This is a genomic window from Delftia sp. ASV31 (assembly GCF_016428765.1).
GTDB classification, from domain to species: domain Bacteria; phylum Pseudomonadota; class Gammaproteobacteria; order Burkholderiales; family Burkholderiaceae_C; genus Comamonas; species Comamonas acidovorans.
The window spans coordinates 1-44,956 of sequence record NZ_JAELTK010000049.1 but is presented as its reverse complement, the minus strand read 5'-3'; the positions used below and the strand labels follow the sequence as shown (position 1 = coordinate 44,956).

Annotated in this window: 43 protein-coding genes and 1 pseudogene; 20 read left to right on the top strand and 24 right to left on the bottom strand. The window is 67.6% G+C overall.

The window, feature by feature from the left end:
* A partial coding sequence (gene ybeY / locus JHD82_RS17845; RefSeq protein WP_199137876.1) for an rRNA maturation RNase YbeY occupies window positions 1-376 on the bottom strand: 376 nt, incomplete at its 3' end.
* A 76-nt stretch (window positions 377-452) separates the two neighbouring features.
* Window positions 453-1,424, bottom strand: coding sequence for a PhoH family protein (locus tag JHD82_RS17840; RefSeq protein WP_012203155.1), 972 nt, complete (start codon window positions 1,422-1,424; stop codon window positions 453-455).
* A 125-nt stretch (window positions 1,425-1,549) separates the two neighbouring features.
* Here JHD82_RS17840 and ruvA point away from each other — a divergent pair, with 125 nt between their 5' ends.
* Both ruvA and ruvB read left to right on the top strand, forming a co-directional pair.
* Window positions 1,550-2,122: a Holliday junction branch migration protein RuvA gene (gene ruvA / locus JHD82_RS17835; RefSeq protein WP_012203156.1), complete on the top strand. Its 573-nt coding sequence runs from the start codon at window positions 1,550-1,552 to the stop codon at window positions 2,120-2,122.
* A gap of 7 nt (window positions 2,123-2,129) precedes the next feature.
* Complete coding sequence (ruvB, locus tag JHD82_RS17830) at window positions 2,130-3,215, top strand: Holliday junction branch migration DNA helicase RuvB (protein WP_063327342.1); 1,086 nt, start codon at window positions 2,130-2,132, stop codon at window positions 3,213-3,215.
* Between the two features lie 6 nt (window positions 3,216-3,221).
* Here the strand turns inward: ruvB and JHD82_RS17825 are convergent, their stop codons facing one another.
* The 5 genes from JHD82_RS17825 to JHD82_RS17805 form a co-directional block, all read right to left on the bottom strand.
* The gene (locus JHD82_RS17825) at window positions 3,222-3,938 is read right to left on the bottom strand and encodes an MgtC/SapB family protein (RefSeq protein ID WP_012203158.1); all 717 of its coding nucleotides are present in this window, start codon (window positions 3,936-3,938) and stop codon (window positions 3,222-3,224) included.
* 40 nt (window positions 3,939-3,978) lie between these two features.
* A complete protein-coding gene (gene mgtA / locus JHD82_RS17820) occupies window positions 3,979-6,738 on the bottom strand; it encodes a magnesium-translocating P-type ATPase (protein WP_199137869.1) in 2,760 nt (919 codons plus the stop codon).
* A gap of 18 nt (window positions 6,739-6,756) precedes the next feature.
* Window positions 6,757-7,167, bottom strand: a complete 411-nt coding sequence (locus JHD82_RS17815) for a hypothetical protein (RefSeq protein ID WP_043780774.1) — start codon at window positions 7,165-7,167, stop codon at window positions 6,757-6,759.
* 212 nt (window positions 7,168-7,379) lie between these two features.
* A complete protein-coding gene (locus JHD82_RS17810) occupies window positions 7,380-7,616 on the bottom strand; it encodes a hypothetical protein (RefSeq protein ID WP_012203161.1) in 237 nt (78 codons plus the stop codon).
* 251 nt (window positions 7,617-7,867) lie between these two features.
* Window positions 7,868-9,742: a lysoplasmalogenase family protein gene (locus JHD82_RS17805; RefSeq protein ID WP_199137867.1), complete on the bottom strand. Its 1,875-nt coding sequence runs from the start codon at window positions 9,740-9,742 to the stop codon at window positions 7,868-7,870.
* Window positions 9,743-9,981: 239 nt separating this feature from the next.
* Here JHD82_RS17805 and JHD82_RS17800 point away from each other — a divergent pair, with 239 nt between their 5' ends.
* Window positions 9,982-10,986, top strand: coding sequence for a tripartite tricarboxylate transporter substrate binding protein (locus JHD82_RS17800; protein ID WP_043780777.1), 1,005 nt, complete (start codon window positions 9,982-9,984; stop codon window positions 10,984-10,986).
* Between the two features lie 24 nt (window positions 10,987-11,010).
* On the opposite strand, the gene JHD82_RS17795 is transcribed toward JHD82_RS17800, so the two are convergent.
* Together JHD82_RS17795 and JHD82_RS17790 are read right to left on the bottom strand one after the other, a co-directional pair.
* Window positions 11,011-11,652, bottom strand: a complete 642-nt coding sequence (locus JHD82_RS17795) for a histidine phosphatase family protein (protein ID WP_065345339.1) — start codon at window positions 11,650-11,652, stop codon at window positions 11,011-11,013.
* A 216-nt stretch (window positions 11,653-11,868) separates the two neighbouring features.
* Window positions 11,869-12,354: a DUF2501 domain-containing protein gene (locus JHD82_RS17790; RefSeq protein ID WP_199137859.1), complete on the bottom strand. Its 486-nt coding sequence runs from the start codon at window positions 12,352-12,354 to the stop codon at window positions 11,869-11,871.
* Between the two features lie 355 nt (window positions 12,355-12,709).
* Here JHD82_RS17790 and JHD82_RS17785 point away from each other — a divergent pair, with 355 nt between their 5' ends.
* Genes JHD82_RS17785 through JHD82_RS17770 form a run of 4 tightly spaced genes read left to right on the top strand, consistent with a single transcriptional unit; the run spans window position 12,710 to window position 17,933 of the window.
* Window positions 12,710-14,302: an ABC transporter substrate-binding protein gene (locus tag JHD82_RS17785; RefSeq protein WP_199137857.1), complete on the top strand. Its 1,593-nt coding sequence runs from the start codon at window positions 12,710-12,712 to the stop codon at window positions 14,300-14,302.
* 6 nt (window positions 14,303-14,308) lie between these two features.
* Complete coding sequence (locus JHD82_RS17780) at window positions 14,309-15,274, top strand: ABC transporter permease (RefSeq protein WP_012203171.1); 966 nt, start codon at window positions 14,309-14,311, stop codon at window positions 15,272-15,274.
* A complete protein-coding gene (locus JHD82_RS17775; protein WP_012203172.1) occupies window positions 15,271-16,209 on the top strand; it encodes an ABC transporter permease in 939 nt (312 codons plus the stop codon). The genes JHD82_RS17780 and JHD82_RS17775 overlap by 4 nt, the downstream gene beginning before the upstream one ends.
* Window positions 16,206-17,933, top strand: a complete 1,728-nt coding sequence (locus JHD82_RS17770) for an ABC transporter ATP-binding protein (protein WP_199137855.1) — start codon at window positions 16,206-16,208, stop codon at window positions 17,931-17,933. Before JHD82_RS17775 ends, JHD82_RS17770 begins: the two co-directional genes overlap by 4 nt.
* Window positions 17,934-17,960: 27 nt before the next feature.
* Here JHD82_RS17770 and JHD82_RS17765 read toward each other — a convergent pair whose 3' ends face one another.
* The 6 genes from JHD82_RS17765 to JHD82_RS17740 form a co-directional block, all read right to left on the bottom strand.
* Window positions 17,961-18,284, bottom strand: coding sequence for a DNA-binding protein (locus tag JHD82_RS17765; RefSeq protein ID WP_012203174.1), 324 nt, complete (start codon window positions 18,282-18,284; stop codon window positions 17,961-17,963).
* Window positions 18,281-18,640 carry a type II toxin-antitoxin system RelE/ParE family toxin gene (locus JHD82_RS17760; RefSeq protein ID WP_034367349.1) on the bottom strand — a complete coding sequence of 120 codons (360 nt, stop codon included), beginning with the start codon at window positions 18,638-18,640 and terminating at the stop codon, window positions 18,281-18,283. The genes JHD82_RS17765 and JHD82_RS17760 overlap by 4 nt, the downstream gene beginning before the upstream one ends.
* Before the next feature lie 146 nt (window positions 18,641-18,786).
* Window positions 18,787-19,482, bottom strand: coding sequence for a DUF4136 domain-containing protein (locus JHD82_RS17755; protein ID WP_065345344.1), 696 nt, complete (start codon window positions 19,480-19,482; stop codon window positions 18,787-18,789).
* A 77-nt stretch (window positions 19,483-19,559) separates the two neighbouring features.
* The gene (gene ttcA / locus JHD82_RS17750) at window positions 19,560-20,558 is read right to left on the bottom strand and encodes a tRNA 2-thiocytidine(32) synthetase TtcA (protein WP_199137852.1); all 999 of its coding nucleotides are present in this window, start codon (window positions 20,556-20,558) and stop codon (window positions 19,560-19,562) included.
* On the bottom strand, window positions 20,552-20,923 hold the full coding sequence (locus tag JHD82_RS17745; RefSeq protein ID WP_013804281.1) for a dihydroneopterin aldolase: 372 nt from the start codon (window positions 20,921-20,923) through the stop codon (window positions 20,552-20,554). The genes ttcA and JHD82_RS17745 overlap by 7 nt, the downstream gene beginning before the upstream one ends.
* 40 nt (window positions 20,924-20,963) lie before the next feature.
* The gene (locus JHD82_RS17740; protein WP_012203180.1) at window positions 20,964-21,749 is read right to left on the bottom strand and encodes an SDR family oxidoreductase; all 786 of its coding nucleotides are present in this window, start codon (window positions 21,747-21,749) and stop codon (window positions 20,964-20,966) included.
* A 116-nt stretch (window positions 21,750-21,865) separates the two neighbouring features.
* Between JHD82_RS17740 and JHD82_RS17735 the strand changes: the two genes are divergently transcribed.
* A complete protein-coding gene (locus JHD82_RS17735) occupies window positions 21,866-22,879 on the top strand; it encodes a class I SAM-dependent methyltransferase (RefSeq protein ID WP_012203181.1) in 1,014 nt (337 codons plus the stop codon).
* Between the two features lie 27 nt (window positions 22,880-22,906).
* Here the strand turns inward: JHD82_RS17735 and JHD82_RS17730 are convergent, their stop codons facing one another.
* Complete coding sequence (locus JHD82_RS17730; protein WP_199137850.1) at window positions 22,907-23,803, bottom strand: hypothetical protein; 897 nt, start codon at window positions 23,801-23,803, stop codon at window positions 22,907-22,909.
* A gap of 145 nt (window positions 23,804-23,948) precedes the next feature.
* Here JHD82_RS17730 and JHD82_RS17725 point away from each other — a divergent pair, with 145 nt between their 5' ends.
* Together JHD82_RS17725 and trxC are read left to right on the top strand one after the other, a co-directional pair.
* Window positions 23,949-24,143: a DUF2905 domain-containing protein gene (locus tag JHD82_RS17725; protein ID WP_012203183.1), complete on the top strand. Its 195-nt coding sequence runs from the start codon at window positions 23,949-23,951 to the stop codon at window positions 24,141-24,143.
* Between the two features lie 74 nt (window positions 24,144-24,217).
* Window positions 24,218-24,652 carry a thioredoxin TrxC gene (gene trxC, locus JHD82_RS17720; protein WP_012203184.1) on the top strand — a complete coding sequence of 145 codons (435 nt, stop codon included), beginning with the start codon at window positions 24,218-24,220 and terminating at the stop codon, window positions 24,650-24,652.
* A gap of 43 nt (window positions 24,653-24,695) precedes the next feature.
* Here trxC and JHD82_RS17715 read toward each other — a convergent pair whose 3' ends face one another.
* The gene (locus tag JHD82_RS17715) at window positions 24,696-25,379 is read right to left on the bottom strand and encodes a response regulator transcription factor (RefSeq protein WP_199137848.1); all 684 of its coding nucleotides are present in this window, start codon (window positions 25,377-25,379) and stop codon (window positions 24,696-24,698) included.
* Window positions 25,380-25,447: 68 nt separating this feature from the next.
* On the opposite strand from JHD82_RS17715, the gene JHD82_RS17710 reads away from it, so the two are divergent.
* The gene (locus JHD82_RS17710; RefSeq protein WP_199137846.1) at window positions 25,448-27,400 is read left to right on the top strand and encodes a sensor histidine kinase; all 1,953 of its coding nucleotides are present in this window, start codon (window positions 25,448-25,450) and stop codon (window positions 27,398-27,400) included.
* 25 nt (window positions 27,401-27,425) lie between these two features.
* Here JHD82_RS17710 and JHD82_RS17705 read toward each other — a convergent pair whose 3' ends face one another.
* Window positions 27,426-28,679, bottom strand: a complete 1,254-nt coding sequence (locus JHD82_RS17705; RefSeq protein ID WP_012203187.1) for a multifunctional CCA addition/repair protein — start codon at window positions 28,677-28,679, stop codon at window positions 27,426-27,428.
* Between the two features lie 93 nt (window positions 28,680-28,772).
* Between JHD82_RS17705 and JHD82_RS17700 the strand changes: the two genes are divergently transcribed.
* Window positions 28,773-30,314 (top strand): M20/M25/M40 family metallo-hydrolase, encoded by a 1,542-nt coding sequence (locus JHD82_RS17700; protein WP_199137844.1) that lies wholly within the window; start codon window positions 28,773-28,775, stop codon window positions 30,312-30,314.
* A gap of 10 nt (window positions 30,315-30,324) precedes the next feature.
* Here JHD82_RS17700 and JHD82_RS17695 read toward each other — a convergent pair whose 3' ends face one another.
* Window positions 30,325-31,014, bottom strand: coding sequence for a glutathione S-transferase family protein (locus JHD82_RS17695; RefSeq protein ID WP_199137842.1), 690 nt, complete (start codon window positions 31,012-31,014; stop codon window positions 30,325-30,327).
* A 97-nt stretch (window positions 31,015-31,111) separates the two neighbouring features.
* On the opposite strand from JHD82_RS17695, the gene queC reads away from it, so the two are divergent.
* A complete protein-coding gene (gene queC / locus JHD82_RS17690; protein ID WP_170962089.1) occupies window positions 31,112-31,861 on the top strand; it encodes a 7-cyano-7-deazaguanine synthase QueC in 750 nt (249 codons plus the stop codon).
* Between the two features lie 127 nt (window positions 31,862-31,988).
* Here the strand turns inward: queC and JHD82_RS17685 are convergent, their stop codons facing one another.
* The gene (locus JHD82_RS17685) at window positions 31,989-32,561 is read right to left on the bottom strand and encodes a 5-formyltetrahydrofolate cyclo-ligase (RefSeq protein WP_012203191.1); all 573 of its coding nucleotides are present in this window, start codon (window positions 32,559-32,561) and stop codon (window positions 31,989-31,991) included.
* 15 nt (window positions 32,562-32,576) lie between these two features.
* On the opposite strand from JHD82_RS17685, the gene JHD82_RS17680 reads away from it, so the two are divergent.
* Window positions 32,577-34,556: a lytic transglycosylase domain-containing protein gene (locus JHD82_RS17680; RefSeq protein ID WP_199137840.1), complete on the top strand. Its 1,980-nt coding sequence runs from the start codon at window positions 32,577-32,579 to the stop codon at window positions 34,554-34,556.
* A 107-nt stretch (window positions 34,557-34,663) separates the two neighbouring features.
* Window positions 34,664-35,227, top strand: a complete 564-nt coding sequence (locus tag JHD82_RS17675) for a DUF4124 domain-containing protein (protein ID WP_012203193.1) — start codon at window positions 34,664-34,666, stop codon at window positions 35,225-35,227.
* A 149-nt stretch (window positions 35,228-35,376) separates the two neighbouring features.
* On the opposite strand, the gene JHD82_RS17670 is transcribed toward JHD82_RS17675, so the two are convergent.
* Window positions 35,377-36,354: an MBL fold metallo-hydrolase gene (locus JHD82_RS17670; RefSeq protein WP_199137838.1), complete on the bottom strand. Its 978-nt coding sequence runs from the start codon at window positions 36,352-36,354 to the stop codon at window positions 35,377-35,379.
* Between the two features lie 85 nt (window positions 36,355-36,439).
* A complete protein-coding gene (locus tag JHD82_RS17665) occupies window positions 36,440-38,140 on the bottom strand; it encodes an AMP-binding protein (RefSeq protein WP_199137836.1) in 1,701 nt (566 codons plus the stop codon).
* 170 nt (window positions 38,141-38,310) lie between these two features.
* Between JHD82_RS17665 and JHD82_RS17660 the strand changes: the two genes are divergently transcribed.
* A complete protein-coding gene (locus JHD82_RS17660) occupies window positions 38,311-39,309 on the top strand; it encodes a triacylglycerol lipase (RefSeq protein ID WP_199137834.1) in 999 nt (332 codons plus the stop codon).
* Here the strand turns inward: JHD82_RS17660 and phhA are convergent.
* Both phhA and JHD82_RS17650 read right to left on the bottom strand, forming a co-directional pair.
* Window positions 39,258-40,154, bottom strand: coding sequence for a phenylalanine 4-monooxygenase (gene phhA, locus JHD82_RS17655; protein ID WP_063327318.1), 897 nt, complete (start codon window positions 40,152-40,154; stop codon window positions 39,258-39,260). The genes JHD82_RS17660 and phhA overlap by 52 nt on opposite strands.
* A gap of 64 nt (window positions 40,155-40,218) precedes the next feature.
* On the bottom strand, window positions 40,219-41,301 hold the full coding sequence (locus tag JHD82_RS17650; protein ID WP_199137832.1) for a tripartite tricarboxylate transporter substrate binding protein: 1,083 nt from the start codon (window positions 41,299-41,301) through the stop codon (window positions 40,219-40,221).
* A gap of 375 nt (window positions 41,302-41,676) precedes the next feature.
* Between JHD82_RS17650 and JHD82_RS17645 the strand changes: the two genes are divergently transcribed.
* The 4 genes and pseudogenes from JHD82_RS17645 to JHD82_RS17630 form a co-directional block, all read left to right on the top strand.
* Window positions 41,677-42,159, top strand: coding sequence for an Lrp/AsnC family transcriptional regulator (locus JHD82_RS17645; protein WP_012203199.1), 483 nt, complete (start codon window positions 41,677-41,679; stop codon window positions 42,157-42,159).
* A 138-nt stretch (window positions 42,160-42,297) separates the two neighbouring features.
* Window positions 42,298-43,023, top strand: a complete 726-nt coding sequence (locus JHD82_RS17640) for a GNAT family N-acetyltransferase (RefSeq protein WP_013804260.1) — start codon at window positions 42,298-42,300, stop codon at window positions 43,021-43,023.
* A gap of 106 nt (window positions 43,024-43,129) precedes the next feature.
* On the top strand, window positions 43,130-44,011 hold the full coding sequence (locus tag JHD82_RS17635; protein WP_013804259.1) for an HlyC/CorC family transporter: 882 nt from the start codon (window positions 43,130-43,132) through the stop codon (window positions 44,009-44,011).
* A gap of 73 nt (window positions 44,012-44,084) precedes the next feature.
* A pseudogene (locus tag JHD82_RS17630) lies at window positions 44,085-44,956 on the top strand (apolipoprotein N-acyltransferase); the annotation flags it as partial.

Genomic DNA, 44,956 nt, shown 5'->3' with positions numbered 1-44,956 from the left:
TGGTTTCATGGTCCCAGCCCTGGGCATGCAGCGTGCCATGCACCAGCAGGTGGGCGTAGTGCTCCTCCAGCGTCTTGTTCTGCTCGCGCGCCTCGCGCTCGACCACGGGGGCGCACAGCACCAGGTCGGCCATGGCCGTGGGCTCCTGCTGGTAGTCGAAGGTCAGGACGTTGGTGGCGTAGTCCTTTTGCCGGTATTCGCGATTGAGCTGCTGGCCTTCGTCGGCGTCGACGATGCGCACGGTGATTTCGGCATCGACGGCCAGGGCGTGGCGTATCCAGCGCGTGACCTTGCTGCGGGACAGCACGGCGCGGTGGACAGGTGCCTCGGCAAAGCGCGCGAATTGCAGGGACAGTTGCAGTTGGTTCAGGGACATGGGGGAGTGCGTGGGCGTGAGCTTGGGCTTGTGCTTTGGGGCGCCCGTGGGCGGGCGTCTGCTTTGGCTGTCTGGATCAATGCGCGGCAAGGCGCGGTGCGGCACGGCGCGCAGGGGCTTGGCCGCGTGCGTCGTAGGCGTCCACGATGCGGGCCACCAGCGGGTGGCGCACCACGTCGGCGCTGGTGAAGTGGTTGATGGCGATGCCCTTGACGCGCTTCAAGACGCGCTCGGCATCGATCAGGCCGCTCAGGGCGCCCTTGGGCAGGTCGATCTGGCTGACGTCGCCCGTGACCACGGCGCGGGCGCCGAAGCCTATGCGCGTGAGGAACATCTTCATCTGCTCGGGCGTGGTGTTCTGCGCCTCGTCCAGGATGACGAAGGCGTTGTTCAGCGTGCGCCCGCGCATGAAGGCCAGCGGCGCGATCTCCAGCACATTGCGCTCGAAGGCCTTTTGCACCTTCTCGTAGCCCATGAGGTCGTAGAGCGCGTCGTACAGCGGGCGCAGGTAGGGGTCGACCTTCTGCGTGAGGTCGCCGGGCAGAAAGCCCAGGCGCTCGCCCGCTTCCACGGCCGGGCGCGTGAGCACGATGCGCTGCACGGCGCTGCGCTCCAGCGCATCCACGGCGCAGGCCACGGCCAGGTAGGTCTTGCCGGTGCCGGCCGGGCCGATGCCGAAGGTGATGTCGTGGCGGGCGATGTTCTCCAGGTAGGCCGACTGGTTGGCCGTGCGCGCGCGCAGGTCGGGGCGGCGCGTGGACAGCTGGATGGCGTCCTGGGGCTGCTCGATGAGTTCGGTATCACCGGCCAGCATCAGTTGCAGGGAGTCGTCCAGGATGGGGTCGTCGGCCATCTCGTAGAGGGCCTGCAGCAGCTCCAGTGCGTCGTTGGCCTTGGCCTTGGGGCCGTCGATCTTGAATTGCTCGTGGCGGTGGGCGATCTTGACGCCCATTGCGATCTCGATGGTGCGCAGGTGCGCGTCGGCCGGGCCGCAGACGTGGCTCAACCGGTTGTTGTCGTGGGGTGTGAAGGTGTGGCGCAGGATCACGCGGATAATTCCAGAGATTCCGGGCGGCGGCCAGCGCGAGGGCGTGGTGCCATACCCTGTGAATGGGCCGGCGTTCGGTTGCGGACGGGCATGAAAAGCCGCCCCCAGGGCGGCAAAGGACACCAATGATAGGCAAATTGACAGGAACGCTGCTGGAAAAAAACCCGCCCGAGGTGCTGGTGGACTGCGGCGGCGTGGGCTACGAGGTGCAGGTGCCCATGAGCACCTTCTACAACCTGCCCGCCAGTGGGGCCAAGGTCAGCCTGCTGACGCACTTCGTGGTGCGCGAGGATGCGCAGCTTCTGTACGGCTTTGGCACGCACAGCGAGCGCCAGGCGTTCCGTGAGCTGATCAAGATCACCGGCATCGGCCCGCGCATGGCGCTGTCGGTGCTCAGCGGCATGAGCGTGGAGGACCTGGCCCAGGCCGTGACGCTGCAGGAGGTGGGCCGCCTGGTAAAGGTGCCGGGCATCGGCAAGAAGACGGCCGAGCGCCTGCTGCTGGAGCTCAAGGGCAAGATCGGCGCCGATACGGGCGCGCAGTCGCTGTTCGTGAACAACGACCAGAACGACATCGTGCAGGCGCTGATGGCGCTGGGCTATTCCGACAAGGATGCGGCCGCCGCGCTCAAGAAGCTGCCGCCCGACGTGGGCGTGACCGAAGGCATCAAGCTGGCGCTGAAGGCGCTGGCCAAGTGAGCGGCGCATGAGCATCCATACCGACGATTTCGGGCAGGGCGGCTTTGCGCAGGGCGGCTTCCCGCCAGACAAGGCACCGGACAAGCCGCGCATGATTTCGGCAGCGCCGGTCTCGCGCGGGGAAGAGGCCATGGAGCGCGCGCTGCGCCCCAAGCTGCTGCAGGAGTACGTGGGCCAGGCCAAGGCGCGCGAGCAGCTGGAGATCTTCATCGGCGCGGCCCGAAAGCGCAATGAGGCGCTGGACCATGTGCTGCTGTTCGGCCCGCCGGGCCTGGGCAAGACCACGCTGTCGCACATCATTGCGGCCGAGCTGGGCGTGAATCTGCGCCAGACCAGCGGCCCCGTGCTGGAAAAGCCCAAGGACCTGGCGGCGCTGCTGACCAACCTCGAAGCCAACGATGTGCTGTTCATCGACGAGATCCACCGCCTGTCGCCCGTGGTCGAGGAAATCCTCTACCCGGCGCTGGAGGACTACCAGATCGACATCATGATCGGCGAGGGCCCGGCCGCACGCTCCATCAAGCTGGACCTGCAGCCGTTCACGCTGGTGGGCGCGACCACGCGCGCGGGCATGCTGACCAATCCGCTGCGCGACCGCTTCGGCATCGTGGCGCGGCTGGAGTTCTATACGGCCGAGGAGCTGGCGCGCATCGTGCGGCGCAGTGCAGGCCTGTTGAACGCGCCCATCGATGACGAGGGCGCCTTCGAGATCGCGCGCCGCTCGCGCGGCACGCCACGCATTGCCAACCGCCTGCTGCGCCGCGTGCGCGACTATGCCGATGTGCGTGGCGACGGCAGCATCACGCGCGAGCTGGCCGACCGTGCGCTGGCCATGCTCGATGTCGATCCCCAGGGTTTCGACATCATGGACCGCAAGTTGCTGGAGGCCGTGGTGCACCGCTTCGACGGCGGCCCCGTGGGCCTGGACAACATCGCGGCCAGCATCGGCGAGGAAGCGGGCACCATCGAGGATGTGATCGAGCCCTACCTGATCCAGCAGGGCTTTTTGCAGCGCACGCCGCGCGGGCGCATGGCGACCCAGGCAGCGTACCGCCACCTGGGCCTTCCCGTGCCGGGCGACGACGCCAGCTGACGACGCTCATTCCTCCGTGCCGGCGTTCCAGAAGGCCTGCAGCACGCCGGGCAGGGCCTCGATGGCGGCGATCACGCGGTCCAGCTCGTCGGAGTCCACCGAGGTGGCGTAGAGCATGGCCTCGATCTCCGTGTCCTGCGGGCCGAAGGCATGGGTTTCCACGCCGCGCACGGGGTAGCTGGCGTTCTCCAGCAGCTCCAGCATCTGCTCGCGCACATCGCCCTGAGCGCCGCGGTGGCAGATGGCGTAGACGTAGTAGGTCGACTCCGTGGATTCGTCATCCACCGGGCGGCGGTTGATGCGGTTGACCACGGGGCGCAGCAAGGTATTGCTGGCCAGCACGAACAGCGTGGCCAGGCCCGCCTCGGCCACCAGGCTGGCGCCCGCGCAGGCGCCCACGGCGGCCGAGCCCCACAGCGTGGCCGCCGTGTTCAGCCCGGTGATGTTGGCCCCTTCCTTCATGATGGCGCCCGCACCCAGGAAACCCACGCCCGAGACCACGTAGGCCACCACGCGCGTGGCGCCCTCGGCCCCGCCCAGGCGCACGGCCAGGTCCACGAAAACGGCCGCGCCCACGGCGACCAGGGTGTTGGTGCGCAGCCCCGCCGTGCGCTGGCGCACCTGGCGCTCCAGGCCGATGAGGGCGCCGAACACGAAGGCCGTGGTCAGGCTGACGAAGGTGTCCAGCATGGCGCCGGGGTTGAGGTTCTGCAGGGCCTGCATGGGGTTCCGGACTTTCCTGGTGAATGGGTTGAAGGGTGCATCACTGCCAGCCGTAGCGGCGGATGTAGACGCGCTTGAGCAGCGTGGCCAGGCAAGCGTAGCCCAGCAATATGGCAATCATCCACGGGAAGTAGGCCGCCGGCAGCGCCTGCAGCTTGAAGTAGCCGGCCAGCGGCCCCATCGGCAGGAAGATGCCGGCCGCCATCACGGCCGCCGTGGCCAGCAGCAGCGGCCAGGACGGGCGGCTTTGCAGGAAGGGGATCTTGGGCGTGCGGATCATGTGCACGATCAGCGTCTGCGTGAGCAGCCCGATGACGAACCAGCCCGACTGGAACAGCGTCTGCTGCTCGGGCGTGTTGGCGGCGAAGACGAACCACATCAGCGCGAAGGTCAGGATGTCGAACAGCGAGCTGATGGGCCCGAAGAACACCATGAAGCGGCCCAGGTCGGCCGGGTTCCAGCGCAGCGGCTGGCGCACCAGTTCGTCGTCCACGTTGTCGAAGGGGATGGCGATCTGCGAGAGGTCGTACAGCAGGTTCTGCACCAGCAGGTGCAGCGGCAGCATGGGCAGGAAGGGGATGAAGGCCGAGGCCACCATCACCGAGAACACGTTGCCGAAGTTGGAGCTGGCCGTCATGCGGATGTACTTCAGCATGTTGCTGAAGGTGCGCCGGCCCTCGATCACGCCCTGCTCCAGCACCATCAGGCTTTTTTCCAGCAGGATGATGTCGGCCGCCTCCTTGGCGATGTCCACGGCGCTGTCCACGCTGATGCCGATGTCGGCCGCGCGCAGGGCCGGGGCGTCGTTGATGCCGTCGCCCATGAAGCCGGTGATGTGGCCGTTGGCGCGCAGCGCATGCACGATGCGCTCCTTGTGCAGCGGCGTGAGCCGGGCGAACAGCTGGTGCCGTTCCACGGTCTGGCGCAGCATCTCGTCGTTCATGTGCTCGATCTGCGTGCCCAGGATGATGTGGTCTGCGGGCAGCCCCACATCGCGGCAGACCTTGGCGGCCACCAGTTCGTTGTCGCCGGTCAGCAGCTTGACGGCCACGCCGTGCGCGGCCAGGGCGGCCAGCGCATCGGCCGTGGTTTCCTTTGGTGGGTCCAGGAAGGCGATGTAGCCGATCAGGGTCAGCTCCGACTCGTCGGCCACGCCGTAGTCGCTCTTGTGCGGCGGCACTTCCTTCATGGCCACGGCGACCACGCGCAGGCCCTCGCGGTTGAGTTCGCGCGTCACGCGGCGCACGCGGGCCAACTGCTCCTCGTCCAGCGGGCGCGTGCCGTCGCCCTCGCGCAGCCTGGTGCAGGCGCCCAGGATTTCCTCGACCGCGCCCTTGCAGATCAGCTCGTGGTGGTGGTTGCGCTCGGCCACCACCACGGACATGCGGCGGCGCTCGAAGTCGAAGGGGATCTCATCGACCTTGCGGTAGTCCTCGGCCACGCGCATCTGGGTGTGCAGCTCCACGTGTTCCAGCACGGCATGGTCGAGCAGGTTCTTCAGGCCCGTCTGGTAGTGGCTGTTGAGGTAGGCGAAGCGCAGCGTCTCGTCGCAGGGCTGGCCGAAGGCATCGGTGTGCCGTTCCAGCACGATGCGATCCTGGGTCAGCGTGCCGGTCTTGTCGGTGCACAGCACGTCCATGGCGCCGAAGTTCTGGATGGCGTCCAGCCGCTTGACCACGACCTTGCGGCGCGACAGCACCACGGCACCCTTGGCCAGGGTGGAGGTCACGATCATGGGCAGCATCTCGGGCGTCAGGCCCACGGCCACGGACAGCGCGAACAGGAAGGCTTCGGCCCAGTCGCCCTTGGTGTAGCCGTTGATGAACAGCACCACGGGCACCATCACGGCCGCAAAGCGGATCAGCAGCCAGCTGACGCTGTTGACCCCGGTCTCGAAGGCCGTGGGCGCGCGGTCGTTGGAGGTCACCCGCGTGGCAATGGTGCCGAAGTAGCTGCGGTTGCCCGTGGCCAGCACCACGGCCAGCGCCGTGCCCGAGACCACGTTGGTGCCCATGAACAGCAGGTTGCTGGCATCCAGCACGCCGGTGCCATTCGATGCACTGGCGTCGGCGCGCTTTTCCACGGGCAGGGATTCGCCGGTCATGGCGGACTGGCTCACGAACAGGTCCTTGGCGCTGAGCACGCGGCAGTCGGCAGGAATCATGTCCCCGGCCGACAGCACCACGAAATCGCCGGGCACGACCTCGCGCAGCGGCACCTCGTAGCGGCGCGCCTGCTGGCCGAAGCCGCTGTGCGGGGCATCTGCGGAGTCGGCATCTGCAGGAGCCGCGGGGCCGCCATTGCGGCGCAGCACCGTGGCCGTGCTGCTGACCATGGCCTTGAGCCGTGCGGCGGCGCGGTTGGAGCGGCCTTCCTGCACAAAGCGCAGCAGCGTGGACAGCAGCACCATGGAGGCGATGACGACCGTGGCCTTCATGTCCTCCGTGGCGTAGGAGACCACGGCCAGCAGCGTCAGCAGCAGGTTGAAGGGATTGCGGTAGCAGTACCACAGGTGCAGCCAGCCGGGCAGCGGCTTTTCGTGCTCGACCTCGTTGGGGCCGAGACGCGTGAGCGCGGCGCGGGCCTGCTCGCGGGTCAGGCCGTCCTCACTGGAGCCGGTGCGCGCCAGCACGGCGGCAATGTCATCGCGCGAGGCGCGCAGCAGCTCGCGCGTGAGGGTCGGCGATACCGAGCGCGAGTGGTGCACGGCCGTGCCCGAGGGCAGGGCATTGCGCCGGAACAGCCCCAGGGCATGGCGGCTGCGCAGAAACGCCTGGAACAGGTGCTTGAGGCTTTTCATGGTGACCTCCCTGGCGGCTCAGGCCTGGCTCGAACGAAGGGTGGCGCGCAGCCAGTGCCAGTTGCGCTGGCAGGCGCACAGCAGGCGGCGGCGCAGCGGCGGGCGGGTCACGGTGGCCGACTGCAGCCATTGGCGCCGCGCATGGGCAGGCAGGTGGCGGTAGACCTCGGCGCGCTCCTGCGCCGCCAGCAGGGACAGAACGTCGGCCTGCTGGCGCTGCGTGAGCGCCACGAGGGCATGGGCGAAGAGATCGGGGCCGTGTTGCTGCAGCAGGGCGTGCAGTTGTCCGGTGTGGCGTGCCGCAATGGCGGCTTGCAGGGCCAGCTGCAGGGTGCTGGCGCGGGAGGTGTGGCTGGCGCGTGCGGAGACGGGTGCTGTGGCGGGCGTGGTTGCCGGCGTGGTGCGCAGCGCGGTGATGACGTGTTGCATGGCGGGCTTCTTTCGTTGCGGCGGAAGAAGCCCGGCATCTGTCCATCAATGGACGTGCGCGGGTCTCCCGGCCGGGGCCTTGGGATGAGGCGGAAGGGCCGCAGGCATGTGCGGCCGGACCGTATCGGAGGGGTCAGGGCAAGATCGACTCGGATCGGGGTCCATGGGGGAGCTCCTTTCTGACGAGGGGACGGACAAGGCGCGGCGCGCGCTCAGCGCGGCTGCAGGCTCAGAAAGCTGCGGATGCGGTGCGTGGGCCAGTGGGTCTGCAGGTCCAGGTGCATGGCGTGCTCCATGGCCGAAGGGGCCTGGGCTTGCATCTGTGCCTGTGCCTTGGCCTGCATTGCTGCCTGGGAGGCAGCCACGCGCGTGCCGGTGGCGCCGGGGCAGGGCGCGGCAGTGGCAGGCTGCAGGCGTTGCATTGCGGGGCGGACGAACGGTGTGGACATGGCTTTCTCCTTGGCGAACCAGGAAGACCGCCGTAGGCAGGGCCGTCAAGCAGCGTGGGCCGGGCGCTGCTCGATGGCAGACACACGGGCACGCGGTCAGTGATCAACAGCCATTGGAATCTTCGGTGCAGGAGCGGCGTGCCTGATGCATGCCAGGCGCCACTGCAGCGCCGGGCGGCGCGAAGATCCAAGGGGAAACGCAGCAATGGATGGAAGCCGACCGACATGGCCGCTCCCATCACAGGAGTCGGTCAGTCAGCCAGCAGCGAAGCCATTGCGGCGCGCTGTTTGTCACTGGTTGAACTGGCACTGTCCACGGAGGACTCCTGAAAATGCGATCCCTCGATTGTGCCTTGCGAGCTGCTTCGGGTCAACCCTGATGTCGATGCGCCACGGGCCAGCCAGCCCTGCACGATCAGCAGTTGCGCCGCGTAGTAGGTGGACAGCACGCCGGCTTGCGCACCGTCGAAGGGCTGCACAAATCGGTTGATGGCCAGCAGCGAGTCGCTGGCCATGAAGAAGCAGGCACCCATGGCCACCTGCCAGGCCGCCTTGCCGCCCAGATGCCGCGCGCGGCCCAGGGCCTGCGCCGCCATCAGCGCAATGACCAGCACATAGGCGGCCACGGGCAGGCGCAGCGCGGCGGGCAGGCCGCCCTGCCAGAGCACGGCATACATGCCCGCACCCAGGGCCAGCGTGGCGGCCAGCGAGGGCCGGTGCGTAAACCAGGGTGCGTCCTGGCGCAGCAGCACGATATAGGCCAGGTGGGCGAGCAGGAAGCTGGCAAGGCCCGGGATGAACAGATCGGGCAGCATCAGGAACACGTCGCCCGCCAGGGATGCTGCCAGTGCCGCGGCCAGCCAGCAGGCGCCGCGCGCGGGTTTCGCCAGTGCCGAGAAGGCCGCGCTGCCGCGCCACAGCTGCATGACGGCGATCAGCGCAAAGACCATGGTCAGCGGCTTGAACAGCCAGTGCCAGTGCAGCATGTCCAGCACGCTGGTGGCGGTGGCCAGCGCGCCGGCCTCGATGGCCAGGGCCAGCCACAGGCTGATGCGCCCCTGCATGGCCGCGCCCAGTGCCCACTGGCAGGCCAGCAGCACGCCAAACCACAGCGCATTGTGCGCCGTCGAGGACTGGTCGGCATGCCACAGAAACAGCGACACCCCGGCGATCAGCGCCACGAACTGCAGGCCCGCAAACCAGCGCAGGCTGCGCTGCATGTCGGGTGCGTAGAGCACGCGGTGCGCGTCCAGATCGAAGGCCGGCCTGGGAAAGCGCTGCGCCACATCGGCGGGGCGCCATCCGGGCGGCTTGAGCCAGACGCGCAGCTTGTCGCTCCAGCGCCGCGCATGCCAGCTGTCATGGATGAGTTGCCGGTACACCACGGCGTTGGCCCACAGCGGATCCCAGCTTTGCAGCAGGCCGCGCGTGCCGTAGACACAGGGCTCGCTGTCGTCCTCGGGCTTGAAGGTGCCGAACATGCGGTCCCAGACGATGAGGATGCCGCCGTAGTTCCTGTCCAGGTAGCAGTCATTGACGGCGTGGTGCACGCGGTGGTTGCTGGGCGCGCAGAACCAGCGGTCGAACCAGCCCAGGCGCCGCACCTGCTCGGTATGGACCCAGAACTGGTAGAGCAGATCGATCAGGCCCACGATGGCAAACACCAGCGGCGGCACGCCGGCCAGCGCCATGGGCAGGTAGAACAGCCAGCCCAGCAGCGCGCCCGAGCTGGTCTGGCGCAGCGCCGTCGACAGGTTGTAGTCCTGGCTCTGGTGGTGCACGGCGTGGGCTGCCCACAGCACGGCCACCTCATGGCCCATGCGGTGCAGCCAGTAGTAGCAAAAGTCGTAGAGCAGCAGGGCCAGCAGCCAGCCGGGAATGCTGGTCCAGAAGGCATCGTTGCGCCACAGCGCCACATGATCGAAGGCCAGTGTGTACAGACCTATGCGCAGCAGCTGGGTGAAGACGGCGCTGGTCTGGCTGAGCATGCCCAGGCTGATGGAGCTGACGGCATCGGCCAGCCGGTAGGCATTGCGCCCGCGCCACAGGCTCACGCCCCATTCCAGCGCGATCAGCAGCAAAAAGGCCGGCGTGGCGAAGACGATGATTTGGCTGGGTGAGGGCATCATGGCCCGTCAATTCTGGACAGGGCCGTTGTGCGGCGCCTTAGGCGTGAACCCTAGGACACGGAATCACAAGGGTTGAAACGGATTGCAATAAATGGGGCTTCATGGCAAGCGCATGGCAGGAAAATTGCGCCCTATGGCAGAATCGCCCGCTTTCCACGCGCTGGACGTGCTTGCCCTGCAGGCCATCGCCAGCCCGCACCGCCTTTGCCGGCATGCGCCTTGCATGCCCAAGCCCCATGCCCTTGTCCCGCCGCTCCCTGCTATCGGCTGCCGCCTCACTGGCTGCGGCCCTTGCCGCTGCACCCGCCGCCCATGCCGCGCCGGGCGCGGGCAAGCCCTGGCCGGCAGCCGGGCCCATCACCCTGATCGTGCCCTTTGGCGCGGGCAGCGATGTGGACGCCACGGCGCGGCTGATCGCCGAAAAGCTGGGTGCGCGGCTGCACCAGTCGGTGGTGGTGGACAACGTGCCGGCCTCCGGCGGCGTGCTGGGCGTGAGCAAGGTGGCGCGCTCGCATGCCGATGGCTATACGCTGCTGCTGGGCTTTGACGGGCCGGTGAGCATTGCGCAACTGGTGAACTCTTCGGTGCGCTATGACGCCGAGCGTGATCTGGCTCCCGTGGGCCTGACTACGGTGGCGCCCATGGTGATCGTGGCCCGCCCGGGCCTGCCGGTGCACAACCTCAACGAGCTGATCAGCATGGCCCGCGCCCGGCCCGGTGCGCTGACCTATGCCACGCCGGGCGTGGGCACGGTGCTGCACCTGGCCATGGAGCGATTGCAGGAGCGCGCCCGCATCCGCCTGGTCCATGTGCCCTATCGCGGCGTGGCCCAGGTGACCAGCGAAGTCATGGGCGGCCAGGTCGATCTGGGCATTCTGATGACCACCGGCGCCACGCCGCTGGTGCAGCAGAAAAAGCTGGAAGGCGTGGGCGTGACCTCGGCACAGCGCATCGACGTGATTCCCGAGGTGATGAGCTTTGCGGAGGCGCCTGATCTCAAGGGCTTCGAGCTGGAAGCCTGGACCGGCCTGTTCGCCCCCGCCCGCACGCCCGAGCCCGTGGTCAGCCGCCTGGCCGCCGAACTGGCCGAGGTGCTGAAGCTGCCCGAGGTCCGCAAGCGCCTGCAGGACAGTGGCGCCACGCCCGGCTCGGGCACGCCGGCCACGTTCGCCCAATTCCTGAAGAAGGAAAAGGCGAGCTACACGCAGATCGTCAAGTCCGCCAATATCCAGGTGGAATGAGGGGCTGCGCTGCAGTGCGGGCGTTCAGCTGAAAACCTCGTCGCGCGCACCGCCTTCCAGGTGCTGCACATCGCCCCAGCCGACCAGGCCCAGGCCCTGGGGCGTCCACAGCAGGCGGTTGATGGCCGCGTTGCCCAGCGCCCAGGTGCGGGGTGCCTGCACTTCCTGGTGCGTGGCCAGGCGGTAGAGCACATCCATCACGCCGCCATGCGCCACGATCACGATCTGCTCGCCGGGATGGCCACTGGCCAGCCGGTTCACCGTGGCCGAGATGCGGTCGCGCAGCATCAGCAGCGACTCGCCGCCGCCTGCGGGCACGAACTCGGGATCGCGTTTGCGCCAGCGCAGCGCATCCTCCGGGTGGGACGCCTCGATATCGTTGAAGGTCTGGCCCTCGAAGCTGCCGAAGCAGCGCTCGCGCAGGCCCTTGTCGGCCGTCAGCGTCGCCCCCGTGCTTGCGGCCACGGCCTCGGCCGTGACATAGGCACGCAGAAGGTCGCTGCTGTAGATGGCGGCCACCGGCTCACCCGCCAGGGCCTTGCCGGCCTGGGCGGCCTGCCAAAGTCCCATGTCGTTCAGAGGAATGTCCAGATGGCCCTGGATGCGGGCGTCCACATTCCAGGCGGTTTCTCCGTGGCGGATGGCAATGATGCGCGTGGCTTGCATGAGGGGCTGGCGTGGGGAAGCTGCAAAAAGAGCAGGCATTGTCCTGCAAGCTGCGGGAGCCTGCATGGCCCAGGTGCGCAGGCCAAGTGGATCCTTGGCATAGTCAACTAAAAGGCGAAACTGGCGCGCCCTAAACCCAGGGACACCGAGGAAGGGCCGCCCCGCACCGAGGGTGTCGTCCCCCTCAGGGGGAAGGCGCGCAGCGCCTCAGGGGGATCAAATAAGACTTTTTGCGTTGTCCAGCACGAAGTCGCAGGCCTTTTCCTTGAGGTCGCCCTTGAGCTTGTCGATGCTGAAGCTCTTGCCGTTGGAGCCGGTGACCAGGCCGCCCAGGCCGTTCTGGAATCCCGTGTCCTTGGGCTCTTCCTGCTTTTGCATGCCCAGCTTGCCCAGCAACTGGTCCTTGACCTGGGCCGCCTTGTCGGCATTGAGGTAGTTGTTCTTCATGCAGTAGGAGATGACGCCTGCCGCATTGCCGGCCGTGGCCGAGGGGCTCAGGCCCAGGGCGGACAGCGCGCCCGCACCGCCTGCCCCCGCACCCAGCATGCCGCCGAGGCCGGAGCCTTCGCTGCTGGCGGCGGCCTTGTCACCGCCAAGGCCCGAGGCCTGGCGCAGCGAGTCGCCCAGGCCCGACGCCTGGGCAGGCAGGGCGCCCAGGCCCAGCATGGCGCACAGCAGTGCGCTGGCAATGGATGTCTTCATGGATGCTTCCTTTCCGCGGCAACCCGCAGGCTCGATACAGGGCCTGAAATTAGCACGCCGTGCGGCGCAGACCTGTGCCCGATTGCAAACCTTTGCCAGAGCGGGCCGTGGCGGTCTTTCGCGTTTTCACTAGCTGTCAAAGCCGTTGGCCTGTCCATGATGGCCGCACGCCAATGGCGGGCCGCAGGCGGCGGCCTTGTTATTTGGAAATGGCTTTTAAGTATAAAAATCAATTCAACAAGCTGTAAAAGTTATTTACAGTGGGGCGCACCTATATGGCCCGCTTCTTGCGGCGCCCGGGCTGCTGCGTCGCATGACCGCCGCCCTTCCAATCAATCCACAGGGGAGCAGACAAATGATCATGAAGATTCTGGGCAGTTCTTTGCTGGCCGCAGGCCTGTTGACCTCGGCCGCGCTGGCCCAGGCCGAGACCGTGCGCTGGGCGCGCGGCTCCGATCCGACTTCGCTGGACCCGCATGCCTTCAACGTGGGCACCAATTTCGTGCTGCTGCACCAGATCTACGAAACCCTGGTCATCCGCTCGGCCGACGGCAAGCTGGTGCCCACGCTGGCCACCTCGTGGAAGATGACCTCCGACCCGTCGGTCTGGGAGTTCAAGCTGCGTCCCAACGTCAAGTTCCATGACGGCACGCCGTTCACGGCGCGCGACGTGGTCTTCTCGCTGAACCGCGCCAAGGGCGAGAACGCCCAGGTCAAGTCCCTGCTGTCCTCGATGGAGGAGGCCAAGGCCGTGGACGATCTCACGGTGCAGGTGAAGACCAAGGGCCCGAACCTGATCTTCCCCGACAACCTGACCAACCTCTTCATCATGAGCGAGAAGTGGTCCAAGGCCAACGGCGCCGAGACCACGCAGGACACGGCCAGCAAGACCGAGAACGGCGCCACGCGCGCGGCCAACGGCACGGGCGCCTATGTGCTGGCCAGCCGCGAGGTCGATTCGAGGACGGTGATGAAGCTCAATCCCGACTACTGGGGCAAGGGCCAGTTCCCGCTGCAGGTGACCGAGCTGGTCTACCTGCCCATCAAGTCCCCGGCCACGCGCGTGGCGGCCCTGCTGTCGGGCGAGGTGGACTTCGCCCAGGACATTCCCGCGCAGGACGTGGCGCGCCTGAAGCAGGACAAGCGCCTGCGCATCAATGAAGGCCCCGAGAACCGCTCCATCTTCCTGGGACTGAACGTGGGTGCGGCAGAGCTCAAGAGCAGCAACGTCAAGGGCAAGAATCCGCTGGCCGATCCCAAGGTGCGCCAGGCCATCGAGCTGGCCATCGACCGCGATGCGATCAAGCGCTCGGTGATGCGCGGCCTGTCGATTCCCACGGGCGTGATCGCGCCGTCGTTCGTCAACGGCTATGACAAGGCCTTCGCGGCCTATCCCAAGGCGGATGCCGCCAAGGCCAAGCAGCTGCTGGCCGAGGCGGGCTACCCCAACGGCTTCACCATCACGCTGAACACGCCCAATGACCGCTATGTGAACGACGAGGCCATTGCCACGGCGGTGGCGGGCTTCCTGGGCCGCATCGGCATCAAGACCGAAGTCTCGGCCCGGCCGATCGCCATGCACAGCGTGTCGCTGACCAAGGCGGACAGCGACTTCTACCTGTACGGCTGGGGCGTGCCCACCTATGACTCGGCCTACATCTTCGACTTCCTGGTGCACACGCGCGGCAAGGACAGCCGTGGCGCGCAGAACGCGACGCACTACAGCAATGCCGATGTGGATGCCAAGATCCTGTCCCTGTCCTCGGAGAGCGACAAGGCAAAGCGCGATGCCACCATCAAGAGCATCTGGGAGACGGTGCAAAAGGAGCGCTTTTACATCGCGCTGCATGACCAGGTGATCCACTTCGCGTCCGTGCCCCGGATCAATGTGCCCGTGCACCCGGACAACGCGCTGCACTTCAAGTTCGTCAAGTTCGAGAAGAAGTAAGCGCCGATGCTGGTCCATCTGCTGCGCCGGCTGGGCCAGTCCGCCCTGGTCCTGCTGGCCGTTTCCTTTGTCTCGTTCATGGTGTTCCGCCATATCGGCGATCCCACGATCAGCCTGCTGGGCGAGGACGCGACGGTTGCCGAGCGCGAGGCGCTGACGGAAAGCCTGGGCTTCAACAAGCCCGTGCCCCTGCAGTACCTGGGCTACGTGGGCAAGGTGCTGCAGGGCGACCTGGGCATCTCCTACCGGCTCAAGCGCCCCGTGACCGAGATCATTGCCGAGCGCCTGCCCGCCACGCTGGAGCTGGCGATGACGGCGGCGCTGTTCGCCCTGGTCATCGGCGTGGCGCTGGGCGTGTACACGGCCATACGGCGCGAGGGCTGGCTGAGCCGCTCGATCATGACGGTGTCGCTGGTGGGCGTATCCCTGCCCACCTTCCTGATCGGCATCGCCCTGATCTACCTGTTTGCCGTGGAGCTGCGCTGGCTGCCGTCCTTCGGGCGCGGCGAGACGGTGAAGCTGGGCGGCTGGGAGACCGGGCTGCTGACGGCTTCGGGCTGGTCGGCGCTGATCCTGCCGGCCATCACGCTGGGCTTCTACAACATGACGCTGATCATGCGCCTGGTGCGCGCCGAGATGCTGGAGGTGCTGCGCGCCGACTACATGCGCTTCGGCCGCGCGCGCGGGCTGCGCGAGCGCGACCTGTACTTCGGCCATGCGCTGCGCAATACCCTGATTCCCGTGATCACCATCGCGGGCCTGCAGATCGGCTCGCTGATCGCCTTTGCCATCGTCACCGAGACCGTGTTCCAGTGGCCCGGCGTGGGCCTGCTGTTCATCTCCTCCATCCAGGGCGTGGACGTGCCGCTGATCGCCGCCTACCTGATGTTCATCGCGCTGCTGTACGTGGGCATCAACCTGCTCGTCGATTTCCTGTACGTGATCGTGGACCCCCGCTTGAGAAACCGATGACCGATTCCGCCAAACAAGCAATCCCTCCCACGGGCTGGCGCGCCAGCGACTCGCCGGTCAAGCGCGCCTTTGCACGCTCGCGCCTGGTGCAGGCGGCGGCGCTGGTGCTGGCGCTGATCGTGGCGGCCACGCTGCTGTCGCCCTGGCTGGCCTGGCAGAACCCCTTCGATCCGGCCAATCTGGACCTGATGGATGCCTTCACGCCCCCGGGCCAGGCGGGCACCAGCGGCACGCTGTACGCGCTGGGCTCGGACGACCAGGGCCGCGATGTCTGGAGCGCCATCCTCTACGGGCTGCGCATGTCGGTGCTGGTGGGCGTGTCGGCCGTGGGGCTGTCCCTGCTGATCGGCGTGCCGCTGGGCCTGGTCTGCGGCTATGCGGGCGGCTGGTTCGACACGCTGATGATGCGCATCGCCGATGTGCAGCTGACCTTTCCCGTGATCCTGGTGGCGCTGCTGGTCTTCGGCATCGCACGCGGCCTGCTGCCCGAGGGCTACCGCGACGACATGGCGGTCTTCGTGATCATCGTGGCCATCGGCCTGTCCGACTGGGTGCAGTACGCACGCACCGTGCGCGGCGCGGTGATGGTGGAAAAGCACAAGGACTACGTGCTGGCGGCCCAGCTCATTGGCCGCAGCCGCGTGGCCATCCTGGTGCGCCACATCCTGCCCAACCTGCTGGCGCCCATCCTGGTCATCGCCACCATCAGCTTCGCGCATGCCATCGTGGCCGAGTCCACGCTGTCCTACCTGGGCGTGGGCCTGCCGCCAACCCAGCCTTCGCTGGGCACGCTGATCCGCATTGGCCAGGGCTTCCTGTTCTCGGGCGAGTGGTGGATATTGCTGTTTCCCTCGCTGGTGCTGCTGGCGCTGGCGCTGTCCGTCAACCTCGTCGGCGACTGGCTGCGCGACGCACTGAACCCCAAGCTGCAATGAGCACGACACAAGAATCCGGGCAGCCCCCCGCACAGCCTGCGGTGCTGAGCGTTCGCGGCCTGTCCGTCACCTTCGACACCTACAAGGGCCCCGTGCAGGTGCTGGACGATGTGTCCTTCGACATCGCGCCCGGCGAGATTCTGGGCGTGGTCGGCGAGTCGGGCGCGGGCAAGTCCATGACGGGCGCCGCCGTGATCGGCCTGATCGAGCCGCCGGGCCGCATCTCGGCCGGCACGGTGCAGCTGCGCGGCGAGCGCATCGACACGCTGCGCGGCGAGGACCTGCGGCGCATACGCGGCCGGCGCATAGGCTCCATCTTCCAGGACCCGCTGACCAGCCTGAACCCGGTCTATACCGTGGGCCGGCACCTGGTGGAGACCATCCGCACGCACCTGCCCGTCTCCGAGAAGGAGGCCGAGGCGCGCGCGCTGGCCCTGCTCGAAGAGGTGGAGATCCCGCAGGCGCGCGAGCGCATGGCCCAGTATCCGCACCAGTTCTCTGGCGGCATGCGCCAGCGCGTGGCCATCGCCCTGGCGCTGTGCGCCGAGCCCGAACTCATCATTGCCGACGAGCCCACCACGGCGCTGGACGTGTCCGTGCAGGCGCAGATCATTGCCCTGCTGCGCCGCGTGTGCAAGGAGCGCGGCGCGGCCGCCATGCTGATCACGCACGACATGGGAGTGATCGCCGAGACGGCCGACCGCGTCATGGTCATGTACCAGGGCCGCGTGCTGGAAACCGGACCCGTGCGCCAGGTGCTGGACGCGCCGCAGCAGCCCTACACCCAGGTGCTGATGGGCGCCATTCCCAGCGTGCACCACCGCGTGCAGCGCCTGCCCGTGCCCGAGGTGGGAGGCGGCCCGGCCGCGCCCGCCGTGCCCTGGCAGTCCGGGGCCGGTGCGCAGGAGCCCGCGGCTGCCCTGCTGGAGGTCAGGGATCTGTGCAAGGAGTTCGACCTGTCCAGCGGCTGGCTGGCCCGGCTGCTGGCGCGCGAGGACAAAAAGATCCTCAAGGCCGTGGACGGCGTCGGCTTCTCCATCCGCAGGGGCTCCACATTCGGCCTGGTCGGTGAGTCCGGCTCGGGAAAATCCACGGTGGCGCGCATGGTGGCGGGGCTGACGCCGCCCACCAGTGGCACCGTGCTGTTCGACGGCGTGGACAAGTGGAGCCCGGCCGCCCAGACCGTGGCCATGCGCCGGCGCTTCCAGATGATCTTCCAGGACCCGTATGCCAGCCTGAACCCGCGCTGGACCGTGCAGGAACTGATTGCCGAGCCCCTGCAGGTGCTGGCCCTGACGGCCGGCAAGGACGAGACGGCCGAGCGCGTGCAGGAGGCGCTGCGCCGCGTGCGCATGAAGCCCGACGATGCGCGCAAGTACCCGCACCAGTTCTCGGGCGGGCAGCGCCAGCGCATCGCCATCGCGCGCGCCCTGGCCAGCCGGCCCGAATTCATCATCTGCGATGAGCCCACCTCGGCGCTGGACGTCTCGGTCCAGGCCCAGGTGCTCAACCTCATGCGCGACCTGCAGGAGGAGTTCGGCCTGACCTATCTGCTGATCAGCCACAACCTGGCCGTGATCCGCCACATGTGCGACGACATCGGCGTCATGCAGCGCGGCCGCCTGGTCGAGACCGGCGAGGCCGGCGCCGTGCTCGATGCGCCGCAGCATGCGTACACGCGTGCGCTGATGGCTGCCGTGCCTGATATGGAGCATGTGCACTGAGGCGGGTGCACTGCCATGGCCTGGCGTTCAGGTCGCGGCAACGACCCGCACGTCGAACCGGACCTGAAGCCAGTTCTTGATGGCGGCAAAGATGGCGGCAAGATTGTCCATGCTGGGGTTGCCTTTCGGCGAAAGCATGCGGTGCAGGCTCTTGCTCGGCTTGTGCGTGAGGTCGGCCAGCGTCTCGAATCCCACCGTTGCGTTGACGAGATCGCGCAGGACGAGGCGTGCCGTTTCTGGCTCACCGCTCAGAAAAAGAGTGGCCGCCTCATCAAGCAGCGCCTGTGCGAAAGCAGGGTCGCGCTCAATGCGCTGAATGACCGTTTGTTTGAAATCGCGGGTGAGCGTCATGCTTTCGTTCCTTTTTTGGCATTGTCCGAGGGGCGTTGCCTCTTGCGAGCCTTGTATTCGCTGTGCAGGGCCACGGCTTCGTCGATGGCCTTCTGCTGGCCCTTTTTCGTGCTGCCCCCGAACAGGATGATCAATCTTTCCCCGTCCTTGGCGAGATAGATGCGGTAGCCCGGGCCCCAGTCGATCTTGTATTCGCCAATACCCCGGAACCATTCGATATTGGAGGTGTTGCCCAACTCCATGCGGGCCATGGCGACGGCCACCTTGGCGGCCGCCTGGCCATCCAGCCCGTTGAACCATGTCTGGTACGCGCTGCTGCCGTCTTCGCGGATGTACTCCTGGAGCTGGATTCGCATGGATTGGATGGTAACTTATGAGTTACCAACGCTGCAAGGCACTGTCCACATGACCTACAGCGTTCTCATGTCCCCAGGAACGAATGACAGCGATGGACCAAAAAAAGGCCTGCGGATGCAGGCCTTTGCTTCTGAGACACGATGGCTTACCGGGCGGGTGCTGGCGTGGCCGGTGCTGCCTGCGCTGCAGGCGCCCCCTGGGCCGGCGGCTGCGCCGGCGCGCCACCCTGCTGCACCGGACCGATGGTGGTGCGCACCACGCGCGAGCCCTTTGGCGGGTTGGGGAAGCCGGTCAGGGCGGCGTCGAACAGGATGCCGAAGATGGCCGGGTCGTCGGTCCACACATCCTGGCGCTGGGCCGAGGTCTCGTAGACGATCTGCTGCGTGGTGGCGTTGCGCATCACGATGCTGACGGCGCGGTAGTACTCCAGCGGCGGGCCGTCGAACATGAAGCTGCCGCCAAAGCCCATGCCCCAGCCGCGCCCGTAGCCCACGCCCCAGCCCCAGCGCGGGCCGCCCCAGCGGTCGTAGTAGGGCCAGGCGGCGTAGTCGCGCGCATAGCGTGCGTCGGCACCGATCTGCACGATCAGGCTGGCCCGGGAGTCGTCGCGCTGCAGGCCCACGCGGCCCAGGGCCTGCTGGGCCTGGGACTCGATGGCCGCGAAATGCGTCTGCGCCTCGCGTTGCGAGGGCAGCACTTCCAGGCGGTAGGTGGGCGGCGCGGGCAGGGCGCCCAGCGTGGAATAGCTCTGGACGGTGCTCTGGACTTCGCGCACGCTGGCGCAGCCCGTGAGCAAGGCCGTGGCCACGATGGCCAGGACATGGATGCAGCGCAGCTTCATGGTGTACTCCTTGGTCGAAAAAAGGCCCGTTTGCACGGGCCTTGGTTGGAGTGGGGCGATTGTTATAGGTTCAGCCGTCAGGACGACAGTTGTACCACCTGCAGGCCGGGCAGTGATGCGGAGACGGGCATCTCTTCATGGTCGAAGGCCATGTCGCCGTTGGGGTCGGCAATGCCGGTGGCCTTGGCGTTCTTGAAGTCGTGCAGCTCGGGATCCATCATGTGCGTGGTCACGATGTGGCCCATGGCGCGGAACATGCTTTCCACGCGGCCCGGGAATTTCTTGTCCCATTCGCGCAGCAGCTCGCCCACGGCCACGCGCTGCAGGCCGTCCTGGCTGCCGCAGAGGTTGCAGGGGATGATGGGGAAGTTCTGGTACTGGGCCCAGCGGACGGTGTCCTTCTCGGGCACGTAGCACAGCGGGCGGATCACCACATGCTTGCCGTCGTCCGAGACCAGCTTCGGGGGCATGCCCTTCATGCGGCCGCCGTAGAACATGTTGAGCATCAGCGTCTGCACGATGTCGTCGCGGTGGTGGCCCAGGGCCACCTTGGTGCAGCCCAGCTCGTCGGCCACCTTGTACAGGATGGCGCGGCGCAGGCGCGAGCACAGGCCGCAGGTGGTCTTGCCCTCGGGCACCACGCGCTTGACCACGCTGTAGGTGTCCTGCGTTTCGATGTGGTAGTCCACGCCGATGCTCTTGAAGTACTCGGGCAGCACATGGTCGGGAAAACCGGGCTGCTTCTGGTCGAGGTTCACCGCCACCAGCTCGAATTTGACGGGCGCGCGCTTTTGCAGCTTGCGCAGCACGTCCAGCATCGTGTAGCTGTCCTTGCCGCCCGACATGCAGACCATGATCTTGTCGCCTTCCTCGATCATGTTGAAGTCGGTGATGGCGCGGCCCACCTCGCGGCACAGGCGCTTTTCCAGCTTGACCTGCTCGCGCTCGATCTTGATGCGGTTGCCGTTCGCGGTATTGGCTTGGGCATCCGCATCCGCATCGGCGGCGGCGGTTTCGGGGGCGGCTTCTTCGGCCAGCCAGGGGTTGTCGGTCACTGCATTCATGGGGTTCACCATTGTCCGGTTTCGATGCGAATGGCCACTTCGCAGTCTTCAAAGATTTCCAGCTTGGCGATTTTCACGCGCACGCCCAGCACGCCGGGCAGCTGCATCAGGCGCTGGGCCAGCTTGCCGATCAGGCTCTCCAGCAGGTTCACATGCTCGGCCGTGCATTCATCGATGATGATCTGGCGCACCTTGCGGTAGTCCAGCACATGCAGGATGTCGTCGTCGCGCGGCGCCAGCGGTTGGGTGCCCAGGCTCAGCTCGGCATCGACCTGGATGGGCTGGGGCATCTGTTTTTCGTGGGCGAGGATGCCCAGGTTGGCGTCGAAGCGCAAACCCGTGAGCGTCAGGATCTGTTGTCCGGTGGCGGAGTGCATGGGAAAAGCCGTGGAGTGTTTGGGTGGCGCGCGCAGGCGCCTACATCATGGAAAAGTCGCGCTCGAAGCGCTGCAGGTGCTGGCCGCCATCGACCAGCAAGGTGGTGCCGGTGATGGACTGGTTGTCCAGCGCAAAGCACACGGTGGCGGCCACGTCGGCCGCGCTGGACGAGCGGCCCAGCGGGCTGAGGCGGTGCAGCGACTCGAAGCGCTCCTGGCTCAGCATGTGGCTGGTCAGCGTCAGGCCCGGGGCCACGCCGACGACGCGCACGCGCGGTGCCAGCGCCAGCGCCAGCATGGTGCCGGCGGCCTCGAGAGCCGCCTTGGACAGCGTGTAGCTGAGGAAATCGGGGTTCTGGTTCCAGAGCTTCTGGTCCAGCATGTTGATCACGGCACCGCTGGCATGCTCCTCGCCGGCCGCCACGCGGTCCTCGATATGGGCATGCAGCGCCTGGGCCAGCAGGATGGGCGCGCCGGTGTTGCTGCGCAGGTGGGCTTCCAGGGCCACGTAGCTGAAGCTGCCTGCATCGTCATGCTCGAACAGCGAGGCGTTGTTGACCACGGCATCCAGGTGGCCGAAGTGCGCCACGGCGCGCGGCACCAGGGAGCGCACCGAATCCTCGTTGAAGAAATCGGCATCCAGGGCGGCGCTGTCGCCGGCCAGTTCAGCGCAGGCGGCGGCCGTCTCCAGCGCCTCGTCGTGCGAGTCGCGGTAGTGCACGGCCACTTGCCAGCCGGCGCTGGCAAGCGCGAGCGCGATGTCGCGCCCCAGGCGGCGGGCCGCGCCGGTCACCAAAACGGTGCGTGTTCGGGCAGGTGTGGACATTCGAGGACAATGTACGGATCGTGACGACAGAACCCTCAATTTTAACGGCCGCCCTGCAATCCCGTGTTGCGCAAGAGATTGCGTCCTCTGGAGGCTGGCTGGCTTTCGACCGTTTCATGGCCCTGGCGCTGTACGAGCCTGGCTTGGGCTACTACGCCAATGACACCGCCAAGTTCGGGCTGATGCCATCGTCGGGCAGCGATTTCGTGACCGCGCCCGAGATGTCCCCGGTCTTCGGCCAGCTGCTGGCCGCCCAGGTGGCCGAGGCGCTGCAGCGCACGCATACCCGCGAAGTCTGGGAGTTTGGTGCCGGCACGGGCGCGCTGGCGCTGCAGGTGCTGGACGAGCTGGCCGCCCTGGGCGTGCGGCCGGACCGCTACACCATCGTCGATCTGTCGGGCACGCTGCGTGCGCGCCAGCAGCTCAGGCTGGTGAAGTACGAAGGACTGGTGCACTGGGCCGATGCCCTGCCCGAGCGGCTCGAAGGCGTGGTCATCGGCAACGAGGTGCTGGATGCCATGCCCGTGCAACTGCTGGTGCGCAAGGCAGGTGTCTGGCACGAGCGCGGCGTGGTGCTGCAGCCGGACGGCAGCCTGGGCTGGGAAGACCGGCCCACGCAGCTGCGCCCGCCCATGGAGATCGAGGGCGAACACGACTACCTGACCGAGATCCATCTGCAGGGCGAGGCCTTCATCCGCACGCTGGGCGAGCGCATGGCGCGGGGCGCTGCCTTCTTCATCGACTACGGCTTCGGCGAGTCCGAGTACTTCCACCCGCAGCGCCACATGGGCACCCTGGTCTGCCACCGCCTGCACAAGGTGGACGACGACCCGCTGGCCGAGGTCGGCCTCAAGGACATCACGGCCCACGTGAACTTCACGGGCACGGCCGTGGCCGCGCAGGAGGCGGGCTTCGAGGTGCTGGGCTATACCTCTCAGGCCCACTTCCTCATCAACTGCGGCCTGGGACCCAAGCTGGACGCCCTGGCCCAGGGCCCGCGCGCCATGGCCACCAAGCTGATGATGGAGCACGAGATGGGCGAGCTGTTCAAGGTCATCGGCCTGGCCAAGGGCGTGGAGCCCTGGGACGCCATGGGCTTTGTGCGCGGCGACCGCACGCACCGCCTGTAGCCACCGGCCAGAGCTCCGCCCCGGGCCTCAGCGCTGGACGCTGCGGCCGTTGCTCACCTCGTAGGCCGTCTGGTCCTTGAGGTTGATGCGGTAGATCTCGCGCGTGACGTTGCCCGAGAAACCCAGCTCCACGATGGACAGGTTCTCGAACGTGGTCGTGAAGCCGCCGGGCAGGATGCGGTTCAGGCGCGCGGCGGTCTCGCCCATGGCGCGCTCGATCTCGGGCGTGAAGGTGGCTTCGCTGTAGACCAGGGTGTTGTGCGGGTTGTGGCTGCGCACCTCCTTGCCGGCCTGCACCTGGTTGATGCCGCTGACGCCCACGCTTTGCACCATGGCCTTGGCCGAATCGTTCATGCGGGCATAGACGGGCCCCGTCACGCGCGGCAGCGGGCCGTCGCGCAGCGGTGCCATGGCGGCGGTGGCGCGGGTGTTGAAGTCCATCATGGCCTCGTAGGCCGGGCCGGACTTGACGATGCCCAGGTCCAGCCACCACGGCTTGCCGGCGCCCTTGGCGGCCTCGGTGGTGTAGAAATTCTTCAGGTGCACGTCCTGCAGCACGGGCGGCAATGCCGGCAGGGCGGCCAGCATCTTGCGCGGTGTGGTCGGGTCGGCGCTGTGGATATGCACCACGGTGACATGGGGCAGGTTGAAGGTGTTGGCCTCGGCCACCAGCTTCAGGCGCAGCAACTGCTCGTGCACCACGGGCGTGACCTGGCTGTCCATGATGGCCGTGGCATCGGCCGGCAGGCGGTAGACCAGGCCATAGGTGGTCTGGTGGGCGCGGAAATCGCTGCGCTGCAGGGCGCTGTTGTCGATGGCGCCCGACGCCGCGGCTGCCGTGGTGGGGGCCGGAGCGCTGGCGCAGGCCGCCAGCAGGGCGGCAGGCAGGATGGCGAGAAGAAGGCGCCTGGATGTGTGTTGCATGGTGGGGTTGTCTTGTTGCGGCATGGAGCCATGGAAGAAGGGGGCTTGTCGCGAATGGTCCCGAAGCCTCCCGCCACGGGACTTTCCCAATGTAGGACGCCCATGTGTCCCGCCCATGACGCGCCGCCGCCGTACACTCGGCGCCATGATCCGCTGGCTCCTTGTCATCTTCCTGGCCCTGCTGCTGTTCAATGGCCTGCACGCCTGGCTGGAGCGCATAGGCCTGGGCCGCCTGCCGGGCGACTTCCGCTTTCGTCTGTTCGGCCGCGTGATTTTTCTGCCCATTGCCAGCACCGTGTTGCTCAGCGTGATTGCCGCCCTGATCGCCAAGCTGGTCTGAGCATGGCTTGAAGCACGGGCGCGCCGCCCGTATATGCAGGCATTGCCCCATGACTTCCGAACAAGAGGCCGCCCATGTCCGACAAGCTGCATTTCGTCTGCCCCCATTGCCACACCACCAACCGCATTGCGGCCGACCAGCTCGGCAGCGCGCCTGACTGCGGCAGCTGCCACCAGCCGCTGGTCACCGGCCAGCCCGTGGCGCTGGATGCGCAAAGCTTTGCCAGGCATGTGGGGCGCAGCCAGGCGCCGGTGGTGGTGGACTTCTGGGCACCCTGGTGCGGCCCCTGCCGCATGATGGCGCCGGCCTTCGAGCAGGCGGCGCAGGCGCTGGCGCCCGGCGTGCAACTGGCCAAGCTCGATACCGAAGCCCATCCCCAGGCTGCCGCGCCCTGGAACATCCGCAGCATCCCGACCATGGTGGTGTTCAAGGAAGGGCGCGAGATCGCCCGTGTCTCCGGCGCTTTGCCGGCCGGCGAGATCGTGCGCTGGGTGCGTTCGGTCGTCTGATTTCTCTGCGGGTCCCCAAGGCCGGGCGCCTTCAGGCCCGCCCTCAGGCCTGCACTTCGCCCGGCTGGTAGAAGCAATAGCCGCTGTTGCGCAGCGTCTTGACGGGTAGTTGCTGGCCGCTGGCCTCCTCCACCTTGCGGCGCAGCCTGCGCATCTGGGTGTCCAGGCGGCGCTGGTCGTAGACCAGATAGTCGCCGCCCAGGGCCTGCACGATCTTTCGGCGGCTCACCTCGGTGCCTGCCTGGCCCATGAGGCACTGCAGCACCAGCAGGTCCTGCTGGGAGAGCGCGACCGGCGGGGCCGATGGGGGCAGCAGGCGGCTCGGACCCAGCTGCAACAGCCAGCGCGCCTGGCGCTGCTGCAGGCCCAGGCGGCGCACCAGCGCGGCCAGCGTGGCCTCCAGCTCGTCCAGATCACAGCCTTTGCCCAGATAGTGGTCGGCTCCGTTTTCCAGGCCGTCGATGCGGTTGGTGCTGGTGTTGTGCGCGCTGAACACGATGATGCCCAGTTGCTGACCCTGCTGGCGCAGGCGCTGGATCAGGGCCAGGCCGCTGCCATCGGGCAGGCCGATGTCGATGATGGCCAGGCGGTGGCGCCGCGCGTCGAAGTGGCGGTCGAACTCCTGCAGGCTGGCAACGCATTGCGGCGCGTAGCCCAGGCCCTCCAGGAATTCACCCAGTTCATGGCGCAGCACGGGCTCGTCTTCGAGCAGGATCACATCAAGCATGGGGGAAGGGGGCTGAGCGGCGAGGCCGGGAGGCTGGTGTACGCTGGCGGCCCTGTGGTGGACCTCCGATGCGATATTACCGTGCAACCCTCCTGCTGCTGGCCTGGCTGCTGTGTCCGCTGCTGACCCAGGCCCAGGCGCTCCTGCTGAACCCCTATGTGCCCATGCTGGAGACCGCCGGTCAGTGGCAGCGGCTCGATGACGCCGCTGGCTTGCTCGACGCCGGGCAGGCCGACGCCGCCCCCGGATGGCAGCCGCTGCCCGGTCACCTGAACGCCAGCTTCACGCAGGCGGCGGTCTGGCTGCGCATGCCGCTGCAGGTGGAGCAGCCCGGCAGCTGGATGCTGCTGCTGGGTAATGCCCTGCTGGACGAGGTGGAGGTCCACGTGCGCAGATCCGGTGGCCCCTGGCAGCTGCTGGGGCGCAGCGGCGAAGAAGTGCCGCGCCACGCCTGGCCGGTGGACTACCGCAGTCCGGCATTCCAGTTCGAGCCCCCTGTCGCCGGGTCTTACGAGTTGCTGGTGCGCCTGCGCGCGCGCAACGCGCTCGTCACCCGCATCGATCTGTGGCAGCGACTGGCGTTCGACAACCACACGCGGCGTGAGGCCCTGTCGTTCGGCCTGTATTTCGGGTTGTACCTGCTGTTGATCGGCGTGCAGTTGGTGTTCTGGCTGGGCACGCGGGCCCCCTTGAGCGGCCTGTTCCTGGCCTATCTCAGCGTCTGCGTGCTCAATGAGGTGGTATCGCTGGGGCTGGTGCAGCAACTGACGGGCCTGCCCGGGTTCTGGAGCGACCGCCTGCTGGGATGCGGCATTGCCGCCGCCCTGGCGATCTCCATGCAACTGGCCTGCAGGCAGCTGGACCTGGCGTCGCTGTATCCGCGGCTGGTGCGCCAGATCGTGCCGCTGCTGTGGCTGTTCAGCCTGTGCTGCATGCTGCTGGTGGTGTCGGGGCACTACTCGGCGGGCATGATCCCGGTGCAGGCCATGACCCTGCCGCTGACCCTGGGCTTTCTCGCGTTCGCCCTTTGGCTGTGGCGGCGCGGCCATGCCCCGGCGCGGTTCTTCATGCTGGCGTTCGGCATCTTCTATGCCGGCGTGCTGATCTCTTTTCTGCGCAACCTGGGCTGGCTGCCCATGAACGCGCTGACCGCGCTGGTGTCCACGCATGCGTCCGCGCTGGGCACCATGGCGCACATGCTGCTGCTCAGCGGCTGGATCATCGGCGGATACGAGCACAGGCGCCGCGTTCGAGAGCGGGAGCAGGTGCTGCTGGAGGCCGAGCTTGTGCAGCGCCAGTTGCGCGAGAGTGAACTCAGCGAGGCGCTGGTGCTGGAGCGCAGGGTTCGCCAGGAGCAGCGCGACTTTGTCGCCATGGTCTCGCACGAACTGCGCACACCGCTGGCCATCATCCTGACCAGTGCGCAGCAACTGGCGCGCAATCTGGCGGCACCGCCCGACAAGACGCTGGCACGCAGCCGCAACATCCGCGAAGCCGCCCAGCGCCTGCTGGCCCTGGTGGACGACTGCCTGGCCGACGACCGCATGGCCGACCCCCAGCCCCATGCCGAGCCCCGCCTGCAGCCCTGCGACCTGCATGCGCTGGTGGATGGCTTGTGCCTGGACTTTGCGCCCGGCCGCATCGTCTGCCACCTGGGCGGGGGCACGCAGCAATTGATCACCGATGCCGGCCTGCTGCGCATCGCGCTGCGCAATCTGCTGGCCAATGCAGACCGCCACACGCCCGAGGGCGAATCGGTCCGCCTGGACGTGACCAGGCAGGGCGAGGGTCTGGAGATCCAGGTCTCGAACGCCTCCGAGCCCATTGCCCAGGCGGACCAGGACCAGTTGTTCGAAAGGTATTACCGTGGCCGCAACGCCCAGCACCGGCCCGGCGCCGGGCTGGGGCTGTACCTGGTGCGGCGCATCGCCGAGCGGCTGGGCGGCAGCGTGGCCTTGTTGACGGCAGGGGGCGAGCAGCCCGTGTGCCTGCGACTGGTCCTGCCCGTGGCGGGAGCCTGATTCCCGTGTGTGGCGGCCCTTGCGCTCAGGCCGCCTGCGCCAGCCAATCGGCCACGGCCTGCGCGCGTGCTGCCTGCACGGCTTCGCCTATGGCCTTGCCCTGTTTGCCGCGCGCGGCGGCCTGGGCCGCGATGTCCGAGGTGGAGATGGACAGCGCGGCAGCCAGCGCATCGCGCAGGCGCGCGCGCTGGGGGTAGGGTCGGTCCTCGAAACCCAGGCGCCCCCGCGCATCGCATTCACAGGCCGCAAGGGCCTGCTCGAAGCGCGCGGGCTTGCGGATGGCGTCGCAGCGCTCCAGCAGGCGCACGATGGCGGCGCCGTTGAGCTCGCCGCTGCGGTGGATGTTGCCGTGCTCGCGCGCCACCACGTCGCCCAGTTCGCGGCAGTCGGTGGGCACGCGCAGCCGCTCGCCAACCTTTTCGGCCAGGCGGGCGCTGCGGTGCTCGTGGCCTATGTGGCGCGGCAGCACATCGGCCGGGGTCGTGCCCTTGCCCAGGTCGTGCACCAGGCAGGCATAGCGCACGGGCAGCGGGGTGTCCAGCTGCGCGGCCATGTCCAGCACCATCATGGCGTGCACGCCGGTATCGACCTCGGGGTGGTATTCGGCGCGCTGGGGCACGCCCCACAGGCGCTCCAGCTCGGGCAGCAGCACGGCCAGCGCACCGCATTCGCGCAACAGCTCGAACATGCGTGAGGGCTGGCGCTCCATCAGGCCCCGGCTGATCTCCTGCCAGACGCGTTCGGGCACCAGGGCATCCACCTCGCCGGCGGCCACCATCTCTTGCATCAGGGCCATGGTTTCCGGTGCCACCGTGAATTCGTGGAACCGCGCCGCAAAGCGCGCCACGCGCAGGATGCGCACCGGGTCTTCGCGAAAGGCGTCGGTCACATGGCGCAGCACCCGGGCCTGCAGGTCGGCCTGGCCGCCGTAGGGGTCGTCGATGGCGCCTTTGCCATCCCAGTCCGGCGGGGCGGCCATGGCGTTGATGGTCAGGTCGCGCCGGGCCAGGTCCTGCTCCAGCGTGACGTCGGGCGCCGCCTGGACGACGAAACCGCGGTAGCCCGGCCCGCTTTTGCGCTCGGTGCGCGCCAGGGCGTACTCCTCGTGGGTTTCGGGGTGCAGGAAGACGGGAAAGTCCCGCCCCACGGGCATGAAGCCGCGCTCGGCCATCTGCTCGGGCGTGGCGCCGACCACGACCCAGTCGCGGTCATGCACGGCCCGCCCCAGAAGGCGGTCGCGCACCGCGCCGCCCACCATGTACACCTGAAATTCGCTCATCCCGCAATGGTACGGCCTGGGCGGTGACATGATGGCGGGCTGCGCCGGGCGCCGAGGGGCGCCGCATGCCCATTTTCCATTTGGAGACAAACCATGGCTTGGTCCTTTCGACCGCGTGTTCCCGTCCTGATCCTGGGCCTGGCGGCTGCCGGCCTGCTGTCCGCAGCCAGCGCCGCACCGCTGGCCGACACCACCCGGCAGGCGGCCCGTGCCAGCCTGCATGAATGGGTCGAGGTGCTGGCCCTGCCCAACGACGCCAATGTGCCGGCCGATATCCAGAAGAACGTGGCCTGGTTTGCCAAGGCCTTCGAGCGGCGGGGCTTCGAGGTGCGGCAACTGGCCAATGGCGACAAGCCCATGCTCATGGCCACGCTGCCGTCGGCTGGGCCCGGGCGCAAGACCGTGCTGTTCTACGCCCACCTTGACGGCCAGGCCGTCAAGCCCGAGGAGTGGCAGCAGGCCAGCCCCTGGCAGGCCACGCTCAAGCAGCGCCAGCCGGATGGCTGCTGGGCCGCGCTGCCGCTGGAGCAGCTGTATGGCGAGCAGCCCGATCCGCAGTGGCGCGTGTTTGCGCGCTCGTCCTCGGACGACAAGGCGCCCATCGTCATGCTGCTGGCGGCGCTGGATGCGCTCAAGGCCCAGGGCAAGCAGCCGGGCGTGGACATCAAGGTGCTGCTGGATTCCGAAGAGGAAAAGGGCTCTCCCACGCTGGGCCGCGTGATCGGCGAGAACCTGGGTGCGCTGAAGTCCGATGCCATGGTGGTGCTCGACGGTCCCATGCACGCCAGCAACCGGCCCACCCTGGTGTTCGGCAACCGGGGCATTGCCCAGGCCACGCTCACTGTCTATGGCGCCAGCCAGGAACTGCACAGCGGCCACTACGGCAACTACGCGGCCAATCCGGCCCAGACCCTGGCGCGCCTGCTGGCCAGCATGAAGGGCGATGACGGCAAGGTGCTGATCCAGGGCTACTACGACGGCATCGAGTTCGATGCGCAGGCACGCGAGGTGATGCAGGCCGTGCCCGACGACGAGGGGGCGCTGCGCAAGCGCCTGGGGATTGCGAAGGCCGAGACCGTGGGACGCAACTACCAGGAGTCCATGCAGTACCCCTCGCTGAACGTGCGCGGCCTGCAAAGCGCCGAGGTGGGCAGCAAGGCGCGTACCGTCGTGCCCTCCGTGGCCGTGGCCGAGATCGACATGCGCACCGTGCCCGAGACGCCTCCCCAGCGGCTGGAGAAACTGTTGCGCACCCATATCGAGGCCCAGGGCTTCCATCTGGTCGATGGCCCGCCCACGGCCGAGCAGCGTGCCAGCCACCCCAAGCTCGCCACCCTCAAGCTGGGCGGTGTATCAGCCTCCGGCTCTGCCGTTCGCACACCGCTGGACGCCCCTGTCGGCCAGTGGCTGCGCAAGGGAATGAACAAGGCCTGGGACAGCGACCCGGTGCAGATCCGCATGATGGGCGGCACCGTGCCCACGGGCGCGGCCGTGCAGGCGCTGAAGATTCCCTTCGTCATCGTGCCCCTGGTCAATGCCGACAACAACCAGCACAGCTTTGACGAGAACATGCGCCTGGGCAACTACTTCGATGGCGTGCACAGCCTGGTGCATCTGCTGGCCGAGCCGTTCTGACAGGCGGCACTCAGCCCGCCGCAGCCGTGCGGTACGGCTCCTCGAACGGCCGGAAATCATGCTCGGCCAGTGCGCCCTGCACCCAGTCCTGCACGCCCGGCAGGGCGCGCACGCGGCGCACATAGGCGTCGATGGCCGGTGCCACGGGCAGCTCATAGGTCGCCAGGCGCATGCACACGGGGGCGAAGAAGGCATCGACGATGCTGAACTGGTCGTACAGCATGGGGCCGCTGGCCGTGGACAGCAGCGGTTGCCACAGCTCGGACAGGTGCTGCACATCGTCGCGCAGTGCGGCGTTCTCTGCCCATAGCCGCGCGCCGACCTCGGGCAGTTGGGCCTCGATGTTCATCGGGCACAGCGAGCGCAGGGCGCCGAAGCCGCTGTGCATCTCGGCGCAGAGGCTGCGCGCGCGGGCGCGGTTCAGCGCCAGCGTGGGCCACAGGTGCTTTTCAGGGAATTTCTCGGCCAGGTACTCGCAGATGGCCAGGCTGTCCCAGATGGCCATGCCTTCATCCATGAGCACGGGCACCCGGCCCGATGGCGAGAGCGCGCGGGCGCGCTGCTTGAAGGCGGACTGCTCCTCGAAGCTGTCAAAGCGCAGCATGACCTCTTCAAAAGCGATGCCGGCCTGGCGCATCAGCACCCAGGGGCGCATGGACCAGGACGAATAATTCTTGTTGCCGATATAGAGCGTGAGCATGGCCGCAACCTCCGCGATAGGCCCTACAGCTTAGCAAGCATGGCAGGAAAACCCATGTAGGAGCCGGGCGCTGCCTGGGCGCGCTCTAATGCGTGCCATGCAAAACGATAGCTCTTCTCCCCAGGCGCCAGCGGCGCGCCACACGGCTGCGCTGGTCCTGTTTTCCGGCGGCCAGGATTCGACCACCTGCCTGGCGCAGGCACTGTCACTGTACGAGCGCGTCGAGACCCTGGGTTTTGACTACGGCCAGCGCCACAGCGTGGAAATGCAGGTGCGCCAGCAGGTGCGCGAGCGGCTGGCCAGGGACTTTCCCCAATGGGCTCCGCGCCTGGGCGATGACCATGTCCTCTCGCTGGACGTGCTGCAACAGATCGGCGGCTCCTCCCTGACCGAGGACGTGGCCTTCGCCATGCAGGCCGACGGCCTGCCCAACACCTTCGTTCCCGGGCGCAACCTGCTGTTCCTGACCCTGGCCGGCGCGCTGGCCTACCGGCGCGGCCTGTCCGTGATCGTCACCGGCGTCTGCGAGACCGACTACTCCGGCTACCCCGACTGCCGAGACGACACCATGAAGGCCATGCAGCTCGCCCTGAACCTGGGCCTGGAGCGGCGCCTGCGCATCGAAACGCCCCTGATGTGGATAGACAAGGCCCAAACCTGGCAAATGGCCCACGACCTGGGCGGCGACACCCTGGTGGACCTCATCCAGCGCGACACCCACACCTGCTACCAGGGCACGCGCGAGACGCTGCACGACTGGGGCTACGGCTGCGGCACCTGCCCCGCCTGCGACCTGCGAGCCCGCGGCTGGCATCAGTGGCAGGCGCAGCGCGAGACAGCAAACTAAAGAAGCACAGCGCTAAAAACCGGCGCGGCCAAAAGCAAGGGCCGCCCCGCAGTGAGGGTGTCGTCCCCCTCCCCCGCGAAGCGGGCAGAGAGGGGGAAGGCGCGCAGCGCCTCAGGGGGTGCCTGTTCTACACCGGCCAGACGACTCCATGGTCATTCAGGATGGCGTCCAGCGGCAGGTCATGCGGCTCGGGCTCGAACTCGTCCACATAGCCGCAGCCGTAGCCCAGGCCCACGGTGAAGGGCTTGGGCTGCAGTTCGGCCAGGGTGCGGTCGTAGAAACCCCCGCCATAGCCCAGGCGGTAGCCGCCGGCCGCGTAGCCCACGCAGGGCACGAACAGCAGGGTGGGGGTCAGGGTTTCGGTGTCCTTGGGCTTGGGAATGCCGTAGGCATCCTCTTCCATGGGACAGCCCGGGTACCAGGCGTGAAAGCTGAGTGTCTTACGCTGCTTGTCAATCACCGGCAGTCCGATTCGGCGCCTTTGTGGGGTACCCTGTAGCTCGCCATCTTCCTTCCAGCGGTGAAGCGCGGGCAGCGGATCGAACTCTCCCTTGATCGGCCAATAGGCGCCGATCACGGTGTCGGGCCGCTGTATCAGCCAAAAGCGCATGACCTGTTGCAGCGCGTCGGCGCGCTGCAGTCGGTCGGGAAGATTGAGGCGCTGGTCTATCAAGCTGCGGCGCAGGGCTGCTTTGTCCATCAGATAATTTCCTCCATGCACTGGCTGAAGATTTTGACACCGCTTTTGGCGGCTTCCCTCTGGACCACCGCAGCCACGCCTGCGCTGGCGCAAAACCGTGGCGACGATGTCTTGCTGGAAATGCAGCAGGCCTTCCGCAAAGGCGACAAGGCCAAGCTCACGCAGCTGCTGCCTTCTGCGCGTGGCCATGTGCTCGAACCTTGGGCCGCGTACTGGGAACTCAAGGCCCGGCTGGATGAAGCCAGTGCCGATGAGATTCTGGGGTTTTTCAAGCGCTGGCCCGGCACCTACCAGGAAGACCGGCTGCGCAACGACTGGCTGCTGCTGCTGGGGCAGCGCCGCGACTGGGGCATGTTCGACCAGGTGCATGGTGCGTTTCGCATGCGCGATGACCGCTCCGTCAGCTGCTACGCCCTGCTGATCGACAGCATCAAGGGCCAGCCTGCTGCCAACCTGGGCCAGCAGGTGCGCGACCTGTGGTGGGCCCAGCGCGACGCCGACGACGGCTGCACCTACGCCGCCGGCGAGCTGTACGCGGCCAAGCAGATCAGCGAACCCGAAGTCTGGCGCAAGGCGCGCCAGGCGGCCGAGGCCAATCGCCAGAAGGCCACGCGCGATGCCGTGGCCATCGTCGCGCTCGAGGCCTTGCCCCAGGTGGCGCAGGTCTTTGCCTCGCCCGCCAAGTACCTGGCCGGGCAGACGCGCGTGCGCGGTGCCGTGCCCAAGGAACTGGCGCTGCTGGCGCTGATCCGCATGGCCTCCAGCGACCCGGCGGCGGCGGCCACCCAGCTCGAAGGCGGCTGGGGTGCCCGGTTGACGGCCGAGGAGAACAACTGGGCCTGGGGCGTGATCGGCAAGCAGGCCGCGCTCAAGCTGCAGCCCGAGGCGGCGACCTATTTCGGCAAGGTGCGCAAGGACGGCGACCTCAGCGATGAACTGCTGGGCTGGAAGGTGCGTGCCGCGCTGCGCGCCGGCGACTGGCGCACGGTGCGCCGCGCCATCGACGCCATGGGTCCCGAGCGCACCGAGCACACATGGACCTACTGGAAGGCGCGCGCCCTGCTGTCCGGCCGACCGAGCGAGCAGGAACGCTCCGAGGCGCGCCAGTTGCTGGAGGACATGGCCGGCCCCGGCAGCTTCTACGAGCAATTGGCGCTGGAGGACATCGGCCAGCGCGTGACGGCGCCCCCCCAGCCGGCGCCGCCCACGGCGCCCGAAAAGGCTGCCGCCCGCGCCAACCCCAGCCTGGTGCGCGGTCTCTACGCCATCCAGAACGGCCTGCGCAGCGAAGGCGTGCGCGAATGGAACTACGCCACCAACCTGCACCAGGCCGGCGGCATGAGCGACCGCGAACTGCTGGCCGCCGCCGACCTGGCCTGCCAGCAGCAGGTCTGGGACCGCTGCATCAACACCAGCGAGCGCACCCGCAGCTTTGCCGACTGGAGCCAGCGCTTTCCCATGCCCTTCCACGACACGGTGCTGGCGCGCTCGCGCTCCATCGGCCTGGACCCGGCCTACGTCTATGGCCTGATCCGCCAGGAAAGCCGCTTCATCATGGACGCCCGCTCGGGCGTGGGCGCCTCGGGCCTGATGCAGGTCATGCCGGCCACGGCCCGCTGGACGGCGCGCAAGATCGGCATGACGGACTTTTCCCCGTCCATGATCAATGACCGCGAGGTGAACATCACCATCGGCACCGCCTATCTGAAGTTGGCGCTGGACGATTTCGACGGTTCCATGGCGCTGGCTGCGGCCGGCTACAACGCCGGTCCCGGCCGCCCGCGCAACTGGCGCAACGGCCCGGTGCTCGACGCCGCCATCTGGGCCGAGAACGTGCCCTTCACCGAGACGCGCGACTACGTGAAGAAGGTGCTGTCCAACACCACCAACTACGCGGCGCTCATCACGGGCCAGCCCCAGTCGCTCAAGAGCCGCCTGGGCACCATCGGCCCCCGCGATGCAGCCACGCCCGACCCCAGCAAGGACCTGCCCTGAGCCGCACTTGACATTCCTGCGGGGTGCAGCGTCGCCTGGCGTTGCTACACTTGGTTACCGACAGGCGGGCCGCATGCCGCGGCCCGGATACCGCAGGGGTTTCAACAATGACAACAACATGGAGCCGCGCGGCCTGGGCCGCGCTGGGTCTTGCATGGGCGTGCACGGCGGCAGCGCAGCCGGTCTACAAATGGGTGGACGCGGAAGGGCGCACGCATTACGGATCGCAGCTGCCCACCGACCAGGCCGATGCCGGCCAGATCAAGGTATCGCCCAATGGCAGCTCGGGCGCAGGCTCGGGCCGGTTTGGCGAAGAGCGCAATCCCGACGGCACGAAGAAGCTGCCCAAGCAGGTGCGCGAGATGGCGGACGGCGTGGCCAAGGGCCTGAGCAAGGTCGACTCCAAGGAGGTGCCGCTGAACTGCGCCGCCGCCGTGGACAACATCCGCAGCCAGGTGGACACCATGGTCGAGAACGGGCAGAAGAACGTCAAGGGCGGCTACATCACCCAGGCGCAGTTCGATGCAACCGCCGGCAAGTTTCGCGAGGCGCGCACCCATGCCACGGTGGCCGACTGCCAGGCCGCCACGGGCCGCTCCAAGGCCATGTACCAGTGCATGTCCAGCAGCTACAACCACCTGATCGGCTGCGCGGAAAAGCACAAGCCCTGAGCCTGGCGTCGGCAACCCATACAGACGCCAGCGTGCCCATGTGCTGAGTCAGGGCCGCGGGCCTTGTTCTGCGGGAAATGGGCCGTGATGGCGCTGTCCGGACGCATTTGCAGGTGCGCCCGCGTTCAGGCCTTCAGGCATTCAAGCCTTCAGGCATTCACCAGCCACTCGCCCTCACGCTGCGCCGCTCCAGAGTGCACGAGCATGTCCACCAGCGCACGGCCCCAATCGTCAGGGGGCTGGTCAGAAAAATAGCCTGCGTGCAGTGTGCCGAAGTAGGGCGTGGCGGCCAGCCAGGCCAGCAGATCGGTGGTGCGTATGCGCTGCCAGTCCAGCAGCCGGTACTTGAGCAGCACCTTGGCCGCGTAGAGCGCGTGGCGCTCGGGGGCGCGCACAAAGCCGTCCAGGCGGCGGCGCGCCGTGTCCAGCGCGGCGGCGACGCCCGTGAAAACGCCACCGTGGCCGGGGACGATGGTCAGCGGTGCCAAGCCTTCGATCACGTCGAGCGTGGCTGCCACCTCGTCGAAGGCGCTCAGGCCCTCGATCTCGGGGAAGACCACGCCGAAGCCGTTTTCCCAGAGCGCGTCGGCCGAGATCAGGGTGCGGCTGGCGGGCTCGAACAGGATGATGGAGTGCGGATCGTGCCCGGGCGCGGCATGGATCTGCCAGTCGCGCCCCGACAGCCGCACGCTGGTGCCGGGCTGCAGCACGCCGGTCAGCGCAAATTGCGGGCATTCCTGGCCGGTGGGCGTGTAGCTCAGTGCAGCGGGGTTCCAGTCGCGCACGAAGGCGGCCTGGCCCGGTGCGGCGTAGGTTCTGGCCTGCGGCCAGTGCGCCTGCAAGGCAGCATTGCCGCCGCAGTGATCGCTGTGCAGATGGGTGTTGAGGATGCGTGACAGCGGTTGGCCGGCCAGCGTCTGCTCGACCAGCAGCACGGTCTGCCCGGCATGGCTGACGTAGCCGGTATCGACCACGGCAGCGCCGTCGTCCTGCGGGTCGTCTACAGGGACATCGGCATCGGCATCGGCGGCGAAGACGATGTTGTTGGCCGACAGCCAGCCGCGCTCCAGCACGGTCATGCCGGGGGGCAGCGCGGCGCTGTCGCTGGTTGGGGCGGAGGTTGTCATGAGGAGGTGGGCGGTTTTTGCCCAAGGCTAACAGCCGCAGGCAGCCACGGCTGACGCGCGGGCTACAGCTGCGGCCGTGCGGGTTTCAGGCGGGATCGCGCAGGGCGCGCCTGAGGATCTTGCCTACGTTGGTCTTGGGCAGTTCGTCGCGGAACTCCACCGTGCGCGGGCGCTTGTAGCCGGTGAGCTGGTCATGGCAAAAGCGCATGACCTGGTCCTCGGTCAGTGCCGGGTCGCTGCGCACCACGTAGACCTTGATGGCCTCGCCCTGGCGCTCGTCGGCCACGCCCACGGCTGCGCATTCGAGCACGCCGGGGCACATGGAGATCACGTTCTCCAGCTCGTTCGGATAGACGTTGAAGCCGCTGACCACCATCATGTCCTTCTTGCGGTCGATGATGCGGGTGAAGCCCTCCTGGTCCATCACGCCGATGTCGCCGGTGCGCATGTAGCCGTCGGCCGTGAAGGCCTTGGCGGTTTCGTCCGGCTGGTTGTAGTAGCCGCGCATGACGTTGGGGCCCTTGATGCACAGCTCGCCGGCCTCTCCCATGGGCAGGTCGCGGCCTTCGTCGTCCTTGATGGCGATGGAGATGCCCGGCAGCGGCAGGCCGATGGTGCCGCTGAAGGAGGTGGTGATGACGGGGTTGTTGGTGCCGATGGCGCAGGTCTCGCTCATGCCCCAGCCTTCGATCATCACGCTGCCCGTGACCTGCTGCCACTGGCGCGCCGTGCCCTCGCTGGCGGCCATGCCCCCGGCTTGGGAGACGCGCAGTTGCGAGAAGTCCAGCTCGCGGAACTGGGCGTTGTTGAGCAGGGCGTTGAACAGGGTGTTGACGGCCGGCAGGATGTGGAAGGGCCGTTTTTGCAGCACCTTGACGAACTTGGGGATGTCGCGCGGATTGGGGATCAGGCTCAGGCTGGCGCCCATGCGCACGGCAAACAGGCTCACCGTGAGCGCGAAGATGTGGTACAGCGGCAGCGCCGCGATGATGTGCGTGTCCTGGGCCTTCACGCGGCCATGCAGCGCGGGCGTGAACCAGGCATGGGCCTGCAGCGTGGCGGCCACGATGCAGCGGTGGGTGAGCACGGCGCCCTTGGACAGGCCTGTGGTGCCGCCCGTGTACTGCAGAAAGGCCACCGAATCCAGCCCCGCCTGGCTGGGCCGCAGCTCTTTCTGGGCGCCGCGCGCCAGCGCCTGGGAAAAGGTCGTGACCTCGCGCACCGTGCCGCCCGCGCCGTCCAGCGGCAGGCTGTAGGCCGGCACCATCTTGGCCAGGTGGCGCACGGCGAAGGTGATCCAGCTGCCGTACATGCCGCCCAGCAGATCGCCCATGGCCGTGACGCAGACATGGCGGATGGCACTGCGCTCGATCACGTCGGCCAGGGTGTGGGCGAAGTTCTCCAGGATGATGATGGCCGTGGCGCCCGAGTCCTTGAGCTGGTGCTCCAGCTCGCGCGGGGTGTACAGCGGATTGACGTTGACGCAGGTGTAGCCGGCGCGCAGCACGGCCGCCATGCTCACGGCGAACTGCGGCACATTGGGCAGCATGATGGCCACGCGCGCATCGGGCTCCAGGCCCAGTCCCTGCAGCCAGGCGCCCAGGCGGGTGGACAGCTGGTCCAGCTCGCGGTAGCTCATCCAGCGATCCATGCAGACCGAAAAGGGCAGGTCCGCATGCTGGGTGAAGGCCTCCTCCAGCAGGTGTGTGAGCGAGCGGTATTGCTCGGGATGCACCTCATGAGGCACATCGGCGGGATAGTTCTTGAGCCAGGGCGCAGCGTCCATGCAGGGTACCTTGGGTTGCTGGGAAGACAGGGGGACAGCGAAGTTGCAGGCGCCGGCCGGCCGGCCACCGCTGCGGCCGATTCTGGTCAGGCGGGTGCTTTGCGGTCTACACGGGGTTGTCCTAGGGCCTGTGCTACGTTGGCTTCTTTTTTCATTGGGGACGGGCTGCCGTGAACGCACGCATTCTGCAAATGGTGGCGCTGGGCACGCTGGCGGGCGCCGCGGCCTGGCTGGCATGGTGGTGGCCGCGTTCACCCGGGCTGGCGCTGGCGGGGGCGCTGCTGGGCCTGTGCTGGCCGGGCCTGCACCTGGGCCTGCAGATGCTGCTGATGCGCCGCGTGGTGCACAAGGCGGGCGCGCCCGTGCCGTCATGGCGCGCGGTGGCGGCGGCCTGGCTGGCCGAGTGGCGGTTGGCCGTGCAGGTGTTTGGCTGGCGGCTGCCGTTTCGCGCCCGTGCCGAGGCCGATGGCTGGCCTGACGGCGGCACCACCGGCCAAGTGGGTGTGATCGGTCAGGTGGGTGTGGTGCTGGTCCACGGATTCTTCTGCAACCGCGCGGTCTGGGCGCCCTGGCTGCGGCGGCTCAAGGACGGCGGCATTGCCTGCGCGGCCATGACGCTGGAGCCGGCGCATGGCGCATCCATCGACGCCATGGTGGCCGACCTTGATGCCTGCGCGCGCCGCATGGCCCAGGCCACGGGGCGCGCGCCGCTGATCGTGGCGCACAGCATGGGTGGCCTGGTGGTGCGGGCCTGGCTGGGGCAACTGTCGGCGCAGGAGCGCCCGCAACTGGCGGCCCATGTGGTGACGCTGGCCACGCCGCACCGTGGCACCTGGATGGCGCGCTTCGCCCATGGCCTGCCGGCGCTGCAGATGCGCACGGACAGCGCCTGGCTGCAGCGCCTGGGGCCGCCGCCGTCGGACGTGCCCTTCAGCTGCTGGTGGAGCTGCTGCGACAACATCGTCTTTCCATCGCCCGTGGCCACGCTGCCGGGGCAGGATGCGCACCGCCTGGACGATGTGGCCCACGTGCAGCTGGTGTTCGACGAGCGCGTCTGGCGCTTTTGCCTGGCGCTGCGCGAGCGGCTTGAGGCTGCAGGTTCCTGCAGCGCCGATTCCTACAGAGCGACCTCGCCCGGCAGCAGCGCATCTGCCGCGACGGTGGGCTGATCGCGCAGCTGGCGGTACAGCGGCTCGAAATCGGCGGCCGTGAGGTCGAACAGCTGCTGCAGGTCGTCGATCACGAAGTAGGTGTGCTGGTAGCTGTCGATCTTGTAGAGCGTGCGCATGGCGCGCTCCAGCGACAGCGGCAGGCGCTGCGGCTCGGGGCTGCGCACCGAGTAGTTGAGTTCGCCCGATGAACTGAGAATGCCCGCGCCATAGGCGCGCAGGCCGCCCTGCTCGCGGATCAGGCCGAATTCGATGGTGTACCAGTACAGGCGCGACAGCATCTCGCAGGCGCCCAACTCGGCCGCTTTGAGCCCGCCCTGGCCGTAGGCCTGGATGTAGTCGGCGATGACGGGGTTGAACAGCAGCGGCACATGGCCGAAGAGGTCGTGGAAGACATCGGGCTCGACGATGTACTCGAACTCCTCGGGCTTGCGGATCCAGTCCGTGACCGGGAATTTGCGGTTGGCCAGCAGCGAGAAGAAGGGCACCTCGGGAATCAGCCCGGGCACGCCGACGATCTCCCAGCCCGTGGCGCGGCGCAGGCGCTCGTTGACTTCCTCGAAGCGCGGAATGCGGTCCTTGGCGCCCAGCGAGGGCAGGGCGTCGATGAAGTGCTGGCTTGCCAGGCCCGGCAGCAGGGCGGACTGGCGTTCGTACAGGCGCCGGTAGGTGTCGTGGTCGGCCTCGGTGTAGGCGTCGTAGTCCTGCGCGCAGGTGTAGTCGTCGCTGGCGCGGCTGTAGTCGCCGCGCGGGGGGCGGTCGGCCTGGCCGTAGACCACGGGTGCCACACCGGGGGCGTGGGCGGGGGCGTGGGACGAGGTGGGGGTCGCTGCGGTGCTCATCATGGTGCTCTCCAAGGATCTTGTCATTGCCGCCCCGGGCCGGGGGCAGGCAAGGCACCTGCGCGGCTCAGAGCTGGCGGATTCGGGCGGCCTGTACCAGCAGGCCGTATTTGCTGTGCTCGGAGCGCACAAAGCGCGCGAACTCCTGCAGTTGCAGTTCTTCGGGCAGCACGCCCATGGCGGACAGGGTGTCCTGCACCGGGCGGCTGCGCATGGCCTGCGAGAACGCGGCGGCATGGCGCTGCGCCTGTTCCGCGGGCCAGCTGGCCGGTGCAAACAGGCCGAACCAGTTGGCCATGTTGAAGCCCTGCACCGTGTCGTTGAGGCTGGGCACCTCGGGCAGCAGGGGCGCGCGCTCCAGCGTGGTCACGGCCAGGGCCTGCAGCCGCCCTGCGCGGATATGCGGCAGCGAAGACGCCAGGCTGTCGAACAGCAGGTCGGCCGAGCCGTCGAGCAGGGCCGACAGTGCCGGCTGCGTGCCGCCGAAGGGCAGGTGCAGCAGCGGCAGCCGCGTGAGCATCTGGTACATCTCGCCCGACAGGTGGCCGCTGCTGCCCGGCCCGCCCGAGGCATAGCGCAGCGGCTGGCGGTGCTTGGCAAGAAAGCGCTGCAGGTCCAGCGGCGTGCGTATGCGCCACTGGCGTGCCAGATCGCTGCGCATGACCAGCACATTGGGCATGCGCGCCACCAGCACCAGCGGCTGGAAGTCGCGCAGCGGGTCGTAGCCCAGCTGGGGCTGCAGCCAGGGCAGCACGGCATGGGTGGCGGCCGCGCCCATCAGCAGCAAGCGGTCCTGGGCGGTGGCCTGGGCGACCATGTTGGAGCCCTTGGCGCCGCCGTCGCCCGGCACATAGAGGATCTGGATGGCTCCCAGCTTCGCGGTGCTGGCCTCGACCAGCGGCCGTGCCGTGCGGTCCAGCGGGCCGCCGGCCGCATAGGGAACGATCAGGGTCAGGGAGTCGGGCTTCGCATCGCGCGGCTGGGCGGCGGAGGGCTGCTGGGCCTGCGCCGCCGCAGGCACCCAGGGCAGGGCGGCCAGTGCTGCCAGCAGGCTGCGCCGCGCCAACCGGGCCGACGGCTGCGGGCCGGCTGGCGCAGGCGCACGGGCATGGCGTGACATGGCGCGGTTGGCGTCGTGGCGGGGCGTCATGGCGTGAAGCGAAATGGAGGCGATCCCCGCAGTATAGGCAGCGTGGGCAGGCCGGAAGGCGTGGACGATGCATGTCCCGTTGGCGCTTGACTGTTTGCGCGCAGGCCTGGGCGGCAGCCTGGTTCAGCGGGGCATTCATGGGGATCTCCGGCCAGTTCAATGCAGGACAGTCGGACGGGCGCCATGGCCGGCGCCTGCGTCTTCTCGATCGGTGCTGTCACTGTAGGCGGGAGGGGCTTCAGCTTTTTGCCGTTTGCCCGTGGAGGGAAAATGCGAAATGCATGAAAATTGCGGAATTCTTTCGTTTATCGCAATTTAACTGGTTAACTCGGGTTAACCCTGAAGAAATCCGTACTTATTTACGAGTCCACCGCCATGAGCGCCACGCACAACATCGACAAACTGGATCGGGCCATTTTGCGCCGCCTGCAGGCCAACGGCCGGGAAACCTATGACGTCATCGGGGAGCAGGTCGGCCTGTCTCCCAGCGCCGTGCTGCGCCGGGTCAAGCGCCTGGAAGACGGCGGTGTGATCGATCGCTACGTGGCCCTGGTCCAGCCCGAGACGGTGGGCCTGGGGCTGACCGCCTATCTCAACGTGCGCCTGGAAAAGTACACCGAGACCAGCAAGCGCAACCCCATGGACGTGTTCCGCGCCAGCGTGCAGACTTGGCCCGAGGTGGTGGAATGCGTGTCACTGACCGGCGAAATGGACTACCTGATGCGCGTGGTCGTGGCCGATATGCAGCACTACACGCGCTTCGTCATGGACACCTTGCTCAAGCACCCCAGCGTGCAGGACTGCAAGACCAGCTTCGTGATGGACCGGGTGAAGGTGACCACGGCGGTGCCTCTGTAGCCACGAAGGCTCGGACAGGGGGCCTGGCCGTCGAGAGGTGCAGGGAGGGAAAATTGGTTTGCATGCCAAAACCTTACGGTTTTGTTGCATTGCAATATCTCCGTTGCTCGACATCGGGTTTTTACCTATATTTGAGCCATGAATGCATCCAAAGACTGGTTGAAGGCGTCCTGGCAGGCCGGCCGGGACATGTTGCGTGCGAGCGCAGGCCAGCCGCACCGTCCCGATGGGCGCTCCGCGTCCATGGTGCCCATTCGTTCGCTGGGCCCGTCCCACCGCGAGCGCGTGGTGGCGCATTTGCTCAAGCTCGATGAAGGCGACCGCTACCTGCGCTTCGGCTATGCCGCCAGCGACGAGCAGGTCCGCCGCTATGCCATGCAGCTCGACTTCGAGCGCGATGACATCTTCGGCATCTACAACCGCCGGCTCGAGCTGATCGCCATGGCGCACCTGGCCTTTGCCTCGCATCCCGAGCACAAGAGCTGCGCCGAATTCGGCGTCTCCGTGCTCAAGCAGGCACGTGGCCGTGGCTATGGCGGGCGCCTGTTCAACCGCGCCGTGATCCATGCACGCACCAAGGGCGTGTCCATGATGTTCATCCATGCGCTGTCGGAGAACACGGCCATGCTGAGGATTGCGCGCAAGGCCGGCGCCACCATCAAGCGCGATGGCTCCGAATCCGAGGCCTACCTGCAACTGCCGCCCGCCGGCATCGACACGCACATGGCGTCTCTGATGACCGAGCACATCGGCGAGGTGGACTACCAGTTCAAGAAGCAGGCCAAGCAGTTCTGGGATTTCCTGGCCGACGTGCAGGAAATCCGCCGTGGCGTGCAGGATGGCCGCCACCAGGCTGGCGAATAAGCGCAAAACGCCGCAAGGGGATTTGGCGCAGCGCATGCAGGGGTGACGGAGCAATCCGCTATCCTTGCAGCTTGTTTCACTACCGCACGTCCTGCACTCCAAGACAGTGTCCGACCCCCATCCTGCGCGCTCTTCCGAGAAGGAAAGCAAGCGAAGCTTCCTGCAAAAGGTGGCCGAGTTCATTCACCCGGCCCCCGACTCTCCCGACGAGCTGATCGAGACCCTGGCCGACGCCGAGGACAATCAGGTCATCGGCCCCGAGTCGCGCGTCATGCTCGAACGCGTGATCCGCATGGCCGACATGACGGCCGGCGACGTCATGGTCGCAGCCCCTCGCATGGACCTGGTCAACATCGACGCGCCGTTCGATGAATTGCTGCACCAGGTCATCACCACGGCCCATTCGCGCTTCCCGGTCTACCAGGGCGAGCGCGAGAACATCATCGGCATCCTGCTAGCCAAGGATCTGCTCAAGCTGCAGCGTTCGCCGGACCTGAACATCCGCGCCCTGCTGCGCCCCGCCGCCTTCGTGCCGGAGAGCAAGGGCCTGAACGATCTGCTGCGTGAATTCCGGGGCAACCGCAACCACCTCGCCGTGGTCATCGACGAGTTCGGCCGCGTGGCGGGCCTTGTGACCATCGAGGACGTGCTGGAGGAAATCGTCGGCGAGATCGAGGACGAGTTCGACATTCCCGAGGACGAGGGCGACATCTTCGCCCTGGCCGACAACAGCTACCGCGTGGCGGGCGATACCACCATCGAGCATGTGAACGAGACCTTCGAGGTCGCCCTGCATGCCCGCGATCCCGACGATGAGTTCGACACCATCGGCGGCCTGATCGCCCACGAAATGGGCCATGTGCCCAAGCGCGGCGAGCAGATCCATCTGGCGGGCCTGGAATTCACCGTGCTGCACACCAAGGGCGGCGCCGTGCGCTGGTTCAAGGTGGTGCGTGATCCCGCCGCCGACAGCCTGCTGCGCAGCTGAGGCTGCGCCTGAACCTGCCCTTGGCTGGACCTCTCTCACCCGAGACCTACCTCTTTTTGCGCACAACCGGCCGATGCCCCTGTCCAGTTCTTCCGCTTTCTCGCAAGATGACCGGCGCATGGGCCGGTTGGTCCATGGGGTGCTGCTGCTTGTGGCTGGTGCAGCGCAGGCCCTGTCACTGGCCTGGCCCTGGGCGCGCGGGCAAGGTGACGGGCCGCTGAGCCTCATCGGCGGCTATGGCCGCCCGCTGTGGTGGCTGCAGATTCTGTCGCTGGCCGTGCTGGCGCGCGCCCTGCAGACGGCGCAGCGTCCGGCCCAGGCGGCAGGGCGTGCCATGCTCTTCGCCACGGCCTGGCTGGTGGCCACCTTCTGGTGGCTGTTCATCTCCATGCATGTCTATGGCGGCCTGCCTGCGCCGCTGGCCGTTGCCGCCGTGCTGGCGCTTGCGGCGTTTCTGGGCAGCTACTACGCGGTGGCCGCCTGGGGTTGGCAAAGGCTGCGCCCTGCTGGTGTGGCGGGTGGCGCGCTGCTGTTTTCCGCCGTCTGGCTGCTGGCCGAGCTGGCGCGTGGCTGGCTGTGGACCGGCTTTCCCTGGGGCGCGGGCGGTTATGCCCATGTGGAAGGCCCCTTGTCCGTGCTGCCGCGCTGGATTGGCGTCTATGGCACGGGGGCCGTGGCGGCCTGGCTGGCATATGGGCTGTCGTATGGGCTGGCTGCCTTGCTGGACAGACAGCGTCTCCGGCCCGTCCGCCTGGTGGCCACTGCAGCGGCACTGGTCCTGGTCTGGGGTGGGCTGTGGTGGCTTCGCGATGCCGCCATCAATGCACCGTCGGCCGAACGGCCGGCGCTGAGCGTGGCCTTGCTGCAGGGCAATATCCCGCAGGATGAGAAGTTCGAGGCCGGCAGCGGCATTCCGCTGGCGCTGGGCTGGTACGGGCGCGAGCT

Excerpts from the sequence above, each read along its gene's own strand:
- ruvA (WP_012203156.1), top strand. The coding sequence starts at position 1,550 with ATGATAGGCAAATTGACAGGAACGCTGCTGGAAAAAAACCCGCCCGAG.
- ruvB (WP_063327342.1), top strand. The coding sequence starts at position 2,130 with ATGAGCATCCATACCGACGATTTCGGGCAGGGCGGCTTTGCGCAGGGC.
- JHD82_RS17825 (WP_012203158.1), bottom strand. The coding sequence starts at position 3,938 with ATGCAGGCCCTGCAGAACCTCAACCCCGGCGCCATGCTGGACACCTTC.
- mgtA (WP_199137869.1), bottom strand. The coding sequence starts at position 6,738 with ATGAAAAGCCTCAAGCACCTGTTCCAGGCGTTTCTGCGCAGCCGCCAT.
- JHD82_RS17815 (WP_043780774.1), bottom strand. The coding sequence starts at position 7,167 with ATGCAACACGTCATCACCGCGCTGCGCACCACGCCGGCAACCACGCCC.
- JHD82_RS17810 (WP_012203161.1), bottom strand. The coding sequence starts at position 7,616 with ATGTCCACACCGTTCGTCCGCCCCGCAATGCAACGCCTGCAGCCTGCC.
- JHD82_RS17805 (WP_199137867.1), bottom strand. The coding sequence starts at position 9,742 with ATGCCCTCACCCAGCCAAATCATCGTCTTCGCCACGCCGGCCTTTTTG.
- JHD82_RS17800 (WP_043780777.1), top strand. The coding sequence starts at position 9,982 with ATGCCCTTGTCCCGCCGCTCCCTGCTATCGGCTGCCGCCTCACTGGCT.
- JHD82_RS17795 (WP_065345339.1), bottom strand. The coding sequence starts at position 11,652 with ATGCAAGCCACGCGCATCATTGCCATCCGCCACGGAGAAACCGCCTGG.
- JHD82_RS17790 (WP_199137859.1), bottom strand. The coding sequence starts at position 12,354 with ATGAAGACATCCATTGCCAGCGCACTGCTGTGCGCCATGCTGGGCCTG.
- JHD82_RS17785 (WP_199137857.1), top strand. The coding sequence starts at position 12,710 with ATGATCATGAAGATTCTGGGCAGTTCTTTGCTGGCCGCAGGCCTGTTG.
- JHD82_RS17780 (WP_012203171.1), top strand. The coding sequence starts at position 14,309 with ATGCTGGTCCATCTGCTGCGCCGGCTGGGCCAGTCCGCCCTGGTCCTG.
- JHD82_RS17775 (WP_012203172.1), top strand. The coding sequence starts at position 15,271 with ATGACCGATTCCGCCAAACAAGCAATCCCTCCCACGGGCTGGCGCGCC.
- JHD82_RS17770 (WP_199137855.1), top strand. The coding sequence starts at position 16,206 with ATGAGCACGACACAAGAATCCGGGCAGCCCCCCGCACAGCCTGCGGTG.
- JHD82_RS17765 (WP_012203174.1), bottom strand. The coding sequence starts at position 18,284 with ATGACGCTCACCCGCGATTTCAAACAAACGGTCATTCAGCGCATTGAG.
- JHD82_RS17760 (WP_034367349.1), bottom strand. The coding sequence starts at position 18,640 with ATGCGAATCCAGCTCCAGGAGTACATCCGCGAAGACGGCAGCAGCGCG.
- JHD82_RS17755 (WP_065345344.1), bottom strand. The coding sequence starts at position 19,482 with ATGAAGCTGCGCTGCATCCATGTCCTGGCCATCGTGGCCACGGCCTTG.
- ttcA (WP_199137852.1), bottom strand. The coding sequence starts at position 20,558 with ATGGTGAACCCCATGAATGCAGTGACCGACAACCCCTGGCTGGCCGAA.
- JHD82_RS17745 (WP_013804281.1), bottom strand. The coding sequence starts at position 20,923 with ATGCACTCCGCCACCGGACAACAGATCCTGACGCTCACGGGTTTGCGC.
- JHD82_RS17740 (WP_012203180.1), bottom strand. The coding sequence starts at position 21,749 with ATGTCCACACCTGCCCGAACACGCACCGTTTTGGTGACCGGCGCGGCC.
- JHD82_RS17735 (WP_012203181.1), top strand. The coding sequence starts at position 21,866 with ATGGCCCTGGCGCTGTACGAGCCTGGCTTGGGCTACTACGCCAATGAC.
- JHD82_RS17730 (WP_199137850.1), bottom strand. The coding sequence starts at position 23,803 with ATGCAACACACATCCAGGCGCCTTCTTCTCGCCATCCTGCCTGCCGCC.
- JHD82_RS17725 (WP_012203183.1), top strand. The coding sequence starts at position 23,949 with ATGATCCGCTGGCTCCTTGTCATCTTCCTGGCCCTGCTGCTGTTCAAT.
- trxC (WP_012203184.1), top strand. The coding sequence starts at position 24,218 with ATGTCCGACAAGCTGCATTTCGTCTGCCCCCATTGCCACACCACCAAC.
- JHD82_RS17715 (WP_199137848.1), bottom strand. The coding sequence starts at position 25,379 with ATGCTTGATGTGATCCTGCTCGAAGACGAGCCCGTGCTGCGCCATGAA.
- JHD82_RS17710 (WP_199137846.1), top strand. The coding sequence starts at position 25,448 with ATGCGATATTACCGTGCAACCCTCCTGCTGCTGGCCTGGCTGCTGTGT.
- JHD82_RS17705 (WP_012203187.1), bottom strand. The coding sequence starts at position 28,679 with ATGAGCGAATTTCAGGTGTACATGGTGGGCGGCGCGGTGCGCGACCGC.
- JHD82_RS17700 (WP_199137844.1), top strand. The coding sequence starts at position 28,773 with ATGGCTTGGTCCTTTCGACCGCGTGTTCCCGTCCTGATCCTGGGCCTG.
- JHD82_RS17695 (WP_199137842.1), bottom strand. The coding sequence starts at position 31,014 with ATGCTCACGCTCTATATCGGCAACAAGAATTATTCGTCCTGGTCCATG.
- queC (WP_170962089.1), top strand. The coding sequence starts at position 31,112 with ATGCAAAACGATAGCTCTTCTCCCCAGGCGCCAGCGGCGCGCCACACG.
- JHD82_RS17685 (WP_012203191.1), bottom strand. The coding sequence starts at position 32,561 with ATGGACAAAGCAGCCCTGCGCCGCAGCTTGATAGACCAGCGCCTCAAT.
- JHD82_RS17680 (WP_199137840.1), top strand. The coding sequence starts at position 32,577 with ATGCACTGGCTGAAGATTTTGACACCGCTTTTGGCGGCTTCCCTCTGG.
- JHD82_RS17675 (WP_012203193.1), top strand. The coding sequence starts at position 34,664 with ATGACAACAACATGGAGCCGCGCGGCCTGGGCCGCGCTGGGTCTTGCA.
- JHD82_RS17670 (WP_199137838.1), bottom strand. The coding sequence starts at position 36,354 with ATGACAACCTCCGCCCCAACCAGCGACAGCGCCGCGCTGCCCCCCGGC.
- JHD82_RS17665 (WP_199137836.1), bottom strand. The coding sequence starts at position 38,140 with ATGGACGCTGCGCCCTGGCTCAAGAACTATCCCGCCGATGTGCCTCAT.
- phhA (WP_063327318.1), bottom strand. The coding sequence starts at position 40,154 with ATGATGAGCACCGCAGCGACCCCCACCTCGTCCCACGCCCCCGCCCAC.
- JHD82_RS17650 (WP_199137832.1), bottom strand. The coding sequence starts at position 41,301 with ATGACGCCCCGCCACGACGCCAACCGCGCCATGTCACGCCATGCCCGT.
- JHD82_RS17645 (WP_012203199.1), top strand. The coding sequence starts at position 41,677 with ATGAGCGCCACGCACAACATCGACAAACTGGATCGGGCCATTTTGCGC.
- JHD82_RS17640 (WP_013804260.1), top strand. The coding sequence starts at position 42,298 with ATGAATGCATCCAAAGACTGGTTGAAGGCGTCCTGGCAGGCCGGCCGG.